The organism is Halorussus marinus (assembly GCF_004765795.1).
In the GTDB taxonomy this organism is placed as follows: Archaea; Halobacteriota; Halobacteria; order Halobacteriales; family Haladaptataceae; genus Halorussus; species Halorussus marinus.
Genome location: NZ_SBIV01000004.1, coordinates 276,763 through 334,433 on the forward strand (window position 1 = coordinate 276,763; position 57,671 = coordinate 334,433).

Annotated in this window: 48 protein-coding genes and 1 pseudogene (1 of these 49 running past the window's edge); 22 read left to right on the plus strand and 27 right to left on the minus strand. The window is 66.1% G+C overall.

What is annotated here, in order from left to right; all coding sequences use genetic code 11:
* Positions 1 to 318: 318 nt before the first annotated feature.
* The 6 genes and pseudogenes from EPY72_RS10495 to EPY72_RS10520 all read right to left on the minus strand — a co-directional run bounded on the left by EPY72_RS10495 (position 319) and on the right by EPY72_RS10520 (position 9,925).
* A complete protein-coding gene (locus EPY72_RS10495) occupies positions 319 to 2,691 on the minus strand; it encodes an STT3 domain-containing protein (RefSeq protein WP_135806376.1) in 2,373 nt (790 codons plus the stop codon).
* A gap of 260 nt (positions 2,692 to 2,951) precedes the next feature.
* Positions 2,952 to 3,368, minus strand: a pseudogene (locus tag EPY72_RS10500) (IS1595 family transposase); the annotation flags it as partial.
* Between the two features lie 201 nt (positions 3,369 to 3,569).
* Positions 3,570 to 5,282: a BGTF surface domain-containing protein gene (locus EPY72_RS10505; RefSeq protein WP_135806377.1), complete on the minus strand. Its 1,713-nt coding sequence runs from the start codon at positions 5,280 to 5,282 to the stop codon at positions 3,570 to 3,572.
* Between the two features lie 174 nt (positions 5,283 to 5,456).
* Positions 5,457 to 6,833: an archaellin/type IV pilin N-terminal domain-containing protein gene (locus EPY72_RS20075; RefSeq protein ID WP_135806378.1), complete on the minus strand. Its 1,377-nt coding sequence runs from the start codon at positions 6,831 to 6,833 to the stop codon at positions 5,457 to 5,459.
* 275 nt (positions 6,834 to 7,108) lie between these two features.
* Positions 7,109 to 8,740, minus strand: a complete 1,632-nt coding sequence (locus EPY72_RS10515) for a hypothetical protein (protein WP_135806379.1) — start codon at positions 8,738 to 8,740, stop codon at positions 7,109 to 7,111.
* A gap of 90 nt (positions 8,741 to 8,830) precedes the next feature.
* The gene (locus tag EPY72_RS10520) at positions 8,831 to 9,925 is read right to left on the minus strand and encodes a tubulin/FtsZ family protein (RefSeq protein WP_135806380.1); all 1,095 of its coding nucleotides are present in this window, start codon (positions 9,923 to 9,925) and stop codon (positions 8,831 to 8,833) included.
* Between the two features lie 562 nt (positions 9,926 to 10,487).
* Here EPY72_RS10520 and EPY72_RS10525 point away from each other — a divergent pair.
* The 3 genes from EPY72_RS10525 to EPY72_RS10535 all read left to right on the plus strand — a co-directional run bounded on the left by EPY72_RS10525 (position 10,488) and on the right by EPY72_RS10535 (position 14,170).
* Positions 10,488 to 12,062: an amidohydrolase gene (locus EPY72_RS10525; RefSeq protein ID WP_135806381.1), complete on the plus strand. Its 1,575-nt coding sequence runs from the start codon at positions 10,488 to 10,490 to the stop codon at positions 12,060 to 12,062.
* Between the two features lie 74 nt (positions 12,063 to 12,136).
* Positions 12,137 to 13,141 (plus strand): ABC transporter ATP-binding protein, encoded by a 1,005-nt coding sequence (locus tag EPY72_RS10530; RefSeq protein ID WP_134671802.1) that lies wholly within the window; start codon positions 12,137 to 12,139, stop codon positions 13,139 to 13,141.
* Positions 13,142 to 13,144: 3 nt separating this feature from the next.
* Complete coding sequence (locus tag EPY72_RS10535) at positions 13,145 to 14,170, plus strand: ABC transporter ATP-binding protein (RefSeq protein WP_135806382.1); 1,026 nt, start codon at positions 13,145 to 13,147, stop codon at positions 14,168 to 14,170.
* Between the two features lie 51 nt (positions 14,171 to 14,221).
* Here the strand turns inward: EPY72_RS10535 and EPY72_RS10540 are convergent, their stop codons facing one another.
* On the minus strand, positions 14,222 to 15,046 hold the full coding sequence (locus EPY72_RS10540) for a polysaccharide deacetylase family protein (RefSeq protein WP_135806383.1): 825 nt from the start codon (positions 15,044 to 15,046) through the stop codon (positions 14,222 to 14,224).
* A gap of 151 nt (positions 15,047 to 15,197) precedes the next feature.
* Here EPY72_RS10540 and EPY72_RS10545 point away from each other — a divergent pair, with 151 nt between their 5' ends.
* Genes EPY72_RS10545 through EPY72_RS10555 form a run of 3 tightly spaced genes read left to right on the plus strand, consistent with a single transcriptional unit; the run spans position 15,198 to position 18,869 of the window.
* Positions 15,198 to 16,910, plus strand: a complete 1,713-nt coding sequence (locus EPY72_RS10545) for an ABC transporter substrate-binding protein (RefSeq protein ID WP_135806384.1) — start codon at positions 15,198 to 15,200, stop codon at positions 16,908 to 16,910.
* Between the two features lie 19 nt (positions 16,911 to 16,929).
* Positions 16,930 to 17,949 carry an ABC transporter permease gene (locus tag EPY72_RS10550; RefSeq protein ID WP_134671798.1) on the plus strand — a complete coding sequence of 340 codons (1,020 nt, stop codon included), beginning with the start codon at positions 16,930 to 16,932 and terminating at the stop codon, positions 17,947 to 17,949.
* A 5-nt stretch (positions 17,950 to 17,954) separates the two neighbouring features.
* On the plus strand, positions 17,955 to 18,869 hold the full coding sequence (locus tag EPY72_RS10555) for an ABC transporter permease (RefSeq protein ID WP_135806385.1): 915 nt from the start codon (positions 17,955 to 17,957) through the stop codon (positions 18,867 to 18,869).
* Between the two features lie 200 nt (positions 18,870 to 19,069).
* On the opposite strand, the gene EPY72_RS10560 is transcribed toward EPY72_RS10555, so the two are convergent.
* Positions 19,070 to 19,273, minus strand: a complete 204-nt coding sequence (locus EPY72_RS10560) for a hypothetical protein (protein ID WP_134671796.1) — start codon at positions 19,271 to 19,273, stop codon at positions 19,070 to 19,072.
* A 253-nt stretch (positions 19,274 to 19,526) separates the two neighbouring features.
* Here EPY72_RS10560 and EPY72_RS10565 point away from each other — a divergent pair, with 253 nt between their 5' ends.
* Genes EPY72_RS10565 through EPY72_RS10580 form a run of 4 tightly spaced genes read left to right on the plus strand, consistent with a single transcriptional unit; the run spans position 19,527 to position 24,398 of the window.
* On the plus strand, positions 19,527 to 20,567 hold the full coding sequence (locus tag EPY72_RS10565; protein WP_244605560.1) for a BMP family lipoprotein: 1,041 nt from the start codon (positions 19,527 to 19,529) through the stop codon (positions 20,565 to 20,567).
* A gap of 41 nt (positions 20,568 to 20,608) precedes the next feature.
* Positions 20,609 to 22,225, plus strand: a complete 1,617-nt coding sequence (locus tag EPY72_RS10570) for an ABC transporter ATP-binding protein (RefSeq protein WP_135806386.1) — start codon at positions 20,609 to 20,611, stop codon at positions 22,223 to 22,225.
* A 50-nt stretch (positions 22,226 to 22,275) separates the two neighbouring features.
* Positions 22,276 to 23,352, plus strand: coding sequence for an ABC transporter permease (locus EPY72_RS10575; protein WP_135806433.1), 1,077 nt, complete (start codon positions 22,276 to 22,278; stop codon positions 23,350 to 23,352).
* The gene (locus EPY72_RS10580; protein WP_135806387.1) at positions 23,349 to 24,398 is read left to right on the plus strand and encodes an ABC transporter permease; all 1,050 of its coding nucleotides are present in this window, start codon (positions 23,349 to 23,351) and stop codon (positions 24,396 to 24,398) included. Before EPY72_RS10575 ends, EPY72_RS10580 begins: the two co-directional genes overlap by 4 nt.
* 28 nt (positions 24,399 to 24,426) lie before the next feature.
* Here EPY72_RS10580 and EPY72_RS10585 read toward each other — a convergent pair whose 3' ends face one another.
* Genes EPY72_RS10585 through EPY72_RS10610 form a run of 6 tightly spaced genes read right to left on the minus strand, consistent with a single transcriptional unit; the run spans position 24,427 to position 30,210 of the window.
* Positions 24,427 to 25,203, minus strand: a complete 777-nt coding sequence (locus EPY72_RS10585; RefSeq protein WP_135806388.1) for a sugar phosphate isomerase/epimerase family protein — start codon at positions 25,201 to 25,203, stop codon at positions 24,427 to 24,429.
* Positions 25,200 to 25,901, minus strand: coding sequence for an HAD family hydrolase (locus EPY72_RS10590; protein ID WP_134671792.1), 702 nt, complete (start codon positions 25,899 to 25,901; stop codon positions 25,200 to 25,202). The genes EPY72_RS10585 and EPY72_RS10590 overlap by 4 nt, the downstream gene beginning before the upstream one ends.
* Positions 25,898 to 27,043, minus strand: a complete 1,146-nt coding sequence (locus tag EPY72_RS10595) for an ABC transporter ATP-binding protein (protein WP_134671791.1) — start codon at positions 27,041 to 27,043, stop codon at positions 25,898 to 25,900. The genes EPY72_RS10590 and EPY72_RS10595 overlap by 4 nt, the downstream gene beginning before the upstream one ends.
* Positions 27,040 to 27,906, minus strand: coding sequence for a carbohydrate ABC transporter permease (locus EPY72_RS10600; protein WP_134671790.1), 867 nt, complete (start codon positions 27,904 to 27,906; stop codon positions 27,040 to 27,042). The genes EPY72_RS10595 and EPY72_RS10600 overlap by 4 nt, the downstream gene beginning before the upstream one ends.
* Positions 27,906 to 28,793, minus strand: a complete 888-nt coding sequence (locus EPY72_RS10605; RefSeq protein ID WP_135806389.1) for a carbohydrate ABC transporter permease — start codon at positions 28,791 to 28,793, stop codon at positions 27,906 to 27,908. Before EPY72_RS10605 ends, EPY72_RS10600 begins: the two co-directional genes overlap by 1 nt.
* Position 28,794: 1 nt before the next feature.
* A complete protein-coding gene (locus EPY72_RS10610) occupies positions 28,795 to 30,210 on the minus strand; it encodes an ABC transporter substrate-binding protein (protein ID WP_134671788.1) in 1,416 nt (471 codons plus the stop codon).
* Positions 30,211 to 30,494: 284 nt separating this feature from the next.
* Here EPY72_RS10610 and EPY72_RS10615 point away from each other — a divergent pair, with 284 nt between their 5' ends.
* Positions 30,495 to 31,700, plus strand: a complete 1,206-nt coding sequence (locus EPY72_RS10615) for an MFS transporter (protein ID WP_135806390.1) — start codon at positions 30,495 to 30,497, stop codon at positions 31,698 to 31,700.
* A 60-nt stretch (positions 31,701 to 31,760) separates the two neighbouring features.
* On the opposite strand, the gene EPY72_RS10620 is transcribed toward EPY72_RS10615, so the two are convergent.
* Positions 31,761 to 32,903 (minus strand): C45 family autoproteolytic acyltransferase/hydrolase, encoded by a 1,143-nt coding sequence (locus EPY72_RS10620; RefSeq protein ID WP_168216024.1) that lies wholly within the window; start codon positions 32,901 to 32,903, stop codon positions 31,761 to 31,763.
* Positions 32,904 to 33,160: 257 nt separating this feature from the next.
* Between EPY72_RS10620 and EPY72_RS10625 the strand changes: the two genes are divergently transcribed.
* Positions 33,161 to 34,060, plus strand: coding sequence for a DUF3100 domain-containing protein (locus EPY72_RS10625; protein ID WP_135806392.1), 900 nt, complete (start codon positions 33,161 to 33,163; stop codon positions 34,058 to 34,060).
* Positions 34,061 to 34,086: 26 nt separating this feature from the next.
* Positions 34,087 to 34,545, plus strand: coding sequence for a hypothetical protein (locus tag EPY72_RS10630; protein WP_134671815.1), 459 nt, complete (start codon positions 34,087 to 34,089; stop codon positions 34,543 to 34,545).
* 37 nt (positions 34,546 to 34,582) lie between these two features.
* On the opposite strand, the gene EPY72_RS10635 is transcribed toward EPY72_RS10630, so the two are convergent.
* The 4 genes from EPY72_RS10635 to EPY72_RS10650 form a co-directional block, all read right to left on the minus strand.
* Positions 34,583 to 35,641 carry a dipeptide epimerase gene (locus tag EPY72_RS10635; protein WP_135806393.1) on the minus strand — a complete coding sequence of 353 codons (1,059 nt, stop codon included), beginning with the start codon at positions 35,639 to 35,641 and terminating at the stop codon, positions 34,583 to 34,585.
* A complete protein-coding gene (locus EPY72_RS10640) occupies positions 35,638 to 36,726 on the minus strand; it encodes a DUF1611 domain-containing protein (RefSeq protein ID WP_135806394.1) in 1,089 nt (362 codons plus the stop codon). The genes EPY72_RS10635 and EPY72_RS10640 overlap by 4 nt, the downstream gene beginning before the upstream one ends.
* 86 nt (positions 36,727 to 36,812) lie before the next feature.
* Complete coding sequence (locus tag EPY72_RS10645; RefSeq protein WP_135806395.1) at positions 36,813 to 38,045, minus strand: YkvI family membrane protein; 1,233 nt, start codon at positions 38,043 to 38,045, stop codon at positions 36,813 to 36,815.
* 61 nt (positions 38,046 to 38,106) lie between these two features.
* On the minus strand, positions 38,107 to 38,835 hold the full coding sequence (locus EPY72_RS10650; RefSeq protein ID WP_134671781.1) for a helix-turn-helix domain-containing protein: 729 nt from the start codon (positions 38,833 to 38,835) through the stop codon (positions 38,107 to 38,109).
* Positions 38,836 to 39,059: 224 nt separating this feature from the next.
* Between EPY72_RS10650 and EPY72_RS10655 the strand changes: the two genes are divergently transcribed.
* The 6 genes from EPY72_RS10655 to EPY72_RS10680 all read left to right on the plus strand — a co-directional run bounded on the left by EPY72_RS10655 (position 39,060) and on the right by EPY72_RS10680 (position 45,779).
* A complete protein-coding gene (locus EPY72_RS10655) occupies positions 39,060 to 40,661 on the plus strand; it encodes an ABC transporter substrate-binding protein (protein WP_167599480.1) in 1,602 nt (533 codons plus the stop codon).
* A gap of 21 nt (positions 40,662 to 40,682) precedes the next feature.
* The gene (locus tag EPY72_RS10660; RefSeq protein ID WP_209019627.1) at positions 40,683 to 41,633 is read left to right on the plus strand and encodes an ABC transporter permease; all 951 of its coding nucleotides are present in this window, start codon (positions 40,683 to 40,685) and stop codon (positions 41,631 to 41,633) included.
* Positions 41,634 to 41,636: 3 nt separating this feature from the next.
* Positions 41,637 to 42,554 (plus strand): ABC transporter permease, encoded by a 918-nt coding sequence (locus tag EPY72_RS10665; RefSeq protein ID WP_134671779.1) that lies wholly within the window; start codon positions 41,637 to 41,639, stop codon positions 42,552 to 42,554.
* 1 nt (position 42,555) lies between these two features.
* Complete coding sequence (locus tag EPY72_RS10670) at positions 42,556 to 43,644, plus strand: ABC transporter ATP-binding protein (protein WP_135806396.1); 1,089 nt, start codon at positions 42,556 to 42,558, stop codon at positions 43,642 to 43,644.
* A complete protein-coding gene (locus tag EPY72_RS10675; RefSeq protein ID WP_134671777.1) occupies positions 43,641 to 44,702 on the plus strand; it encodes an ABC transporter ATP-binding protein in 1,062 nt (353 codons plus the stop codon). The genes EPY72_RS10670 and EPY72_RS10675 overlap by 4 nt, the downstream gene beginning before the upstream one ends.
* Positions 44,703 to 44,765: 63 nt before the next feature.
* Positions 44,766 to 45,779: a dipeptidase gene (locus tag EPY72_RS10680; RefSeq protein WP_135806397.1), complete on the plus strand. Its 1,014-nt coding sequence runs from the start codon at positions 44,766 to 44,768 to the stop codon at positions 45,777 to 45,779.
* Between the two features lie 17 nt (positions 45,780 to 45,796).
* Here EPY72_RS10680 and EPY72_RS10685 read toward each other — a convergent pair whose 3' ends face one another.
* The 3 genes from EPY72_RS10685 to EPY72_RS10695 all read right to left on the minus strand — a co-directional run bounded on the left by EPY72_RS10685 (position 45,797) and on the right by EPY72_RS10695 (position 48,612).
* Positions 45,797 to 46,627: a VOC family protein gene (locus EPY72_RS10685; RefSeq protein ID WP_135806398.1), complete on the minus strand. Its 831-nt coding sequence runs from the start codon at positions 46,625 to 46,627 to the stop codon at positions 45,797 to 45,799.
* Entirely contained in the window at positions 46,624 to 47,148 is a 525-nt protein-coding gene (locus EPY72_RS10690; RefSeq protein ID WP_134671774.1) for an Lrp/AsnC family transcriptional regulator, read from the minus strand. Before EPY72_RS10690 ends, EPY72_RS10685 begins: the two co-directional genes overlap by 4 nt.
* 123 nt (positions 47,149 to 47,271) lie before the next feature.
* On the minus strand, positions 47,272 to 48,612 hold the full coding sequence (locus EPY72_RS10695; protein ID WP_135806399.1) for an aminotransferase family protein: 1,341 nt from the start codon (positions 48,610 to 48,612) through the stop codon (positions 47,272 to 47,274).
* 170 nt (positions 48,613 to 48,782) lie between these two features.
* Here EPY72_RS10695 and EPY72_RS10700 point away from each other — a divergent pair, with 170 nt between their 5' ends.
* Positions 48,783 to 50,258 (plus strand): CoA-acylating methylmalonate-semialdehyde dehydrogenase, encoded by a 1,476-nt coding sequence (locus tag EPY72_RS10700; RefSeq protein WP_135806400.1) that lies wholly within the window; start codon positions 48,783 to 48,785, stop codon positions 50,256 to 50,258.
* Between the two features lie 87 nt (positions 50,259 to 50,345).
* On the opposite strand, the gene EPY72_RS10705 is transcribed toward EPY72_RS10700, so the two are convergent.
* From EPY72_RS10705 to EPY72_RS10725, 5 genes are all read right to left on the minus strand, one after another.
* Positions 50,346 to 50,594, minus strand: a complete 249-nt coding sequence (locus tag EPY72_RS10705) for a hypothetical protein (protein WP_134671771.1) — start codon at positions 50,592 to 50,594, stop codon at positions 50,346 to 50,348.
* An 82-nt stretch (positions 50,595 to 50,676) separates the two neighbouring features.
* On the minus strand, positions 50,677 to 51,939 hold the full coding sequence (locus tag EPY72_RS10710; protein ID WP_135806401.1) for an ArgE/DapE family deacylase: 1,263 nt from the start codon (positions 51,937 to 51,939) through the stop codon (positions 50,677 to 50,679).
* Positions 51,939 to 52,691: an SDR family oxidoreductase gene (locus EPY72_RS10715; protein ID WP_135806402.1), complete on the minus strand. Its 753-nt coding sequence runs from the start codon at positions 52,689 to 52,691 to the stop codon at positions 51,939 to 51,941. The genes EPY72_RS10710 and EPY72_RS10715 overlap by 1 nt, the downstream gene beginning before the upstream one ends.
* Positions 52,692 to 52,846: 155 nt before the next feature.
* Entirely contained in the window at positions 52,847 to 53,995 is a 1,149-nt protein-coding gene (locus tag EPY72_RS10720) for a M20 family metallopeptidase (RefSeq protein ID WP_135806434.1), read from the minus strand.
* A 306-nt stretch (positions 53,996 to 54,301) separates the two neighbouring features.
* Entirely contained in the window at positions 54,302 to 55,783 is a 1,482-nt protein-coding gene (locus EPY72_RS10725) for an aldehyde dehydrogenase family protein (protein ID WP_394346146.1), read from the minus strand.
* Positions 55,784 to 56,109: 326 nt separating this feature from the next.
* On the opposite strand from EPY72_RS10725, the gene EPY72_RS19415 reads away from it, so the two are divergent.
* Together EPY72_RS19415 and EPY72_RS10730 are read left to right on the plus strand one after the other, a co-directional pair.
* Entirely contained in the window at positions 56,110 to 56,286 is a 177-nt protein-coding gene (locus EPY72_RS19415) for a hypothetical protein (RefSeq protein WP_167599479.1), read from the plus strand.
* Positions 56,279 to 57,671: the 5' portion of a sodium:solute symporter family protein gene (locus tag EPY72_RS10730; protein WP_135806403.1), read on the plus strand. It continues 110 nt past the right edge of the window; the window shows 1,393 of its 1,503 coding nt (coding positions 1–1,393); the start codon lies at positions 56,279 to 56,281; its stop codon lies off the right edge, out of view. Before EPY72_RS19415 ends, EPY72_RS10730 begins: the two co-directional genes overlap by 8 nt.

The window sequence follows — 57,671 nt, forward strand, 5'->3', positions numbered from 1 at the left end:
GAATACTGCTCCGTGATGTTCAGGCTTTGGTAGTACGGAGTTACAGGCACTGTCTAGTTAAGCGATTCGTAGAAATATTGGCGTGAGAGTACCTCTCTAACCGGTGGTGGAGCAACACTATTCATGCACTGGGGCCGAGATGTTTGCCGAGCTGGTCGAATTGGGGCCGCTCAGGGATTCCCGGCTGTACGTCTCACTGTTCAGACACTGGTTTTGCTCCAAATGAGCTACGGTCATCGTCCTACCCGCTGGCGATTTTGCCTAACTAGACAGTGCCGAGTTACACTTCGTAACGAAAATGATTATTCCCCAAGACGTCTATTCTTCCACACTAATGTTCCCGCCGTTCTCGACCGCCCGCTCGGACACCGAAACGCTCTGATCTCCGACCGAGTAGGTGCCGGGATACGAGACAGTCACCGAGAAAGTCCCGTTCTGGGTGGTCTCAACGCTCCGACGGTACTCGAAAGTGGTGTTTTCGATCTCAACGTCAGTTGAGACAGTCACGATTTCACCAGCGGGAGCCGTCCCGGTAATGTTCGCCCCAGGAACGAGCGCGAACGCCTTCACCGACCCGTCGTCGCTAGCGTACACCGTCCGATAGTGGCCGACACCCGGTGCACCGTCATCGCCCGCACTCCCGAACCGGAAGTGAAGCCGGGAGTACATAATGTCAGACGGCACTTGTCCGGGAAGGTCGAGATCCTTCGTGATGACGAAACCGACCTGATCGTTGAGCCGCTGGTACTGTGCTTCGGAATTGTTCGCCGCGAGGAACGGCTCGTAGTTGTTATCTGCGAACCCGTAACTCCGCGCCTCCCCGTTCACGAAGTAGTTGTACATTCGGTTGCGACCCCACTTGCTCAACACGTAGTTCTCGGGAGACTCCAGTCCACGATGGTCGGCATAGGCGTTAATCGACTGGGCCGCCGCGTAGTTGTCGCTGCCAATCTTCACCTGCTCGTGACGGACGGTCGTCTGGACCGCGCCTGCACTTGTGACGAACAGGAACAATATAGCGAGCGTCGTAATCGTACTCCGACTGGGAAGTCCAAGCGACAGACTTTCGTCGGAACCGCCGCGAGACGACTTCGATTCGCCGTTCACGAACGCAGGCCAGCGGACGATATCCATCTTTGCCGCGAAGGCGACGAATCCCCAGCCGGCGAGGATGGCGAAGAAGGGCCCGAGCTCGCCGACGAACCGTCGCTGGAGCGCCGCCAGCACCAGAAAGTACCCGCCGTAGGTCACAACGACGAGCCACGAAGAGTGATTAGTACGGTACGCTCGCCAGCCGGCATAGATTAGCACTGGGAAACCGAGTACCCAAACGAACCCGAGTTCTAATAGCGGGCCGAGGAGCAGTTGAATTGGTCCACCACCGAACATAGAGCGGTTTTCAGCTATTCCCGTCCGGAAAAGCAGGAAATCAAGCCGCTGCATCAACACGTCCATATACGACGGTAAAAATAGCTGTAACACTGCTAACCCACCTAGTGCGCCTGCGACCTCGGTCGTCCCGAAAGCAAATGCAGGCAACTCCCTGCGATAGAACGCCTCCCCAATAAGCGACACCCCAACGACCCCGACAAGCACCAGCGCGGGCGAGTATGTGACTACCTCTGAGTGCCATCCGAATGCGGTATGGGCAAGATGAGAGAGTACCGATGCGAACGCTAGCCCCGCAACGATCGGTGCGTTCGGGGCCAGCGACGACTCGCCCGCTCGGACGTAAGCCACGGTCCGAACAGCAACGAAAACCCCCAGTGCGCCGACCAACAGCGGACCGGCCTCCCAGGCCATCACCTGTCCGGCGACCGCGACGCCGAGCACGCCCGACGCGAGCCACGTCCGCGTATCCTCAAGTTCAGGGTGTCCCACATCCGCCAGTTCTACCAGCGCGAGGGCAGTCAGCGCAAGCCATGGGTAGTCGAACGCGTGGTGGTCGGAGAACCCAAGCCCCGTCCGGTAGGCAAAGGCGGGAATCACCCCGAGCAGCAGTACTGACGCGATACCAACACGGCGGTCGCCGGTTACCCGGACTGCAATAGCGTACACGAGGACACCGACGACGAGCGCCGACAACACGGGATACCACGCCAGCACCGCGCCGCTGGCGTCCGCACCACCCAGGGCGTTCGTCACCCACCACAGCGTCGCGACCATCAGCGGTTCGCCGTTCGCGACAGCACCGGGAAGATCCGAAAGTACGCTGAAGTCGAAAATACCGACCGCCTCGGCCGAGAGCTGGTCAACCCAGTAGCGGTAGTAGTAAGGATCGTTCGAGGAGAGCAGGACGCCGTCCGGGCGGAACACGTGACCCACAAAGTAGGCACGCATTGCCGCAACGAACAGTAGTGCCCCGGCGAGCGCGCCAGCGGTCTCCCGCGACACGGAGGGAAGCCAGAGCGACGAGAACGCTGACCTGCTCAATTGATCGCCATCGTCCGGTTCGTCGTCGCCGTCCAGACTCGCTCGGACAGCGTCCGGATCGACGACTTCGTACTCGCCGCCCGCTTTCGTTACGATGTCCCGCGAGACCAGCTCGCCGAAGGTTCCCGAGTCGAACGGTACGTCATCGAACGTCCACCCGTCGGCGCGCTCGTCTACCGCGAGGAGTTCGCGGAGGTCGGATTCGAGCTCCGGCTTCTCCGCGAGGAGATCGTCAGTCGCCTCGCGTACGTCAGTCATGGTGGTCGAATATCGTGAAGGGCGCATAAACCCTGCGACACTCGATGCCGACACCACGTGACTGGATAATACGCTCTTCTGTAGGAGATCGTTGGTACAGTCGTCACTAGTTGAGTAGGAACGCTAGTTGATTTCCTAAGCACCTCTACCGTGGACTCACGATTCAATCCTCACAGCCGAAAATCGCAACACTGTAGTCCATCAGCAATGATCTACGCAAGAGCGATTTTCGTACGCTCATCCGTAGCACATTGTTGATTTCACAGCGTCGCTCGAACAGCGTGCTTGAGACCGTCTCGGCCGGGTTTTCGAAACAGCTCAGGGCGTAGCTGAAACCTCTGAGATATTGTGTCAACTTGTCTTTGGAGATACCTCGGTGAGGCGAGAGCCACCCGTCGAACCTGCGACGCCTGGCTCTCGCAAGTGTTGACGTGTACCTCGTCATCGGCGTATTCGCCGTCGCTGTGGACGACGTATTTGCGGTCGGATGCGTCGTCCGCTTCGAGTGGTTCGTACGCCCGAAAGCCATCGGTATACACGGTCAGCGACTCCTGCTGGCGGTCGGCCAGCAGGAGTCGAATCGTCGATTCGTCTGCGGCTTTCGCTGGGATCACGTACCGCTGTCGAGTGCCACGGTCGGCGATGGTGAAAATCGGTGGCTTGTCCCCGCTATGCGAAAAGACACCGCCGTTGTAGCACCGATCAAAAGCACCGCAATGAACAGGATTAAACCCCGACCCCAACCTGCCCACGACGCCGAAAAGACGAGAGACAGCGGAGAATCGAACGGTACTTCCATCCCGAAAAGGACCATATTTTAATAGAAGGGTTAATTGAAACAGCCACAAATTCGGAATAGTCGTATCCCCCGATTCGCATTATTGCCTTCGAATGGCTACGAGGAAGCACCCAACGAGAACAATGATCGTAGTAATCGCTCGAAAGCCAGGAACGGATTGGGAGTCTTCGATCGTTTGTTGATTGATCGGAGATTCCGGGTTTCCTGATGATGCTTGAGTGATACCCGCTTCAGTCGCTGCTTCGTTCGTAGTCGTCTTCGATGTGGTCGTACGAGTCGTTTTGGTTGTTTCTCGAGTCGTCGTTTGAGTCGTCGACGTGGTCGTAAAAGTCGATTCCTTCGTAGTGAGCGACGCAGGGACGGTTTTATTGTATTCTGGGATCTCAACGGAAAGATTCCCAGTCGAAGATGCGTCACTAAGATCAAAGTTCGCGGTAAAACCGCCAGTCTGATTGACCACGACACGCTGGTTTTTTGTGAAGCTTGAAGATCCCTCATTATAGTGTACCTGAACATCGAACTGGGATCCGGGTTCCACTTTTGCTTCTCCCGTGACCGAGGCATCTTCCGTCAGGGTGATTTGATCGCCGGTGTAATTAAGCCGAACTTCCCATATTCGCACGGCAGAGTACTTTTTGTTCTGATCAGAGAGCGTGATGGTAAATCGGTCACCGCGTCGCACATCACTAAAATCGAACGTGGTCTGGAACGTCTGATTTGCCCGGACCGTTGCCTGTTTCGTTTCGACGAAGGGTGGGATCCCGTCATACGATGCCGTTATATTTATCCTCTCGCCCGGGGGTAGCGTTGTCGTCCCCCTGATAGTGTCTGTCCCGTTGACTTGAATCGGATCCGTCGCGTGCTCTAACTGTGCTCGGGCCGTAACGACGCTGAAATCCGCGGTGGTTGACGGTTGGCCATCGACGAAGGGATTGTCTCCAACAACCGAAACGTTCGCCCGATACCGATCGCCGGCCTCAATTCCGTGACGGCCCGTGTTGACGAACGCGTAAAGCGAGTCCGTCTGAGGTTCGTTGACGAACTTTTCGATGTCCGTTTCGTCGAACCGATTCGGTTGCACGTTCATCGTCGAACTTTGCTGTTCGAACTGTGCGGTAAACAGATCGGAGGCATTCTCAGACGAGCGAAGAAATCCGTTACTGAATTCAGACGTGTTGACTGCGAGGACGACCCACCGGCCTTTCGCGACGGAGGGAATAGTCCCCGAATCGACAGGGATCGAACCTTCCGTTTCGACCGGATCGGTGACTTCGCTAACGTCCGTCGTCGGTGGGATAATCCACTGGTCGATGTTACCGCTGAATTCCGGCGGTGATCGCGGCTTGATGATGAACTTGCCGAGTGCGACCTCACGCCCGTCGACGGTGATATTCATGTCGTACGTCGCGGCCGCCAGCGGGCGATCGACCTCTTTGACCTTTTTCGTCAGGCTTCCGCCGCCGCTGACGATTTGCTCGACGCTCGTCTCGTAGGTGTTGAGACTGATTTCGGTCGAGCCGCTGATCTCCATCTGCACCCAGAATCCATTTCCGGGCGAACCGAGGTTGAGCGTCGCCGGACCATCGACCGATGCGGAGATGTTGAGCGTGTTCCCTCGGGTTCCCCGTACGACTTTCGGGGAAAAACTGCCATCGACTGATTGCGTCGCGAGGATCGCACTACGCTCGGAACCCGTCGCTTGACTTACCGCGAGGGGGGATAGTATCGAACCGGAAACGACGAAGAACATCGTCGCAAGCGCGAGCGTTTGAGAGAGCGAGGGCATGTTCATTGGGTATCTCGACGGTTTATATCGGGTGTACGTAAATCTAAGTGTTCGAATGCGGTGAACGGCGTATCTCTCTGTTCGTGTGTGAAACCAACGACTGGCGCGTTTAGTACTAAACGAGTTATGTCTATCAGGTTCGACAGTCCCGCAAAAATAATCGCGCGAAGGGAGAACTGCCTATATCGAGACGGCTTCCTGGTTGGCGAGCGAGTCGGGGACGCGGAGCAGCACGGTCTTCGTCGCGCCCGACGGCGTCGTAATCGACATCTCGGCGGTCGAGCCGGCTTCGAGAGTACCGGGATCGACTTTTATCGTGAATCGGTCGCCGGACGAGAGCACGGGCATGGTCCCGTCTTCATCCTGAATCGCGGTCAGGGAGAATTCGCTGTCTTCGGCCGGGGTTTCGCTGTCGGTGTAGACCAGGTCGTGACTTCCGTCAGGAGCGATAAAGTTAATCGTGGTTTTACCCATGTCGATGTCGCTCGCACCGGGCGACTGCGTCACGATGATTTCGATACTATCGACTTTCGACTCGGTACCAGCATTGCTGGCATCAACGTAGGCGAGCGATGCTGAGTCGACACCACCCTTAATCGAGATATCCTCGCCGTCGTTACTGAGGATCACATTCGTGGGATCCCCAGCACCGTCGTTGAAGGTAAGGGTCTCCGAGCTGTGAACCTCGATAGAGTCTCCGGACGGGCCGGTGACTTCGTAGTGGTATTCAGAAGTCGTCTCGTTCTTGTAGAGGACCGATATCGAGAGTTTGAATTCCTCAGAGTCGGCGTCGATATCGAGGGATTCACCATTACCGTCAGTGACCTGAACCGCGGGATCCTGTGCATCGACCACGAGTTGGCCACCGTCGAGAACGTCGAGCGTACCGACGGTGTCACCGAAGGTTAGCTCTGCGGCCTCGCGCTTGATAACCTCGTCCGAGGCACCACCAGTTCCGATAACAACGTCGCTGTTTTGACCAGCAACGTTAGTGAATGTAAGGGTGATATCGGAACCGCTCCCCGCAGTCAGAGTTTCGTCTTTTTCGAGGTTGACAGTGAACGAGTTCGAGGTGCTATCGGCGTCAGTAACGGTGTAAGCAGTCTCGTTGATCGCGATGATCTCTAATCCTTCCTGACCCGTTCCAGCGATAGAGATAGTATTACCGTTTCCATCGCCTATCTTGGAACTGGCAGTTGCCGTCGCGTACACGACAGTTTCGTTAGCGTCGATGGTGTATCCGGTATTACCACCAGCAGAGATACTGAGGTTCAGGACGGTCGACTGTGCAGACGACGCACCCGTCGTCACCTGCCCGGTCGTACTGATCACTTGCAGTTGATTGGTGACCTGTGCACCACTCTCTTCGCCGGTCTGTTCGGCACTCGATTGCAGGAATCCGGCCGTGTTGATCAGGACGCCCGCGGCGATGGCTGCCACGAGGACCATGGCGATGAACACGATCAGGGTACCGATACCAACTTGCGCCCGCTCCCATGTGTCGGGGAGGCGGTCGCCGATCCGCTCGAACGGTTTTTTGAGGTTGTCTCGTATCATTGGTCTCACAAGCATCCGCGTCGGATGCTTGACTATCTCCGTATTTAGATAGGACTGATAAATAACTATAGGCCTAATATCAACGCTGATAATCCGGTGTCTGACAGGACTATTCGAACCGGCCAATAAATAAGCATCTGGAAAAAGATCAGATCGAGCACTCGAATCGCCGGATTTGTCGGTGCTCTTCTCGCATCCTTGAGCAGTGTGCGCGAACGTCGTAGTTATGGCCGCCCAAAGAGAGTACGCAGAGCCTACCAGACAGGTTCGAGGATCTACATTTTTCGATTCAGCAGGTGACGAACGATCGCCACCAACGGCTGATACGAATCCCACGTCGAAGGCCACCGACGAGCTATCGCGACGATGTGGCTCTGGGCTTCGAATTCGAACCGTTCCAGGGACTGCCATCGTTGGCATTCGTTTTGGCCCGCGTGCGCCGTTACGACGTACTGGCCCTCGGGGAGTGGGTTTCCGGAGTGCTGTGGCTGGTGTTCTGGGTTGTGCTCGGCGTTAGCGCCGAGCCACGAGTAGGTTCGAGCCCTCAGTTGCTCCGGTGTTCCGGGTGGGCGTGTGGCGAGTGTCCCGTTCGGCCGGGCCGAGAACTCCACGACACCGAGATCCGAGACGATTCGTTCGACGCGAGGATCGAGGAGATGACGAGCAGGGAAAAACGTCGTCGTCAAATACGTCGTCGCGATGTCCACGGTCGTCGACTGCGTTCGTCCATCGCGACCCGACAGCGTTACCGTCCCGGTCCACGACTGCGATCCGCCCGACGAATCGATTCGGTGAACTCCGAGGCGGATCGGGAGCGGTCCGGCGGAGTTGGTCGACTCGATTTCGAGTCGGTGTTTCACGACCGGTCGAACGAAGGACCGAGCCGTCTCGACCGGCACATGTTCGGGCGGGAACCGCTCGGGGACGATTGACCGTGTGAGTGTGAATTGCGTCTCCAAATGGGGGCGGCAACCCACGGATGTGGGTTGCGGAGTGACCGATGGAGACCCGGCCGTCTCCGACGTTTCGGCATCTGACGACACATGTCCACTTGGTTGTGAACGTCCGAACTGGACGGAGACCGCGAGGAGATAGCCGCCGCCGAGCCCGAGCGTATGAGCGACGACGTTCGGAACGTAACCGGCCGAAGCCGACGGGTGAGGAAACAACAGGGGGACGAGAACCCCGAGCGCGACCCAACAGCAGAGAATCAACCCGAACGCCAAGCGATGTCGAGACACCGCGGTAACGATCGCTGAACCACCGGTCTGGTCGCTACGGTGACGGCGGGAAACTGTGAGAAAACCGATGCCGATGAAAATGGCGGTAAACAGAATCGCTTTGAGCCAGCGTAGTCCAGTCGTGGGATAGGTTTCGAGTAGTAGACCGAACAGCGAGAGGAGGATCACGAGCGTCCCGAGCATCGCGGCCCGGAGGTCGAACCGAACCGCGAGGTAGCTCGTGAGAAAGCCAAAGAGAACTCCGACGTATCCTCCGACCACTCCGGAGAACCCCATCGAGACGCTCGCAGAGAGTTCCCTGAATAGTCGCTCGAAAGCGAGGTCGGTCGCGAAGCCGAGTGGAAGTGGAAAGACAATGAGTACCACGAGAACACACGTCCAGAAGTTGAGACGACTCTGTTGGCGGACGGCGAGCACCCACGCGGGGACAATGGCGAGACCGTACGCGATTATGTTCCCGACCAGGTGGGCCCAACTATAGTGAACGAAGGCAGAGGACCACATCGTCACCAGCGTTGGGTCGGCGTGATCGAGAGCGAGTTGCCCCCGAGTAGTCCGGGGAACCAAGACGTGAATGCCACACACTAACCCGGCGATAGTGAGGAGACCGAAGATATCACCACATAGAACCGCGATCCGCTTCGGTGTCCATCGATTGAACGCCATCTCTGCTACATCACACATCCAAGCCGAGTCTCAAATAGATAGTGGACCTCGTAGATACTGACATATAAATTATAGGATTGGCGATCTCTCTCAAGCGTCGGCTATCTTGAGATCATCGAGTCGGGGAGTGTCCTGTATGCCTCCGAGAAGAACGAGTACAGTGAGTTGACTGCTGTTCTGGTTCGGCGCGTCTCCAGTTCGTAACTGAGCCGAATCGATCTCCTCGGACAACCAACGCTGGCCGTCTGCGATGGCCTGTTGATGAAGCCAGTCCGGCGGACCCGAAACCACCAGTAATCCGCTGGTCGCGGAGGCGAGTGGGCAGTCAAACGTTAATCGGCCCCGAGCCGCCCGACGTAGCGTCGTCTCGACTGCCTTGATAGCCGAGACGTCGTCCACGTCATCGTCGTCAGTAGACAGGCGTCCACGAAGACGACCGAGAAGCGACGAGTCACTCGACTGCCGATCCGGTTGCACGTCTTGGCGGGCGTACCCGATCGTCGCGAGACCGCCCTCGTCGAGTGTCGAGATGATCTCGCTCGCGTCGACCACACGCTGGCCGACCGAGTCTCGAGTCACGGCCTCGCCGGCACTCAATAGTGTCCCGATCCGTTCAGCGAGTTCGCGATTGAGCATTTCTGCGTCGTCTTCGAGAGAACTCTCCGAGTCGAACCAAGCGTCGTTGTCGAAGACCAGTTGCGCGTCGACTACGCTATGTGTGGTCTGGAGTCCGTGTGCCGGATTTTCTGGGGGAACCTCCTCGTGAGAGGCTGGGAGGACGGAGACCGTGTAGATAGGCCGATCGTACACCTCCCGAAGCGCTCGGGCGAGCGCAGGAGTCACACCAGATCCTGTGCCGCCGCCGAGTCCCGCGACGAGTATAATCGCGGCCGCATCAGAGGTGACGGCCGTATCGATGCGACGACGCATTTCGAGAATATCGTCTTCGATCGCAGTGATGGCTTTGGACCGGTCTCCGCCAGTACCCGTACCGCCGGTTTCGACGTGCCCGAACAGATGTCGCGCCTCTGGTGGGACAGATTCAAGCGCGGAAAGGGCCGTCTCGTCGGTGTCCAGAACGCGAGCCCCGACCAGATACGAGGCCGAGCGAGTATCGCTATCACGCCAGAGCGCATCGACGATCCGCCCGCCTGCACCGCCGACGCCAATAGTCACAACGCGCATAGCAGGAACTTCAGAAAGTAAGTATAAAATAACTATCGTCAGTTTCACTTCTTCTTGTGAGCGACTTTCCAGCCAGCCCAAATGGGTTACGTGTCGCGGCGGCGCCGTCGCCTGCCGCGACGATGGTCATACACGGTATCGGACAGCGTCCGTGGAGTCCCTATTCTTCGACCGGTGTCGATGGCGCCGAACGGCGATTAACTGACATGGCGTGCCAGACCGAATGCCGACCGCCACGGAGTAGTTGTTAAACAAGTATCATAATATCGAGTCTACCAGACATCCTTGCCGGAGCATTCCCCAGCCATTGACAGTCGACCTCGCAAACAGATTGCTTCGGTCACCGACCATTACATACCGCCGAAGGGTGGTACGGTCACTTATAGTCGGAAACCGCCGTATCTGCCGTTTTCGTGCCACAATCGCGGAATTTTCTAAATGACTCAGAGCGCGCCAACACACCGCTTCTCGATATTTCCGCACACGAGTTGAATATAATACATGTGTGTGGTCGGCGGTGTTATGGATAATTTTTAATACGAAATCGGAGAGCTACCAGAGTATGGCTCACCAGAGCGAACTCCTACTGCGTAACGGTGACGTTCATCTGTTCGACGACGACCGAACCGTCGCCGAGAGCGTCCTGTTTCGCGGCGACCGGATCGCCGCCGTCGGATCGACCGACGACGTCGAAAGCGCGGCGGACGACCCCGACGTTGTCGACCTCGACGGTCGGACGGTACTGCCGGGGTTCAACGACGCACACACCCACATCCTCTCGGTCGGGATCCAACTGATCGAGACCGATCTCTCGGAGGCCGACGACAGGGAGCAAGCGCTGGCGATGCTTTCGGAAAATGCCCGAGACACCGCCGACGGAAACTGGGTCCTCGGGTTCGGCTACGACGAGAGTACGTGGCCCGAAGGCGACCGGAGCTACCTGTCGCGGGCCGAACTCGACGGCGTCACCGAGACGAACCCCGTCGCGGTCACTCGTGTCGACGGCCACACGGTGTCGTTGAACTCGGAGGCTCTGGAGAAAGTCGACTTCGAAGGAGTTGAACACGACGTAATCACCGACGAGCAGGGCGACCCGACCGGCCGGGTCGTCGAAGACGCCGCGGGGCGGGTCAAGATAGCGTCGCGACCCGACGTCGAGAAAGCCCGCCGGGCGCTCGACGCCGCGATCACCAGATCCCACGAGCTGGGGATCACGTCGGTCCAGACCATGGCCGGACTCACCGCCGTCAGGGACCACGGCAACCTCGTTCAGGAGACGCTCCAGAAGGCGTGGGAAGACGACGATCTCACCCTCCGGGTCACCTACTACGTCCACGCGTCCCAGGCGGAGTCGCTTTCGGACCTCGAACTCGCGCCCGGCTTCGGCGACGAGTACCTGCGCGTGGGCGGGCTGAAGACGTTCTCCGACGGGTCGCTGGGGTCCCGCACCGCCAAAATACACGGCGAGTACGCCGACGACCCGAGCACCGACGGCCAGATGGTCCACGACGGGGACGAACTCGAAGCCTGGTTCCGGGAGGCGGCGCGGGCCGACCAGCAGATCGCGACCCACGCTATCGGGGGACGGGCGATCGATATCGTCCTCGACCGGTACGAGGCGGTCCTCGACGAGTACGAGATCGAGGAGCCGAGGCTCCGGGTCGAGCACGTCGAACTCGCGACCGACGAGGCGCTCGATCGGTTCGCCGATCACGACATCGTCGCGAGCATGCAACCCAACTTCCTCCAGTGGTCCAAGCCCGACGGCCTGTACGAAGCCCGACTGGGGACGGACGCGCTCCCGACGAACAACCGCTTCCGGGACATCGACGGGGCGGACGTTCCGCTAGCGTTCGGTAGCGACAAGATGCCGCCGGGTCCGCTGTACGGGATCCACCACGCGACGAATTCGGAGTACGATCCCCAACGCCTCGACGTCGATCGGGCGATCGCCGCCTACACCCGCGGGGCGGCGTACGCCGAACACGCCGAGGAGTTCAAGGGGACCTTAGAGCCCGGGAAGCTCGCCGACGCCGTGGTCCTCGGTCGGGACCCGTTCGAACACCGGGCGGAGATCGAGGAGATCGACGTGGAGCTGACGATCGTCGGCGGGGAGGTCGTCTACGAGAGCTCGTAGGTCGAGTCGAGACGGCGCTCGAGACGCTTTTTGACACAACCTTGATAACGATGTGCACAAGTTAACGAATTACAATGAGCTCGTCGACAGAACAAGGCCGCGACGGTCGAGAGAACGCCGACACGCTTCTGGAAGTCTCGGACCTGGTCACGCAGTTCGAAACGTATCGCGGGACGGTCGAAGCGCTCGACGAGGTGTCGCTGACGGTCGGAGAAAACGAGATCGTCGGGATCGTCGGCGAGAGCGGGTGCGGAAAGTCCGTCACGGTCCGTTCGATCCTCCAACTGATTCGGGAGCCGGGCCGGATCGTCGGCGGCGAGGTGGCGTATCACGGCCGGGACCTCCTCGAGTTGTCCGACAAGCAGATGCGCGACGAGATCCGGGGGACCGAGCTGGCGATGATCTTTCAGAACCCCACGAACGCGCTCAACCCCGCGTACACCGTCGGCCACCAGATCGCCGAAGTCGCACGGGAGGTCAGAGGGGTAGGCGACGAGGAGGCGAGATCGCGCGCGATCGAGCTGATGGACGACGTCGGGATTCCGAAAGCCGAGGAGCGCTACGGCGACTACCCCCACGAGTTCTCGGGCGGGATGAAACAGCGGGTCCTGATCGCGAAGTCGCTCGCCTGCCAGCCAAACCTCCTGATCGCCGACGAACCGACGACCGCCCTCGACAAGACGACCGAGGCCCAACTGCTCGATCTGGTCGACGAGATGCGCGAGGAGTACGGGCTCTCCGTGCTGATAATCACCCACGACCTGCGGGTGATCTCGCGGCTCTGCGATCGGGTCGTCGTCATGTACGCGGGCCAGATCGTCGAGACCGGCTCGACCCGCGACGTGATCAAGAACCCGGTCCACCCCTACACGAAGGGGCTGGTCGAGGCGATCCCGCGCCTCGGCGACGAGCAGACCGACCTCGAGTCGATCGACGGCACCGTCCTCGACCTCGTCGATCCGAACTCCGGGTGTCGGTTCTACGAGCGGTGCCCGATCGCACAGGAGCACTGCCGGGACGAAAAGCCCGCCCTCGAAGAGAAAGAGCCCGAACAGTACGCCGCGTGTTTCGAGGTGTGATTCATGTCGGAGACGATACTCACGATCAGCGGTCTGGAGAAGCACTTCCCGATCAAAGAGGGGCTACTCAAGCGACAGGTGAACAGCGTCAAGGCGGTCGACGGCGTCGACCTCGAGATCGAACGCGGCGAATCGGTCGGGCTGGTCGGCGAGTCCGGGTGCGGGAAGACGACGCTCGGGAAGTCCCTGCTCAGGCTGATCGAGCCGACCGGCGGGGCGATACGGTTCGACGGGATCGACATCACCGACGCCGACCAGGACCAGCTCAAGCGACTCCGCCAGCGGATCCAGATGGTGTATCAGGACCCGGATTCGAGCCTCAATCCGCGACGGACCGTCGAGAAGACGCTTCGCGAGCCGCTCAAGATACACGACCAGCTCGACGACGCCGACCGGCGGATCGACCGGATGCTCGAACGGATGGATCTCGATCCGGAGACGTACCGATCCCGGTTCCCCCACGAGCTCTCGGGCGGCCAGCGCCAGCGCGTCGGCCTGGCTCGGTCGCTCATCCTCGAACCGGAGTTTCTCGTGCTCGACGAGCCGACGAGCGCGCTCGACGTGAGCGTGCAGGCCCGCATCTTGGACCTATTGCAGGACCTGCAAGAAGAGATGGGGCTGACGTTCCTGTTCATCAGCCACGACCTCTCGGTCGTCAACCACCTGTGCGATCGGACTGCGGTCATGTATCTCGGCGAGATCGTCGAGCGAGGCGCCACCGAAGACGTCTTCGAGCGCCCGAAGCATCCGTACACCGAGGCGCTCTTCTCGTCGCTTCATCCCGTCGACCCCGACGAGGAACGGATGCGGGTCTCGCTCGAAGGCGAGCCGCCGTCGCCGATCAATCCCCCGACCGGCTGTTCGTTCCACCCCCGGTGTCATCGCCAGGACGAGGTGGGCCAGAAGTGCTGTGAGGTCGACCCCGCGTTGACGCGACGAGAAGAAGCGAGCGAGCGCGACGTCGCGTGTCACCTCTACGAACAGCGGTCGACCGAGACGGTGGCCTCGCAGTCGGGGTCCGACCGCTGAGACCCGGTTGTTCGGCCCCGAACTGGGTTGGCCGGTTCGTTCGACGAATCGTCAGCCGTTTCGATAGTCGTTCGCGACGGTGCTCGCGTCGGCGAACGTGATCTCGGGGTCGGCCTTCAGCGTCTCCAAGAGCGCTTCGAGGTGCGAGACGAACGGGGCCCGACCCGCACACTGGGGGTGGAGCAACAGGACGAAGACGCCGTCGTCGACGTTGCGTTTCATCCACTCGATCTCGGCGCGCCAGCGGTCGAACACCGCTTGCTCTTGGGAGTACCCGACCCACTCGGGTCCGGTGACGACCGGGAACAGTTGCATCCAGTCGTCGCGGTGCCACACCAGCGGCACCTCCACGAGGTCGGATTTCGGCCCGCGCTCGTAGGGCTCTTCGAGGGTGGGTCGGGGATCTTTCGTGAGCGTGTACGGCCGGAAGTCGTGGGCGCTGTCGCTCGAATCCCACTCGAAGTCGAGCTCTTCGAGGATGTCGATCGTGTGTTCGGAGAAACTCCCGTCGGGGGTGCGATAGCCCGTCGGACGTTCGCCGGTCAGATCGACGATGCTCTCGATGCCGCGTTCTATGTCTGCCTTCTCGGCCTCTCGATCCGCGAAGTCGTTCGGCGAGCGGTGGGTCCAGCCGTGGTGTTGGATCTCGTGGCCCCGATCGTGCACGTCGCCACAGATTTCGGGGAAGCTCTCGATGGTGTGGCCCGGGACGAACCACGTCGAGGGGACGTCGTACCGGTCGTGGAGATCGAGGAGTCGCGGCGTCGCCACCTCGGCGCCGTACACGCCCCACGACGCGAACCCGGGCATGTCGTACGAGAGCCACGCCGCGACCGCGTCGAGGTCGTACGTGAGACAGACCGTCGAATCGCCCATACCGGCCAGTACGTGTAATAATAGTAAAATTTTTCGGCGGCGTAGGAGAAGTCGGTCGTTGAGGATTATTACTTATATCTTTATTCATACTCGTCGGTACCATGTGTAATATTGCCAAGGCTTTATAGGGGTCGCGCGTGCGTCGTGTGATATGGTGTCGCATAACGAGAAACGCTCGCAGGAGTCGTCCGATGGATCGCGACGGTGGTTTCTGAAGACGGTCGGAGCGGGGACGACCGTCGCGCTCGCGGGCTGTACCGGGAGTGACGAACCGAGCGGCGAGAGCACCGATTCGGAGCCGGCCGGAACCGACGACCAGCAGAACGTCGACGACGCCGACTCGGAGATGCAGTCGGACGCGGTCACGTACGTCAACGCGAAAACCCAACCGCTCGCGCACCTCGATCCCCACGCGATCAACGACGGGACGATGGTACAGCTCGGACTCGTGTACGACCAGCTCCTTGATTACGCGCAGGGGGACCCGACGACGATACGGCCGGGGCTCGCGACCGACTGGGAGTCCCAGAACGGCGGCGAAGAGTGGGTGTTGACCCTCCGGGAAAACGTGACGTTCGACGACGGCACGCAGTTCGACGCGTACGCCGCCCGGCGGTCGCTCGAACGGGCCAAGAACCTCACGGCCGGCCAGTCGAAGCCCTACGACTGGATCGACAGCGTCGAGGAGACCGGCGACTACGAGATCACGGTCCACTGCGACGGCGCGTTCGGGCCCGCTCCGGCCGCGCTCACGTTCATCACGACGAGCGTGATCAACCCGACGGTGATGGACGAACACCAGGACGACGACAAGCTCGGTCACGAGTACTTCCAGCAGAACGTCCACGGCACGGGACCGTTCAAGTTAGAGTCGTGGGACAAGGGCAACGACTTCGTCGCGACGCGAAAGGAGGGCCACTGGCGCGACGAGGCGAGCGATCTGCCGGACAACCTCGCGATTCCCGACGACGCGAACATCGAGGAGTACCGCAACAACATCGTCCGGGAACAGCTGACCCAGAAACAGCAACTGGCGCAGGGCGACATCGACCTCCCGCGGGACCTGACGTGGACGAACATCCAGGAGGTCGTCCAGGAAGACGGGGTCGAACTCTACGAGGGGCCGCCGGACCTCTACAACAAGTACGTGTTCATGATGTGCCAGCGCGAGCCGACGAGCGACGTCCAGTTCCGGAAGGCGCTGGCCTACGCCGCCGACTACGAGGGGATCGCGAAGGAACTGATCGGCACGGCGATCCCGTGGGGCACCCCGTGGCCCGAGGGGATCTGGCCTCGCGTCACGGACGGTCAGTACCAGCGGAACCTCGAAAAGGCCAAACAGCACCTCGAACAGTCGGCCTACAGCGGCGAGGAGCTGACGTTCCGGTCGATCAAGGGGCCCGAAAACGACAAGGTCGGCGAGGCGCTCGTCGCGAACTTCAAGGAGATCGGCGTGACCGTCGACCACGAGGACATCCCGTGGGCCGATCTGTACGAACAGCTCACGTCCGCGGAGACGATGCCCGATCTCCTCATGTACAACGGCTGGCCGGACTACGCCGACCCCAACGGACCGGCCATCCGATACTGGGGCGAGTACTGGCCCGCCGACGGGTGGAACACCGCCTACTACCAGAACGACGAGTACGACGAGATGTTCATAGAGGCGCGCAGTTCCGGCGACCGCAAACAGCGCGAAAAACTCTACAAGCAAATGCAGGAGATCCTTCTGGACGAGGTGCCGATCATCTGGCTCTTCCAGAACAAGTGGGTGCGCGCCCACCGCGCGGAGATCTCGAACCTCACCTACACGCCCGGGGACAACAACTACGTCCCGGTCCACCAGTTCCACAAGGACACCTGATCTCGTGGCACTTATTTAAATGAAATTCCGCACGTATCTCGTACGTCGATTAGTGGCGATGGCGGTGACGTTCTGGGGCATCCTGACGCTCGTGTTCGTCATCGCCCGCGTGGTGCCCGGCAATCCGGCCGCGGTCATCGCGGGCTCGAAAGCCACCGAGGAACAGATCGCACAGATCCGGGAGACGTACGGGCTGGACGATCCGCTCCACGAGCAGTACGTCGACTTCATCGTGGATCTGGTGCTCCACCAGGATCTGGGGATGTCGATCGCGACCCAGCGGCCGGTCGCCCAAGAGATCGCCCAGCGGTTTCCGGCGACGTTCGAACTCACGACGTTGGCGGTCGTCTTCGCGCTGACGATCGGGATCCCGCTCGGCATCGCGTCGGCGATTCACAAAGACGAGCCCGTCGACCACGGCTCGCGACTGGTGGCGATCAGCGGCGTCTCGATCCCGCAGTTCTGGATCGCGATACTCGCACAGCTGTTCTTCTACTACCAGCTCGGGTGGCTCCCGTCGGGCGGACGATTCACCAGCCAGATGACGCCGCCGCCGAACGTGACCGGGCTCTACCTCGTCGACAGCCTGCTCGCGCTCGACTTCGGAGCGTTCGTCACCTCGTTCACGCATCTGTTGCTACCCGCGGCGGTGCTCTCGCTGGGAACGCTCGCCCAGACGACCAGGATCATGCGCTCGTCGATGATCGAGACGCTGAACACCGACTACATCGAGTGGTCGCGGGCCCACGGGTTCCGGTCGAGGATCATCCTCCTGCGCCACGCGCTCAGGAACGCGGTCATGCCGACGATCACCGCGGTCGGGCTCTCGTACGGCCTGTTGCTCGGCGGATCGGTCGTCATCGAGATCGTGTTCAACATCCGCGGGCTGGGCCTGTTCCTCTACAACGCCGTCATCAGCACCGACTTCAACGGGATACTCGGCGTGACGATCGTGTTCGCGCTCGGGTATCTCATCGTCAACTTCGTCGTCGACGTGCTACACAGCTACATCAATCCGGAAGTCGAGTTGGGTGAGTGATACGTATGGCTTCACAAGACGCGACGTCACCGACGCAGCGCTCGTTCACCGACAGATACCGAGGCGTCATCGAGGCGTTCCGACGGTCGTTCTACATCCTCGGCCGGAATCGGCTCACGATCGTCGGCATCGGGATGGTGCTGTTCATCGCCCTGATCGGACTGCTCGCGCCCGTGATCGCCCCGTACCCCAGCCACGTCGGGTCGGTGACCGAGTTCGGCCAGTCGCTCCAACCGCCCTCGAGCGAACATCTGTTCGGGACCGACCGGCTCGGTCGGGACATCTTCTCGCGGGTCCTGTTCGGGGCGCGGATCTCGATGAAGATCGCGGTGTTCGTCGTCGGCGCCGCGCTCAGCATCGGCATCCCGCTCGGCCTCGCGGCGGGCTACATCGGCGGGCGCGTCGAGATGCTCATCATGCGCGTCACCGACATCTTCGTCTCGATCCCCCGGTTGATCCTCCCCGTCGCGGTCGCGGGGGCGCTGGGGCCGAGTCTCGAGAACGTCATGCTGGCGCTCATCGTCACCTGGTGGCCGTGGTACGTCCGATTGCTCCGGAGCGAAGTGAAGGAGGTAAAAGAGTCCGAGTACATCCAGGCCATCGAAGGCCTCGGCGCCAGTCGGCTCCGGGTCATGTTCGTCCACCTGTTGCCAAACAGCCTCACGAGCCTCCTCGTGCAGGCCACGATGGACATGGGCTGGGTCATCCTCGTCGCGGCGTCGCTGTCGTTCATCGGCATCGGCGCCTCCCCGCCGACCCCCGAGTGGGGACTCATGGTGGCCCGCGGGCGGGAGTTCATGCCGACCCACTGGTGGTTCTCCGTGTTCCCCGGGCTGTTCATCTTCATCAACGTGATGGGGTTCAACCTGATCGGGGACGGCCTCCGGGACATCCTCGATCCGAAGTCCCGGATGGAGTGATCCGGTCGCCGTTCGGGCCCGTTTTTCGCGGCGGCATCTCGCGGTGGACCGCGCCATCGGGTCCAGTTCCACGAGAAACGAGCTAGCAGTACAGTACTCTCTCGGCGGTGTCGAGTCGACGCCGGGCACTTCGGCGGGATTTTTCCCGTTCGGTCGTCGTGATCGAGAGCAGGGCGCGCCGACCGGGAAATCGTTCGGGATCAGTCGCGAGTGGGACTCGACCGCGTCAGCGCGCCGTCACAACGCGGACACGTCGACGGAACCTCCGCGTCGATCTCGACGGTGTAGCCACAGTCCGTGCAGGCACAGGTCTCGGACTGTCCGCGGTCCGCGGGGACGGTGTTTCCGTGCGGGTTCGCCGTGGGGTGGTCGAGCCCGATCGGCGGGGCGTCGCTCGTGGCCATACAGGACGGGACGGTCCGAGCCCGTAAATATGTTCCATAGCCGACGACACATACTTTCGGCGCGCGTATTATTCCGATTAATCGGCGCGGCGGATCGCCGAGATACTCTTCAAATATATACGATATTTTATATAAGGATAGTTTTTAGCATGCGCGTGATGTGTACACCCACGGAATGGCTCACAGCATGGGGGAACGCGACAGTTCGGGGGGATCAAGCGCCGAACGGTCGTCGACGGTCAGTCGGCGGACAGTGCTCGCATCGGGGGCGGCCGTGCTCGGCGGAACGATCGCCGGCTGTGTCGGCGCCGGCGGTAGCCAAGACGCCACGACGAACGTCGCGATCGTCTCGAGCCCGGCGGGGTTCGACGACAACGCGTTCAACGACCTCGCGCTCGAAGGGCTCCGGAGCGCCGCCGAGGAGTACGACGTCGAGATCAATCGGGTCGAGGAGACCGAGCAGGCCCAGTACCAGTCGACCCAGTCCCAGCTCGCCCAGAGTGGCGACTACGACCTCATCGTGCTGGTCTCGTACAACCACACCGAGGCGCTGACCCAGAACGCCGTCGACTACCCGGACCAGAACTGGATGCTCATCAACGACTACGTCGACGAGCCCAACGTCGCCGGCTACACCTGGGCGAACCACCAGATGTCGTATCTGGCGGGCGTCCTCGCCGGGACGATGACGACCGAAGAACTGGACCACGAGGGGGGTTCGACGGCCCCGGAGACCGCGCAGGTCGGGTTCGTCGGCGGCGAGGACGGCTCGCTGATCAACGCCTTCGAGCGGTCGTACGTCGCCGGCGCAGAGTGGGTGAACGGCGACGTCGAGGTGAACGTCGGCTACATCGGCAACTACACCGACACGAGCACCGCGGCCGACATCGCGAGCTCGCAGTACGACGACGGCGCGGACATCGTCTACCACGCCGCGGCGGCCGCCGGCCGAGGCGTCTTCGAGGCCGCACAGGAGAACGGCCGGTTCGCGATCGGGGTCGACGCCGACCAGTCGCGGACGCTCCCCGATTTCCAGGACGTCATCCTCGGCTCGGCGGTCAAGTACATAAACGAGGGGACCCGCGAGGTCGCCGCGGCGGTCGCCGAGGGCGACTTCGAGAGCGTCGCGGGCGCCAACACGCTGGGGCTCGAAGACGAGGCCGTCGACTGCGTCATCGGGCAGGCGTTCGATGGCCAACTGCCCGACGCGGTCGGAAAGAACCTCGAGGAGGCAAAACAGGCCATCGTCGACGGCGACGTCGAGGTGCCGTGTACCGCCGCCGGATGCGAGTGACGCCCCGATCGTCAGACTACCGCCGATGACAGCCCCCGATCATGGCGCCACCTGAGACGGCGGCGCCCGCGGTCCGACTCGACGGCATCACCAAGCGGTTCGGCGACGTGGTCGCCAACGACGGCGTCGACTTCACGCTCGAACGCGGGACGGTCCACGCCCTGCTGGGCGAGAACGGCTCGGGCAAGACGACCCTGATGAGCGTCCTCTACGGGCTGTACGATCAGGACGCCGGGACGATCGCGATCGACGGCCAGCCCCGGGCGTTCGACTCGCCCAGAGACGCCATGGACGCCGGGGTCGGCATGATCCACCAGCACTTCCAGCTCGTCGAGCCGATGACCGTCCTCCAGAACGTCATCCTGGGCCACGAGCCGACCGAGAACGGACTGGTCGACGAGGCCGCCGCGAGAGACGACGTCGAGGCGATCTGCTCGCGGTACGACTTCGACGTCGACCGGTATCTGGACACGCCGGTTCGGGAGCTCGACCTCGGCGCGCGCCAGCGCGTCGAGATCGTCAAGAGCCTCTACCGGGGCGCCGAGATCCTCGTCCTCGACGAGCCGACGGCGGTGCTCACCCCACAGGAGGCCGATCGGCTGTTCGACGTGATGGACGAGCTCACCGCGTCGGGGCGCTCGCTCGTCTTCATCACCCACAAGCTCGACGAGGCGCTGACCGCCGCCGACGAGATCACCGTGCTCCGGGACGGGGCGGCCGTCGGGACGGTGGCGGCCGCCGACGCCACCGAGCGGGAACTCGCGCGGCTGATGGTCGGCCGGGAGGTGCTGTTCGACCGCGAGCGTCGCGAGACGGCGCCCGGCGAGCCCCTCCTCGCGGTCGAGGACCTCCGGGTCCGGGGCGACCGCGGGCTCGAACGGGTCCGGGAGGTCGGGTTCACGGTCCGCGAACGCGAGATCCTGGGCGTCGCGGGCGTGCAGGGCAACGGCCAGACCGAACTGGTCGAGGCGCTCGCCGGGCTTCGCCCCGTCGCGTCGGGCGCCATCCGGTTCCGCGGCGAGGACGTGACCGGTCTGAGCCGGCGCGAGCGGATCGAGGCCGGCATCGCCTACGTCCCCGAGGACCGACAGACCGAGGGGTTGGTGCAGGACTACGACCTCGTGCACAACGCGTTGCTCGGGAATCATACCATCGAACCGTACGCGCGCCGGGGGTTCGTCGACTGGGCGGCCGTCCGGGAACACGCCGAGGAGATCGTCCGGGAGTACGACGTCCAGCCGCCGACCCCCGACGCGGAGGCGGCGTCGCTGTCTGGCGGGAACCAGCAGAAGTTCATCGCGGGCCGGGAGATCGAACACGACCCCGACGTCATGGTCGCGGCCCACCCCACGCGCGGGGTCGACGTCGGCTCGATCGAGTTCATCCACGACCGCCTGCTCGCACTCCGCGACGCCGGGCTGGCGATCGTGCTGGTCTCCTCGAAGCTAGAGGAGATCCGGACCCTCTCCGACCGGATCGCGGTCATGTACGAGGGCGAGTTCGTCGACACGGTCGACCCCGACGCGGTGACCGACGAGGAACTGGGACTGCTGATGGCCGGCCGCGATCGCGGCGAGGACCCGACCGACGCCCGACGCGGGGAGGCGGAAGTCGAACCGGACCGCGCCGACGGACCAGACGGAGGCGGGCGAGCGTGACCGACCCAGACGCGGGCGGGGGCCGACGGCTCGATCGGGCCGCCGACCGCATGCTCGGCGCGTCGGCGGTCCAGCGGCTCCTGATCGCGACCGCGTCGACGGTGCTGGCGCTGGTCGTCGGGCTGGTGGTCGTGGCCGCGGCCGGCTACGATCCGGCGACCTTCCTGGTGAACGTCTTCGAGGGGTCGTTCGGCGACGCGACCGCGGTCGCACAGACGCTTCGGTCCACGACGCTGTTCGTGCTGACCGGGGTCGCGGTGGCGGTCGCGTTCCGGGCCGGCGTGTTCAACATCGGCGTGCAGGGCCAGTTCGTCGTCGGCGGGTTCGCCACCGTCGTCTCGATCCTGTGGCTCGCCCCGCTGGCCCCCGAGAACGCGGTCGGGGGCGCCGCACTCTTGGTCTGCGGGGCGCTCGCGGCCGTCGTCGCGGGCGGCCTCTACGGCGCGCTCCCGGGCGTCCTGAAGGCGTACGCCGACGCCAACGAGATCATCACCACGATCATGCTGAACTTCATCGCGATCGGGGTGGTCGGGTGGCTCGTCGACGGGCCGTTCCGGGGCGAGGGCCAGCGCGCGCCCAACACCGCCCGGATCCCCGAGCACGTCGGCCTCCCGCGGCTCGTCTTCGACGTGCCGGACTTCTCGGTCGTCGGGCTCGCGGTCGCGCTCGTCGCGGTCGGCGCGATCGCTGTGGTCATGGAACGGACCCGGCTGGGGTACGACATGATCACCAGCGGCCATCAGGAGGCGGCGGCCGCGTTCTCGGGCGTCGACGCCAAGCGCACGATCGTCGCCACCATGACCCTCTCAGGGATGGTCGCGGGCGTCGCGGGCGCGGTGTTCGCCGTGATGATTCAGGGCTACTACAGCGACCCGAGCGGGATCGGCACGTACGGCTTCGACGCCATCGCCGTCAGCCTGCTCGCGGCGAACAACCCGCTCGGGGTCGTCCCGGCCGGACTGCTGTTCGGCGGGCTCGACGCCGCCGGCAGGCACATCGGCATCTACAGCGACGTGCCCGTCCAGTTGATCGACGGGGTCGTCGGGCTCGTCGTCCTGTTCGTCGCCGCGCCAGAGCTGTTCCGGATGGCGGCCCGGCGGACCGGGCTCGGGGGCGAGGACCGATGAGCGTCGCCGACTACGCCGCCCGCAACCGCGTCCGGATCGGCGCCGCGGTCGGCCTGCTCGCCGGCGCGGCGCTCCTCGCGGCCCTGCTCGACCTGCCGGTCGCGGCCATCGTGACCGTCGGGTTCGTCGAGCGGACGCTCCAGGCGGCGACCCCGATCGCGCTCGCGGCGGTCGGCGGGCTCTACGCCGAGAAGAGCGGCGTGTTCAACATCGGCCTCGAAGGGTTCATGATCTTCGGGGCGGCCAACGCCGGCGCCGTCGCGTGGCTCTCGGGCGGCGGATCGCCGACCCAGCTCGACCTCTGGGTCGGCATCCTCGCGGCGGTGCTCCTCAGCCTCGCGTACGGCGCGATCTTCGCCGCGCTGACGATCCGGTACGAGGCCGACCAGATCGTCGCCGGCCTCGCGGTCTGGTTCGTCGGGCTCGGGTTCGGCCCGTTCACCGCGGTCGTCCTCTGGGGCAACCGCAACAGCCCGCGGCTCGCGAGCGTCGCCGATCTCACCGTCCCGGTGCTGTCGGAGCTCCCGGTGGTCGGTCCCGTGCTGTTCGACACGTCGCCGCTGGTGGCGCTCGCCGCGCTGGCGGTCGGGATCTCGTGGGTGGTGCTGTACCGGACCAGATACGGCTACTGGCTCCGGGCGGCCGGCGAGAACCCCGAGGCGCTCGACACGGCGGGGGTCAGCGTGGCCCGCGTCCGGTACGGGGCGGTGATCTTCTCGGCCGCGATGGCGGGGCTTGCCGGCGCCGTCCTGCTGGCCCACGCCGGGTCGTTCACCGGCACCGGCGACACGATGGTCAACGGCCGGGGGTGGATCGGGATCGTCGCGTATCTGTTCGGCAACTACAACCCGATCGGGGCGGGCGCGGCGGCGGTGCTGTTCGGCGGGCTGGACATGCTCCAGATCCAGTTCCAGACCGCCGGCATCGAGGTGCCAAACCGGCTCGTCAATCTGTTCCCGTACGCGGCGGTCGTCGTCGTGCTCACCGTCTGGGGCTCGACCCGGATGCCCGCGGCCGTCGGCGAACCCTACGAGAGCGAGGAGTGAGCCCCGACCCCGTCGAGTCGCCGCGGGCTCACAGCAGTTCGTCGAGGTGGCTCCGGGAGTACTCGAGGTACTCGAGCGACCGCGTGCCGATTTCGAGCGACAGCGTCCCGGTCCACCCCGACGGGAACGCCTCGAAGATGGGCTCGAAGTCGAGGTTTCCCGCGCCGAACGGGAGGTGTTCGTCGGCCGGCCGGCGGGTGTCGTTGAGGTGGACGTGCGAGATCCGATCGGCGTGATCGGCGACGAACGCGGCGGTGTCGGCGGCGTCGTAGCCGGTGACTCGGGCGTGGCCGGTGTCGAGGGTCATCGACGCGTCCGTGTTCGCGAGCAGTCGGTCGATGTGTTCGATCGTGTACGCGCTGTCGAAGATGTTCTCCGCACAGATCTCCAGCCCGCGGTCGGCGCCGTAGGCGGTCAGGTCGGCCACCGACGCGTCGATGTGATCGCGGAGCGCCGCGTCCTCCCAGGCGACCTCCCACGCCGACGACTCGGGGTGGAGGACGCCCTTCTCGGCGCCGAGATCGGCCGCGACGTCGATGCACGTCCGCTGGGTCTCGATCGCGCCGTCGCGGACGCCCGGATACGGCGAGCCGATGTCGGTCGGGAACGGGAGGTGGACGACCAGATCGAGCCCGTGGTCGGCCAGCGTGGCCCGGACGTCAGACGCCCGCGATGCGAGGGTTTCGTGGGCGTGTGGCCCGTCCATCAGCACTTCGACGTAGTCGAAGTCGCCGGCGGCGGCGAAGTTCAGTTGGCGGTCCAGCTCCGATGCGACTGACGTGACGAAACCGATGCGTGGGTTCATTGTGGTCTCCGGGGAGAATCCGTGTCGGTCGATCGCGCGGGCAGGTCGGTCAGGTCGGCGAGGCTCTCGATGCGGTAGGTCGGCTCGGCGTCGAGGCGGTACTCCCGGCGGTGCGGGCGCGCGACGAACGCGGAGTCGACGCCGGCGGCGTTCGCGGCCGCCACGTCGACGCGGCTATCGCCCACGTAGAGGGCCGACCGGACGTCGAGCGCGTCGAGCGCCGTTTCGAGGTACGACGGGTCGGGCTTGCGCCGCGCCAGTCCCTCTAGGGTCGGATCCCGGCCGTAGTGGGCCTCGAACGTCGCGAGGTCGAACTCGTCGACGACGCGCTCGATCGTCGCGTGCTGATTGTTGCTCACGATCGCGGTCGGCACCGAGAGATCGGCGACGACGTCGACGTCGGCGTACAGCGGCTTGCGGCCCTCGCGGATCGCGCTCGCCTGGACGGCGGTCCGGTGGCGCTCGTTGCGTCGCCAGAACCGCTCGGCGTCGAGGCCGTACCGGTCGGCCAGTTCCCGGACCGTCTCGACCGAGAGGTCCTCGACGAGCGCCCGGACGTCCCCGGCGTCGGGGTCGACGTCGAACGCGCCGAACGCCTCCCGGGAGGCCGCGAGCAGGAGCGACTCGTCGGTCGGATGCGTGAGCACGCCGTCGTTGTCGAAGACGACCGCGTCGTATCTGGCGGCGACGTGGGTCATCGTCGCTCCGGGCTCCCGTCGGCGAGGAGGGGCTCGGCCTCTGTGGCGTCTAACTCCGTCGAGGAGTGGTACAGCGCTTCGCCGGATTCGGGGTCGAACAGGTGGAGTCGCTCCGGGTCGGCGGCCAGCGACACCGCGTCGCCGACGCCGACGGGCGAGCGCGCCGGCAGGCTCACCTCCATCTCGGCGCCGCCGACGGTGCCGCGGGTGAGCAGCGAGTCGCCCAGCGGCTCGGTCACCGTGATCTCCATCCGGAGCGGTCCGTCGCGCTCCTGGCGGAGATCCTCCGGGCGGACGCCGAGGACCGCTCGACCGTCGACGCGGTCGGCGACCCTCCCGGCAGACGGGAGCGTGAGCTGGTTCGAGCCCCACGTCGCGACCGCGTCGTCCCCGCGGCGTTCGAGAGTCGCCTCGACGGTGTTCATCCCCGGACTGCCGATGAACTCGGCCACGAACCGGGTGTCGGGCGCGTCGTACAGGCGTTGGGGCGGCGCGACCTGCTGGAGTTCGCCGTCGTACATCACCGCGACCCGGTCGCCGAGGGTCATCGCCTCGACCTGATCGTGGGTGACGTACAGCGTCGTCGTCTGGAGCTCGGCGTGCAACTCCGCGAGCTCGGCGCGCATCTGAACCCGGAGCTTCGCGTCGAGGTTCGAGAGGGGCTCGTCCATCAGGAACACCTCCGGGTCCCGGACGAGCGCGCGGCCGATCGCGACCCGCTGTTGCTCGCCGCCCGAGAGCGCCGCCGGCGTCCGGTCGAGCAGGTCCTCGATGTCGAGAATCGCGGCCGCCTCCGCGACGCGGTCGTCGACCTCCCCGGACCCGAAGTCGGTGGCGGTCCGGACGCCGAAGGTCATGTTCTCCCGGGCGGTCATGTGTGGGTACAGCGCGTAGCTCTGGAACACCATCGCGACGTCCCGGTCGCCCGGCGGGGTGTCGGTCACGTCGCTGTCGGCGATCTCGACCGCGCCCTCGGTCGGGGATTCGAGCCCCGCGAGGAGCCGAAGCGTGGTCGATTTCCCGCACCCGGAGGGCCCGACGAGGACCAGAAACTCTCCGTCGCGGACGTTGAGGTCGACGCCGTCGACCGCGGTGACGTCGTCGAAGCGTTTCACCAAGTCAGTGGTCGTGATTCCTGTCATTCTGCGAGTCCGAACGTTTCGAGCAGCGGGCCCCGGAACGCGATGAGCGCGACCAGCGGCGGCAGCAGCGTCAACACGGCGCCCGCCATGATGAGTCCCCAGTCGGTCTGGCCGGCGTTGCCGACCGACTGGAGGTACTTCATTCCGACCTGTACGACCTGCTTGTTCTGATCGGAGATGACGATAAGCGGCCACAGATACTGGTTCCACGCGTAGATGAACGTGATCACGCCGAGACCGCTGATCATCCCCCGCGACATCGGGATCAGCACGTCCCAGAGAAATCGCAGTGGGCCGACCCCGTCGAGCTTCGCCGACTCGACCAGCGAGTCGGGGATAGACAGGAAGTGCTGGCGCAGGAGGAACACGGCGGTCGCGCTCGCCAGATACGGCCCCGTGAGCGCCAACAGCGTGTTCGACCAGCCCCAGGCGGCCATCAGTTCGTACAGCGGGACGATGCGGACCGGCACCGGGACCATCAGCGTGAACAGGATGAGAAAGAAGATCGCGTTCTTGAACCGGAACCGATAGAACACGAGCGCGACCGCCGCAAGCAGGCTCACCGCGATCTTGCCGACGGTGACGACGACCGACATCACCAGCGAGTTGAGCATGTACGACGCCATCTCGTAGGTCGTCAACACCTCGAGGTAGTTGGCGAGCCCGTCGCTCCCGGCGCCGATATTCGTGATGTCGTACACCTCCGGAACGGTCTGGGTGCTCATCACGAACGCCAGCAACAGCGGCGAGGCCATCAGCAGGATCGAGCCGATCAGTCCCGCGTGGACGGGCCACTGCTCGGGAACGAGCGTCGCGTCCGTGATCGCCGACGGCGCCGCGTCGTCTTGTGTTTCGTGAGACATTAGTAGTGTGCGTAGCGGTCGGACACGCGCAACTGGACGTAGGTGAGTCCCGCGACGAGGACGAACAGGATCACCGACTCGGCCGACGCGAGTCCGAGGTTGTTGAACTGGAACGCGTCGCGGTACAACTGGTAGATCATCAGGTTCGTGGCGTTCGTCGGGCCGCCCTGCGTCATCAGGTCGATCAGCGCGAAGCTCCCGAAGAACGCGTAGATCGTGTTGATCACGACCAGAAAGACCAGCGTCGGCGACATCAGCGGGACGTACACCCGGACGAGCCGGCGCCACGTCTCGACGCCGTCGAGCTCGCAGGCCTCGTTCAACGCTTCGGGAACGTTGTTCAGCGCCGCGAGCATGAAGATCACGTTGTACCCGACCTGCTTCCAGATGGCCGCCACCGCGAGCACGGCGAACGCCTGCCAGCCGACGGTGAACCAGTCGAGTTCGACCCCGAACCACGCCTCGAGGTAGTGGGTGTAGATCCCGACGCTCGGGTGGGCCAAGAACAGCAACACCGTCCCGGCGACGGCCGTCGGGAGCGCGTACGGCCAGATCGCGGCCACCAGATACGCGGCCTTGCCGTCGCTCACCTCGTACAGCAGGAACGCCACGAACAGCCCGATGGCCAGCGATCCCGCGACCACGATCGCCGCGAACGCGAACGTCAGGCCGACGCTCCCGAGGTACGTCTGTGAGCTCAGCAGTTCGGCGAAGTTCGCCAGCCCGACGAACCGCGTGTTCTGGCCGAACAGGAACGTCTTGTAGAGGCTGAGCCGGAGCGTCTGGAGCGACGGGTAGTACAGGAACGCCCCGATCGCGACCAGCGTCGGCAACAACAGGAGGTACGCCCCCAGCGTGCTGTCGAAGGTGTTCTCGTGGACGCCCATCTTAGCTCCCTTTGCTCTCGATGTAGTCCTGGAGGGCGGCGTCGGCCTCCGTCTTCATCTGACCGAGCTTCTCGTCGACGCCGACATCGGAGTTGATCATGCTGATGTAGCCGTCCTGGATGATGTCCCGGACCTTCGAGGCCGGGCCGGCCTGCCAGCCCTGCGTGGCGGTGGTCGTCTCGGTCTCTTTGAGCTGGTCGAACGCGGTCCGGAAGTTGGGGTTGTCGTCGAACCAGCCGTCGTCGTCTAACTGCTCGACCGCGCTGTCGCTGATCGGGAAGTAGCCGGTGTTGCGGTGCCAGAACGCCTGCTGTTCGGCCTCCGCCAGCCAGAGGAGGAAGTCGGTGACCGCCTCCTTCTTGGCGTCGGAGAGCCCGCGGGTCATCCACAGCGACGCCCCGCCGATGACGACGCCGGTCCGGGTGTCGCCCGGCGTCGGGAAGTACGCCGTCCCGAGTTCGAACCCGTTGTCCGCCGCGCCCTCGGTCGCCGCGGCGACGCCCGCGGTCGAGGAGATCCACATCGCGGTTTTGCCGTTGAGGAACGCCTGCTGGGCGGCGTCCCACGCGCCCTTCCCGGCGTGGTTGTACAGCCCGTCGTCGTACATGTCGGCCCACCACCCGAAGATCCGGTCGGCGGTGTCGGTGTCGAGGTTGATCTCGGTCGGGTCGTCCGCCCGGCCGTTCTCCTCGTTCACGAGCGGGACGCCGGCCTCCGCGAACCACTGCTCGGGGAACCACGAGACGTTGGCGAAGGTGATCCCCTGCTCGGCGACCCCCTGATCGACGACGGTCTCGCTCGCCGCCCGGATGCCCTCGAACGTGGTCGGCGGCGACTCGGGATCGAGCCCGGCCTCCGCGAACTTGTCCTTGTTGTAGTAGAAGATCGGCGTCGAGGAGTTGAACGGCAGCGAGTACACCGTGTCGTCGAACGAGTAGTAGTTGATCACCGGGTCCTGGAAGTCCGACCAGTCGATCCGGTCGCTCGGGAGCGCCTCCTCCATCGGCTCGAACGCCCCGCTGTCGATCGCGAGTCGACACCCGAGGTCGACGATCTGTGCGAGGTCCGGCGCCTCGCCCGCCCCGATCGCGGAGGTGACCGCGTTGAGCGTCTCGGTGTAACTGCCCTTGTAGCTCGTCTCGACGGTCACTCCGTCGGACTGCTCGTTGAAGTCCTCGGCGAGCGCATCGACCGTCTCGCCGAGGTTGCCCCCCATCGCGTGCCACCACTCGATCGTCGTCTCGCCACTGCTCGTGTCACTCGCACTCGACTCCGAACTGCCCCCGGAGTCGTTCGAGCCGCCGGAGCCGATCGAGAGGGTCCCCAGACAGCCCGCGGTCGCGATGGCGCCCGCGGTGATACCGGTCGTTTTCAGGAAGCGACGCCTGTTCTCGGACGAGTCGTTTGGACTGACCACACGCTCATGTTCGCGAATCGGTATTTAAAGGATTATAATAGGTCTATGTGGCCGTACGGCGGCCACGAGACGGTCAACAGTCGTCGAGAGCGGACCGGAACGCTATATTGAGATAAGAGCGGTCCGTAACGCTCCCGACCGGTGGGCGTCCCTCGCCCCGGGCGTCCCGGCGACGCCCCGACCGAACTCGCACCGCGTCCGGCCGTCGAATCCGTCCGATCGGGGCGAGACGAAGTCGGTAGGATAAGGTGGCCCGAATCGCATCTCGGAGACGGACCCTCCAGATGAGTACCGACGCGACCGCGACCGCCGAGTCGTCGATCCCGTGGCGTTCGAGCACGCTGTACGTCATCCTGTCGAGTTCGCTCATCGGCGTGATGGGCGTCTCGTTGCTCAGTCCGGTGCTCCCGTCGCTCCGATCCGTGTTCGCGATCTCGGACTCGCAGGTCGGGCTCGTCATCACCGCCTACACCCTGCCGGGTATCTTCCTGACGCCGTTCATGGGACTTGTCGCCGACCGGCTCGGCCGGCGGCAGGTCATCATCCCGCTCCTGTTTCTGTTCGGGGCGGCGGGCGCGGGCATCTCGCTGTCGAGCAGTTTCGCCGAGGTGCTCGCCCTGCGCTTTCTCCAGGGGATCGGCGCCAGCGCGCTCGTCACGCTCGCGGTCACGCTCATCGGGGACTTCTACGAGGGCGGACGACGGAACGCGATCATGGGGCTCAACGGGAGCATGGTCGGGGCGGGCGCCGCGGTCTACCCCCTGATCGGCGGGGCGCTCGCGGGCATCCGGTGGAACGTCCCGTTCCTCTTTTTCGGGACCGCGATCCTCGTCGGACTCGCGGCGGTGTTTGTCCTCGACGAGCCCGAACAGGGCGAGCCGACCGGCGTGCCCGAGTATCTCCGCCGGATGCGGGACGTGATCGTCCTCCCCGAGGCGCTGGCGATCTTCGCGGTCATCCTGGTCGTCTTTTTCGTCTTCTACGGCGCGGTCCTCACCGCCCTGCCGCTCCTGTTGAGCGACGAGTTCGGGCTCGGCTCCGGACAGATCGGCCCGATCCTCGCGATGGTGTCGCTCGCGAGCGCGACCGTCTCCTCCCAGTACGGGCGGGTCTCCCAGTGGCGGACCGCCCCGGAACTGCTCGCGCTCGGGTTCGTGGCCTACGGGACGAGCCTGCTCGGAGTCTGGCTCGCGCCCTCGCCGATCTTCGTCGGCGCGGCGCTGCTCGCGTTCGGCGTCGGCTTCGGCGTCGTGATGCCGTCGATCGACACCACGGTGGTCACGCTCGTGTCGGGGGACCTCCGGGCGGGGATGATGGGGATGCGGACCAGCATGCTCCGGCTCGGCCAGACGCTGGGACCGATCGCGTTCACGTTCGTCGCCGACACCGCGTTCGCCTCGTCGCTGACGGGTTACCGGACGCTGTTGCTCGTCGCGGGCTGTGTCGTCGCCGCCGCCGGGAGCGTCGGGTACGCGCTGTTGCGGCGCTGAGACGTCGGCGCCGTCTCGACTCGCCCGACTCCGCCCCGGCCACCGCGAGTATCGAACCCTTCAGAGCGCGTACTCGTGGTACTCGCCCTCGCAGGGCGGGCCGCGCTGGCCCAGCAGTCGCCGGCCGGCGAGGTCGATCACGAAGCTCGCGTTCGTCTGGCCGTACTCGACCGCCGGCACCGACTCGTCGACGTGACTGCAGATGCTCGACGGCCGCCCGAAGTGGTCCCGGAGCGCCGCCTGCACGTCGGCCGGCTCGATCCCCTCCTCGGCCTCGGCGGCGAGCAGTCGACGAAGCCGTGGCCCGCGATACAGCGTGCTCGGGCTCCGGCGCTCGTTGATGCTCTCGACGGCGTCGGTCTCGAAGTGGTTGGCGTGGGTGAGGACGCCGTCCTCGGGGTAGATCGTGTTGACGAGGTCCGGGGCGGCCTCGAGGTCGATCACCTCGCCGTCGGCGTGGCCCACTAAGACGTTCGCCGAGCAGACCCGGTCGGTCTCGACGATCGGCCGGAGGGCGTCGTCGAACCGCTCGGCGTCGAGCACCTCGCGGAACCGGACGTGGTAGGGCTTGCGGAGCGCGTTCGTCCCGTCGCCGTCCGAGATGAGGCCGTTGACCGCGAGGCCGATGCCGTGTTCGTTGACGCCGATCTTCCCGCCGACGATGCCGGCCTCGGTCATCGCGAGCAGATCGGGGGCGTCGTCGCGGCGCAGTTCCATCAGAAAGAGGTTGTCCGCGACCGACGCGAGCCAGTCCCAGTTCTGGCCGACGTAGGTCCCCCCGTCGGCGGTCGCCGGCGGGGCCACCCCGAAGCTCGTACAGCCGTCGACGGGCGATTCGCCCGATCGGCCGGCCCGCTCGTCGCCGTCGGTCGCCGCCTCGGTCTGGTCTTTCCACGCGGGGTAGATCACCTCCCAGCGGACGTTCAGCATCGCCACGTCGGCCAGCGGGACGCCGCTTCCCTCGGCGACGCCGCGCATCTCCTCGGCGTAGCCGGGGTTCTCGCGCTCGATGACGTCGACGTACTCGGCGGCGTGGTCCCGGATCGCGTCGAGGTCGACGCCCTCGTGGGCGAACCGTTCGCGGTACAGTTCGACGTTCGACGCGACGGCGTCGGCGAACCGCTCGCCGTGTTCGCGCCCGCGCTCGGCCGGCGACCCGGACAGCACCACCCGCTCGAACCCGTCTGTGGGACTCGTTGACATCGTACGTTCGGTGTTCGACGCGCCGGGCCATAAGAATACGTCTCGAAGCAGTCCGCGGGGGTTTTTCGGCGCGGTCGCCTCGAAGTCCGGATTCGCGGGTCGGCGCCGCCGGTCGGCGAATCGCCAGACGCTCTGGCCGATTTCTACTGGCGTCGGGCGAACTGCCACCTCCATCGGACGAACGACCGGCAACGAATCAGCATCTTTATGCGACGGTCCTGTGCACCCTCGGATGCACACTATTCGCGTGCGATACAATGCCAAGTGAAGACTCGGAGAGCCGCTGGGCACCCATCCGCACCGCAGGTCGGGTCACTGCCCACGCCAAGACGCATCTCACGGTCCTGCTCATCGTCGTCGGGGCCGAACTGATCGGCACCCAGACGTTCGCCGTCGGGCCCGGACAGGTCGTCCTGTTGCCGATGCTGTTCGCCGTCGTCGTCGGCGTCCTCGTCAGCTACAGCGTCCTCGGTCAGTACGTCGCGCCGCTCCGGAAGATCGTCACCGAGGAGGTGAGCCGGATCAGTAGCCCGATGCTCGTGATCGCGCTCATGCCGCTGGGCGTGAAGTACGGCATGATGGTCGGCCCCTCGTTCAGCGAACTGGTTCAGGCCGGTCCGGCGTTCGTCCTCCAGGAGTTCGGGAATCTCGGGACGATACTCATCGCGCTCCCGTTCGCGCTCGTGCTCGGCCTGAAGCGGGAGGCCATCGGCGGGGCGGTCAGCATCGCCCGCGAGCCGACCCTCGGCGTCATCACCGACAAGTACGGCATCGAGTCCCCGGAGGGCCGGGGCGTCCTCGGGACGTACCTGACCGGGACGGTACTCGGCACCGTCTTTTTCGGCCTGCTCGGGGGCTTTGCGCCCGCGACCGGACTCCACCCGCTCGCGCTCTCGATGGCCTGCGGGATGGGTAGTGCGAGCATGATGACCGCGTGTTCGTCGTCGCTGGCCGAGGCCGTCTCGGCCGTCCCCGAGGACCAACTGCTGTCGTTCGCCGCCACGAGCAACCTCCTCACCGGCGTCACCGGTCTGTACATGGTGCTTTTCATCGGCCTGCCGGTCATCACGCGGCTGTACGGCGTCCTCGAACCAGTCATCGGTCGAGGCGACCCGGAGCCGGACGCCGACGCCGTCCGAGACGCGGGGGGTGACTGAGCGTGTCGAACGCCTCCCGATCCGCGATGGAACTGCCCGAATTCAGCGTCGAGTCGCTCAAGATGCTTCTCGTCGTCGGCGCGCTCACGCTGACCGCGAACTGGGTCGGCTACGGCATCAGCCCGCTCGACGCCGCCCCGGGCATCGGGCTCGTCGTCGCGATCGGATTCGTCTCGCTCGTGCTCGGACGCGTGCTCCCGCTCGACCTCCCGTCGTTCGCCTACGCGATGGTGATCGCGTTCCTGCTCGCGATCCCGTTCTCGCCGGTCCAAGGACAGGTGCTCGCGATGACCGAGCAGATCGACTTCCTGGCGACCACGACGCCGATCCTCGCGTACGCCGGTCTCTCGATCGGGCTCCAGACCACTCGGATGAAGGAAGTCAGCTGGAAGCTCGTGTTGGTCGCCGTGCTGGTCTTCTTCGGCACCTACTTCGGCTCGGCGCTCATCTCCCACCTCGTTCTGGCGGCCCAGGGGATCATCTGACCGACTCGTCCCCCGTCGGGCAGTCGTCCGGAACCGGCTACTCGGGCGGCGTCACGCCGTGACCCGGCCCCGAGATGCGGTGGGTCGGGCCGCCGCCGTCGTCGTCGATGACGTCCTCGGCGAGCAGTCGGTTCCCGTCGAGGTCGACGTACGAGAAGGCGCCGGTGCCGGCGACGAGGTGGGCGCTCGCGTGGATGCCGACCGCGCTCTCGAGCATACAGCCGACCATCAGTTCGAGGTCGGCCCCCCGCGCGATCGCGGCGATGTCGGCGACCGCCAGCGGCCCGGACTTCCCGAGTTTGGCGTTGATCACGTCGGCGGCCTCCTCGCGCACGATCCGGACGGCATCGGCGGGCGTGAACACCGCCTCGTCGGCCGCGACCGGCACGTCGACGAGGTCGCGCGCGGTCGCGAGCCCGGCGACGTCGGCGGCCGGTACGGGCTGTTCGATCAGGTCGAGGCCGACGCCGCGCTCGCCGACCGCGTCGGCGAACCGGGCGGTCTCCTTGGGCGTCCAGCCCTGATTGGCGTCGACCTTGAGGGCGGCGTCGGGCGCCGCCTCGGCCACCGCCGCGACGCGCTCGACGTCGGCCGACACCTCTGTGCCGGTCTTGATCTTGAGGTGGCGATAGCCCGTCTCGACCGCCCGGCTCGCCCGCTCGGCCGCGGTCCCGGGGTCGACGATCGGGATCGTCACGTCGGTCTCGACCGGCTCTGGGGGCCCGCCGAACAGCTCCGAGAGCGCGAGCGAGCGCTCCCGACAGTAGGCGTCGAGGATCGCGGTCTCGACCGCGAACAGCGCCGACGCCATCCCGGGAAACGCCGAGCGCACCTCGCCGACCAGCCCGCGGTAGTCGGCGACCTCCCGGCCCTCGATCACCTCGGCGGCCGCCCGGGCGGTTTCGAGCGCGGCCGCCCGGGTCTCGCCCGTCACCGGCGGGATCGGCGATCCCTCGCCGTAGCCGGTCGCGCCCGACTCGGTCTCGACGGTCACGAGGAGGTTCGACGCCTCGCGTTGGGTGCCAAGCGCGATCTCGAACGGCTCTTCGAGCGGGAGGTCGAGCGGTCGGACCGACACCGATTCGATCTCGCTCACCGCCCGGTCACCCCCGATTCGTCCGCGGCCGGGGCGTCGGCGTCGAGGCGCTCGCGGACAGCCGCGAGGAGCTCCTCGGGGCCGCCGTCGTCGTAGACGTTCGCCGCGGGGAGCCCGAGGCGCTCGCGCTCGGTCGCCGCGTCGCCCCACGTCGAGACGCCGGCCACCGCGGCGTCCGAGAGGTCCTCGATCAGCCGGCGCTCGTGGTCGACGCCGTCGATCCGGAACGACTCGAAGTGGGTCCGGTCGGTCCGGTCGGGGTCGTCGGCGAGCACGACCGCGTCGGGCCACGCGCCGTGGAGGATCGAGAGGGTCACCCCCGAGTAGGCGCGGTGGGTCAGCGACGCCTGCCCCTCGACGAACACCAGATCGTGGTCGGCGCCCACCGCTTTCACCATGTCCTCGACGACGCCGGCGGTGAAGTCGGCCGGGACGCGGTCGATCACCGCGCCCTCGTGGGCGCCCACCATGATGCCGGTCTGGCCGGTCGCGACCCACCCGGCGTCGAGGCCCGCCTCGCGGGCCGCCCGGTAGAGTTCGAAGGTGGTCGTCCGCTTGCCGACCGCGCAGTCGGTCCCGAGAGTCAGCACCACGTCGGCCTCGACCGCGTCGACCGATCCGTCGCCGACCCGGAGGTCGGCCTCGCCCGGCGGCTTTCGCACGTCGAACAGCCGCGCGCCGTGCTCGTCGGCGAGCGCGCGCCAGCGCTCGCGCTCGGAGAGAAAGACGTGGAGCCCGGAGACCACGTCACACCCCGCCCGGATCGCGTCCTCGATGTCCGACACCCACGCGTCGGGGAGGTCCCCGCCAGCGGGCGCGACGCCGATGACGAGCGCCTCGGCCTCGGGGGCCGCTTCGAGCGCGTCCGCGACCGTCTCGACGATCGGGACGTCCGGCGCGTCGGAGTTCGAGAGCACGTCGGTCGGCGACTCCCCGGCGGTGTCGGCGTCGACGACCGCCCGCGCGTCGAACACGTCGCTGTGGAGCACGACCCCGTTCGCGGTCTTCCCGCCCGTCTTCCCGAACTCCCCCTCGGCGAGGACGATCGCGGGCGCCGGCACGTCGAACTGGTCTCGGAGATTCATCGTGTCCGAGCATCGGTGGTCGGCCCCCTAAACGTCTCACCCTTTCATAGAAGGGTCCGACCGAGCGAGACCGGCTCGCCCGGCGCTCAGTCGTCCGACCGGGCCGTGCCGGCGGCCACCTCGCCGGTTCCCAGCACGCTCGATCCCCAGTCGGGGTTCCGGATGCGGAGCACCCCGACGGTGAGCAGGGGGACCGCGAACAGCGCGATGAAGAGGTACGCCATCGTGGTGTACCCCTGTGCGACCAGCGCGACGATGCCGACCCGCGACAGCACCAGCGCCCCGACGAGGACGGCGACCGCCAGCCCGCCGCGCTGGAGCTTCGAGAGCCCGGTCTGGCCGTCGAGCGGGCCGACGGCCACGTCCGCGATGTTCTCGTCGAGGCGATCGACCAGCGCGTGGATGAGCCCGACGCTGGTCTCGATCAGCGTCCACCCCATCACGACCCCGTAGAACGCGATCAGGCCGGGGCCGCCGACGCGTTCGAGCACCGGTAGCCACGGGACGGCGGCGCCCATCACGCCCTCCGCGGGGTAAAAGCCCATGAACGAGACGTACGTCAGCGCGAACGGGATCGTCATCAGCGCGCCCGCGAGCACCCCGGAGACGACCGACTCCCGCCGGCTCGTCTGACGGTCGAGCGCGAAGAACACCGCCGGGAAGACCACGAGGTTGTAACCCACGTAGAGGATCCCCGACTGCAGGACCGACAGCGCGTCGGCCTCGCCGACGTAGGAGGTGTCGCCCGCCGCGAACACCGCGGTGACGTCGCCCCACGTCTGGGACAGCACCAGCGCGCCGAACACGAGGTAGGCCAGATAGAGGAACGCCGTCCCGCCGGTCTTGAACCGCTCGATGAGCGACTCGCCGGCGTAGCTGAGCACCCCGACCACCGCGACGACCGCGCTGACCCCCGCGAGGTAGGGGACGCCGATCGTCTGCTCCATGATGTTGCCCGCCGCCGACGCCATGATCGCGATCACCAGCACCGCCATCACGACGAACAGCAGGTCGAACGCCGGCCACAACCGACCGATGAGCTGTCTGATAAAGCGCTTGTAGTCGTACGCGCCGAAGGTCCTCGCGACCTCGAAGGTGAGCACGGCCATCACCGTGAACCCGATCCAGATGCCGACCACGGCGAGCCAGCCCGCCGCGCCGTACTTCGCGCCGTAGGTCACGATCTCCCGGCCGGTGGCGTACCCGCCGCCGATGAGCACCGACTGGAGGATTATCGCCGGGAGGACGATCGTCCCGAACGGGCCGCTTGCGAGTCGCTCGAACAGTCCCGCGTCGTCCCCACTGGTACCAGTTGACATATTACACGAGAGAACTACCAACGGAGCCGCATATAGATGCGACCTACCATAGAAGGGCCGGTCACTCCGGGTCGAGTAGTTTCGCCTCGGCCTTCCGGAGGTGTTCGAGCACCGTGGGCTTGGTCACGTCGAGTTCGGCCGCGAGGTCGGTCGCCGACGTCTCTCGGGGCCACTCGTAGTAGCCCCGACGCCGGGCGAGTTCGAATATCTCGCGCTGGCGCTCGGAGAGTCGGTCGCCCGCCGCCGCGGCGGTCGGCTCGGCGTCGGGCGATTTCATCCCCTGAACGGTGATCTCGGCGTCCATCTCGCGGCGGATCTCGTCGAGGCGGGTCTCGATCGTCGACCGCGAGGCGGTGACGATGACGGTCCAGTACTCGTAGCCGTCACGAATCCGGATCTCCTCGTCGGGGAGGAACCCCCGCGAGAGGAACGCGTCGTGGATGCTGTTTTCGGGCTCGTAGCGCACCAGAAGCTCCTCGGTCACGTTGCCGGCCGCCTCGGTGCGGAGGCTCGGATTGAAGTAGGTCTGTACCCGCTCGACCCGGTGGGTCAGCGCCGACTCGTCGATCGCGGCGACGAGCGCGTCGATCCGGGCGTTGCGATCGGCGTGGGCCGTCATCCGGGCGTTGACCAGCCCGTCGAACTCGTGGACGCTGTGGGCGATCAGCCCCGCGTCGACCGCCGCCGTCGTCCGGAGGGTCCAGCAGTTCGGGTGCCAGATCTTCAGGGTGAACTGCGTGGGCTGTCGGCTCTCCCCTGTGCGGGGGCCCTCTCCGGTAACCTCTCCCATAGCGTTGACCAGCGCGAGCCCACAATTAAGCGTTGCGCCGGACGACCGACGCCGACGCGGCCGCGTCGAGTTCCTTTCACCGTCCGGGACGGAGTATCACGCGAGCCCGGGGATAAGTCTTAGACCGCCGCCGGTAATACTCCCCGCGAGGTCCCGAAAGTGAAACGTCGGCTCCGCCGTCGATTTACCCGTAGTTTTAACAGGAGATGTGTGGAGTGGTACCTATGCACGAAATGGGAGAGTACGACCGTCGTGCATGTCTCAGAGCAATCGGCGCTGCTGGGGCAGTCGGGGTGACGGGAATCGCCGGGGTGTCGGGGAACGGTGGGGCGACAAACGACGCGGCAAGGGCGACTCAGGACGGGAGCCAGCTCTCGTACGCGCTCCAGGAGTCGATCGTGGCGATGGACTTCGCGCTCGCGTACGACTTTACGACCAACAAGGTGACCAACAACGTCTGGGACACGCTGGTCACCTACACCTACGACGACCCGCCGGAGCTCACGAACTGGCTGGCGTCGAACGTCGAGACCGAGGGCGACACCTCCTACGTGTACGAACTCCGGGACGCGACGTTCCACAACGGCGAGCCGGTCACGGCGGGCGACGTGAAGGCGAGCTTCGAGCGGATACGGAACCCGGACGTCGCCTCGCCGCTCTCATGGGCGCTCGAGAACGTCCAGGAGGGCGACGACGGCATCGAGGTCGTCGACGAGCGGACCGTCCGATTCAACCTCGCCGAGCAGTCTGCGGTCTGGCGGTACATGCCCGGGTTCGTGGGGATCGGGCCGGCCTCGGCGATGGACGAACACGGCGTCGACTTCGGGCGGAACCCGGGGACGACCGTCGGTAGCGGGCCGTTCGCGGTCGAGTCGTGGAGCCAGGGCAACCAGATCGAGCTCGTCCGCCACGACGACTACTGGAACGACGACCTCCCGATGGCCGACGGGATCACGTTCAGCATCGTGCCCGAGGGCTCCTCACGGGTGACCGGTCTCAGCACGGGCGAACACGACGTCGTGGGGAACCTGCCGCCCCAGCAGTGGCAGCAGGTGTCGAACATGGGCAACGCCCGCATCGACCGGGGGACGACGTTCCTCGAGTACAAGCTCTCGATGCAGAACCAGCGCGAGCCCTGGCAGTCGGACAAACAGCTCCGACAGGCGCTCGCGTACGCCACCAACTGGGACCAGATAATCGAGAACGTCTACTTCGGGACGGCGGTCCGCCAGCAGGGGCCGCTCCCCCAGAACATGCGGTGGCACAACGACGAGCTCGACCTGTACGGCCACGACCCCGAGCGGGCCCAGGAGCTCTACGACCAGAGCGGCGGGATCGACCGGCCGATCGAGTTCATCGCCACGCAGGGCACGCAGGCCCGAGTCGCGGTCATCGTCCAAGAGCAGTGGCGCGACGCGCTCGGGGTGGAGGTCAACGTCAACCAGATGCCCTACGAGCAGCTGCTCCCGCGCATCGAGAACGGGGAGTACGACATCCAGTACGACGGGTGGGGCTCGGACTACCCGGATCCGGACGGACAGCTGTACTCGCAGTACAACTCCGAGTTCTGGCCGCCGAACAACAACGAGTCGTGGTACGAGAACGGCGAGGTCGACGACCTGCTCGAACAGGCCCGGACCACGACCGACGAGGCCGAACGCGAGGAGCTGTACAAGCGGATTCAGGAGATCGTCCACGACGACGTGCCGGCCATCTGGGGCGTGCTCGTCGAGCAGGGGTTCGGGGTCAACGAGTCGCTGTCGTTCCCCGAGGTGACGCCGATGTGGTACTGGCAGGACGTCGGCGCTCGGGTCGGTCCCCAGTAACCGCTCTCGGTTCGCTTCAGCATGGGTCTGGCACGCTACGTCCTGCGACGGCTCCTGTTGCTCGTTCCGGTCGTCATCGGCGCGACCTTGCTCATCTTCCTGATGCTCCACCTCGCGCCGGGCGACCCCGCGAGACTCATCCTCGGACAGCGCCGGGCGTCCGAGGAGACGATCCGCAACATCCGCCAGATCTTCCACCTCAACGAGCCGCTATGGAAGCAGTACCTGCTGTGGCTGTGGGACGCGCTCCACGGCGACCTCGGGCGGTCGTTCACGTTCCGCCGGCCCGTGACCGAGATGATCGTCGAGCGGTACCCGATCACGCTCCAGCTCGCGCTCTCGGGGTGGCTGATCTCGATGGCCGTCGGCATCCCGGCCGGTATCGTCAGCGCGGTCAAGCAGTACACGAAGGTCGACTACGTCACCACCATCGTCGCCCTCTCGGGCGTGTCGATGCCGGTCTTCTGGCAGGGGATCATGCTGATACTGCTGTTTTCGTACTTTTTGGGGTGGTTCCCGAGCTCGGGGTTCGCGGTCGACGGAACCGTCTTCGATCGGCTCCACCACCTCACGCTGCCGGCGATCGCGCTCGGGACCAGCATCACCGCGCTCACCGTCCGACTCACCCGATCGGCGATGCTCGACGTCCTCAATCAGGACTACATCAGGACGGCCCGCTCGAAGGGCGTCAGCGAGCGCGAGATCATCACCGGCCACGCGCTCCAAAACGCCTTCCTGCCGATCCTGACCGTCCTCGGCATGCAGTTGGGACTGCTGTTGGCGGGCAGCGTGCTGACCGAGACGGTGTTCGGGATCGGCGGCCTCGGGCGCCTGCTGATCCGCGCGGTCCACAAGTTCGACTACCCGACGGTGCAGGGACTGACGCTGGTGATCGTGACCGTGATGGTGTTCATGAACCTCCTCGTCGACGTCCTCTACACGTTCATCAATCCGAAGATCAGGTACGACTGAGCCATGGCCCAACAGACACAACCGGTCGAGTCAGCGGACACCGACGACGAATCGGCGCTCGGCGGCGTCCTCTCGGGGCGCCACCGACGGATCCTGTCGAGTCTCGCGCGCCACCGGGGCGGACTCGTCGGCGCCGCGACGCTGGTCGCGGTCGTCTTCGTCGCGGTCGCGGCGCCCGTGATCGCGCCCTACGACCCGCTCGAACAGTTCGTCGGGCCGGCGCTTGCCGGCCCGAGCACCGCCCACCTCCTCGGAACCGACATGTACGGCCGCGACGTGCTCTCGCGGATCGTGTTCGGCGCGCGCAACACCCTCCTGTTGGCGCTGATCGCGGTCGGCATCTCGTCGGTGCTGGGCACGATCATCGGCGCGGCCGCCGGCTTCTACGGCGGCTGGATCGACGAGGCGCTGATGCGGGGGATGGACGTCGTGTTCGCGTTCCCGTCGCTGATCCTCGCGATCGTGATGATGGCGACGTTCGGCATCAACATGTACAACGCCGCGTTCGCGGTCGCGGTCGTGTTCACCCCGCAGTTCGCGCGGGTCATCCGGTCGAACGCGCTGTCGCTCCGCGAGGAGGAGTTCATCAAGGCCGCCCGCACCTCCGGCGGGACCAGACGCTACATCCTTTTCAAGCACGTCATCCCGAACGGGATCTCGGAGCTGATCGTCCAGACGACGATCAACCTCGCGAGCGCGATCCTCATCATGAGCGGGCTCAACTTCCTCGGGCTGGGGATCCAGCCACCGAAGCCGTCGTGGGGGTACATGCTCGCGAACGGTCGGTCGTACCTGTTGCAGGCGCCGTGGATCTCGACGTTCCCGGGCGTGGCGATCATGATCGTGGTGCTCGCGGCCAACATCTTCGGCGACGGGCTACGGGACGCGCTGGACCCGCGGAACACGGAGCGGGTGCGATAGCATGACCGACGACCCGCCCCTGCTGGACGTCGAGGATCTGACCGTCCACTTCCACACCGAGCAGGGCACGGTCCGGGCCGTCGACGGGGTGTCGTTCCGGGTCGGCGAGCGCGAGGCGTTCGGGCTGGTCGGCGAGTCGGGCGCCGGCAAGAGCGTGACCGCGATGTCGATCCTGAAACTGATCCAGACGCCGCCGGGCGAGATCGTCGACGGGTCGGTCCGGTTCCGGGGCGAGGACGTCCTCTCGATGTCGGGTCCCGAACTCCAGCGCGTGCGGGGCAACGAGATCGGCATGATCTTCCAGGACCCCGAGCAGTCGCTCAATCCTGTCCACACGGTCGGCCGGCAGGTCGCCGAACCCGTCCGGATCCACCGCGACGTCTCGGACGAGGAGGCGTGGGACCGGGCGGTCGAGATGCTCGAACTGGTCGGGATTCCCGACCCCGGCGAGCGGGCGACCGAGTACCCCCACCAGTTCTCGGGCGGGATGCAACAGCGAGCGATGATCGCGATGGCGCTGGCGAACAACCCGTCGCTGCTGATCGCCGACGAGCCCACTACCTCCCTCGACGTGACCATCGAGGCCACCATCCTCGATCTGATCGACCGCCTTCAGGAGGACCACGACATGTCGGTGGTCCTGATCACCCACGACCTGAGCGTCATCTCGGAGGTGTGCGATCGCGTCGGGGTGATGTACGCGGGGCGGATGGCCGAGGTCGCTCCGGTCGAGCGCATCTACGACGCGCCCCGCCACCCCTACACGTACGGGCTGGTCAACAGCATCCCGAGCGCCCGCGAGAAGACCGACAGCCTCGCGAGCATCGAGGGCCAGATGCCGAGCGGCATCGACCCGCCGTCCGGGTGTCGGTTCCACCCGCGGTGTCCGGCCGCGATGGCCGACTGCGATCGGCACCACCCGGAGGAAGTCGAGCGAGACGGCGGCCGGGTCGCGTGTCACCTCTATCCCGAGCCCCGGGACGAACCGGGGAGCGCGGCCGAGGTCGACCCGGACCCAGAACTGATCGGGCGGCTGACCGGCGGGGACGACCGCGCGGCCGACCGCCGCCGAGGAGGTGCCGGCGAATGACCGTGACCGATCGGGAGCGCGACCGCGACCGAGAGGCCGCCGAGGACGCGCTGGTGAGCGTCCGAGGGCTCGAGAAGTACTACGAGAGCAATCAGGGGCTCGTCGATCGGCTCCTCGGGAACGTCCGTCGGGTCAAGGCGGTCGACGGCGTCTCGTTCGACATCCCGGCCGGCCAGACGATGGGGCTGGTCGGCGAGAGCGGGTGCGGGAAGACGACGCTGGGCGAGACCCTGTTGAAGCTCCACGACGCGACCGCGGGGGAGATCTACTACGACGGCCGGCCGATCACCGACCTCTCGGACGGGCAGTTCCGGCCGATGCGCGAGCAGATGCAGATGATCTTCCAGGACCCCCACTCGAACCTCGACTCCCGGATGGTGATCGGCGACATCATCACCGAGCCGATGAACGTGCTCGACGTCGGCGACAGGGCCGATCGGGAGGCCCGCGCCAAGGAACTGCTCGATCAGGTGGGTCTCGACCGGAGCTACTACGACCGCTACCCCCACGAGTTCTCGGGGGGACAGCGCCAGCGCGTCGGGATCGCCCGCGCGCTGAGCGTCGATCCCGACTTCGTGGTCTGTGACGAGCCCGTGAGCGCGCTCGACGTGAGCGTGCAGGCTCAGATCCTCGAACTCCTCGACGACCTCCAGGACGAGTACGGGCTCACCTACCTGTTCATCTCTCACGACCTCAGCGTCGTGCGGTACATCTGCGACCGGCTCGCGGTGATGTACCTCGGGAAGATCGTCGAGATCGGCGAGTCCGAGGACGTGTTCGAGAACCCACAGCACCCCTACACTCGGGCGCTGTTGTCGGCCGTTCCGGACCCGGACCCCGCGGTCGATCGGGACCGGATCTTCCTGGAGGGCGCGCCGCCGAGCCCCGAGAACCCGCCGGAGGGGTGTCGGTTCCAGACGCGGTGTCCCGAGAAGATCGGGCCGGTCTGCGAGGAGGCGCCGCCGGAGTTCTACGACATCGAGGACGGCCACCACTCGGCGTGTTACCTCCACGACGAGGCGGTCGACGAATCGCGCTCGGAGGCCGACGATGAGTAGGGCCGAGCGGCGTCCGGCGCGTTCGCGGACGCGAGCGCCCGCCGATCGAAGGGGGACGCGCCGATGAGCCGAGACCACAGATGCTTCGATCTCCACTCGGACATCCCCTACGCGGTGGTCCGGGAGCGGGCCGCGGGGCGCCGCCGGGTGATCGCCGACGAGTTCCGCCCCGAGATGGCGGCGGCCGGAATCGCGGGGCGAGTCGTCGCCGTCTACGTCGACGAGACGTACCTGCCCGAACTGGCGCTCCGACGGGCGCTCGGGGCGGTCGAGGCGATCCGCAAAGAGGTCGAGGAGACCGAGCAACTGTCGCTCGCGACGACCGCCGAAGGCCTCGACGCGGCGGCCGAGCGCGACCGCCACGCGCTCGTCCTCGGCATGGAGGGCGCCGAGGCGCTGAAGGGCGATCGCTCGATGCTCGATGCGTTCTACCGGCTCGGCCTGCGCGTGCTGACGCTGACTCACAGCCGGCGGAACGCGGCCGGCGACGGGAGCTTCTTCGCGCCGACGCGATCCGGGACGCCGGGCGGGCTCTCGGCGTTCGGCGTCGAGGTCGTCGAGCGAGCGGACGAACTGGGCGTCCTCGTCGACGTCTCGCACCTGAACGAGCCGGGGTTCTGGGACGTGTTGGAGTTCGCCGACGGGCCGGTGATCGCCTCCCACTCGAACTGCCGGGCGCTCCGGAACCACCCCCGGAACCTCACCGACGACCAGCTCGCGGCCGTCGCCGACGCGGGCGGGGTGGTCGGGCTCACCGCCGTCGGATGGTTTCTGGCCGCGCCGGGCGAGGGGTCGACGGTCGAGGACTACCTCGACCACGTCGAGCACGCCGTCGACGTCGTCGGCCCGGACCACGTCGGCGTCGGGTTCGACTTCGTGGAGTACCTCCGGCCGTTCCTCTCGGACGCCGAACGGGCGCGGCTCCCAGATCCGATGCCGGTCGAGGGCCTCCGGGGCGACGCCGACGTGGCCGACCTCGGCGCCCGACTCGCCGAGCGGGGGTTCGGCGACGACGCGGTCGCCCGGATCCTTAGGGACAACTCGGTGCGAGTCTTGCGGGCGGTCCTCGGCGAGTGAGCGTCGGACCCGAGTGACTACGTCCGTTCGACGACGCCGAGTCGCGATCCCAACATATCGCTGTCGAAAAACGCCACCCGGCCCTCGGGCCACGAGGTCGGCTCGCCGAGCGGGGCCGCCTCGCGGGCGGCCGTCAGGTCGTCGGTCGCGAGCAGACACGCACACGGGCCCGCCCCGAAGTCGGCCAGTCGGTCGTCGAGCCACGCCGTCCCGTCGGGGGCCGCGAGCGCCACCGGCCGGCCGGGGAACGACGCGACCGTCCCGAAGCCCGCGACCTGCTCGCGGATCGACCGGGGATAGCGATAGAGGTCCCGAAACGTCCGCTCGGCCGCGTCGAGGTCCGGGACCGCGAGCACGACCTGTCCGATTCCCGTCAGGGGGCCGCCCGCGACGCTGTCGCTCGGCGCGATCCGGGACGACAGCGGCGTCCGGTCCTCGATGGCGAACGGGAGCAGGCGGCGCTCGTCGGGCGCTCCGAACTCGGCGCGGTCCCACTCGACCAGCGTGCCGTCCTCGCGTTCGCGCGAGTCGGACAGCGGGCCCCGGATCGGCCGGCCCGCCTCGATCACGCGCTTGCACTCGGCCGCGACGTCGGGGACCCGGACGCACCACGCCGCCGGCCCCGCGTCGGCGCGGATGTGTCGCGGCCAGAAGTCGTGGTCGCCGGGTTCGCGCTCGGCGATGAGTTCGACGTACGATCGGTCGTCGAACCCGAGCACCGCCATGTGGGTGTGTCCGTTGTCGTGGACGCCGCCGTAGTCGGGCGCGAGTCCGAGCCGGTCGAACTCGGCGGTGATCTCCTCGAGGTCGTGCCACGCGAACGGGACGTGATCGAGCGTCCGGCTCATTGCGAGGACGGCTGGAGGACTGTCTCGCGGGCGTCGTCGGTGAGGTTGCCCGTGACCGAGGTCGGGCCGTCGAACTCGCGCATCACGAACCGCGACGACGTCTCGTTGACGCCCTCGAGCGCCACCATGCGCTCGACGAGGTCGTTGAGCTGTTCGCGGCTCTGGACCCGACTGATCACCACGAAGTCGACGTCGCCCATCGTGTAGAAGACCTGCTCGACGCCGTCGATGGCCGACAGCGACTCGCCGATATCCTCGGAGTACCCCTGCTCGTGGGTGACCGAGACGTCGGTGATCGACACCATCTCGAGCCCGAACGCCATGGGGTCGACGTCGGCGGTGACCCCCTGGATGACGCCGTTGTCCTTGAGCTTGTTCAGCCGGTAGTGGATGGCCGACTTCGAGAGGTCGAGTTCGTCGGCCAGCGTCTCTAAGCTGACGTCGAAGTCCGCCTCGACTCGCTCGAGGATGGCGAGATCCGTCTCGTCGAGATCGGGCGCCGCCCGGAGTGCGTCGTTCATGGGCGACAGTTAGAGGCGTTCGATCAAGAAAGCCCCGTTGTCGAGCGTCCGGCCCGGACGGACCGGCGCCGAGCCCGGCCGCGACGTGGGGCGGCGCGTGCGATCCCGTCGTCGTCGGGCCGGCTACCGATCCATCGCGTCGTCCGAGACGTCGAGGGCGGCGTCGAGCGCGTCGATCGCCTCGTCGATCTCGTCCTCGGTGATCGTGAGCGGCGGCGCGACGATCAGGGTGTTGATCATGTTCGCGACGTAGGTGCCGCGGTCGTACGCGGCCGCGGCGACCTCGTCGACGACCGTGGTCCCCTTGCTCACCTTGTCGGCGCGCTCGCCGAACGGGACCCGTTCGTCGGGGTCGCTCGTGAGTTCGATGCCCCGGAACAGCCCGACCCCGCGGGCCTCGCCCACGCTGGGGTGACGGTCGGCGAGGTCGTCGATCCGGTCGCCGAGGTACGCGCCGACCTCGCTCGCGCGCTCGATGAGGTTCTGCTCCTCGTAGGTCTCGACCGCCGCGAGGCCGGCCGCGACCGCCGCGGGGTGGCCCGAGTAGGTGTGGCCGTGACAGAGCATCTCGTCCTCGAAGTGGGCCGCGATCTCGTCGGTGACGATCGTCGCCCCGAGCGGCTGGTAGGCGCCGGTCAGCCCCTTCGCCATCGTCATGATGTCGGGTTCGACGCCGAACACGTCGGCGCCGAACCACTCGCCGGTGCGGCCGAACCCGCTCATCACCTCGTCGACGACGAGCAGGGCGCCGTGGTCGTGGGCGATCTCCTTGAGCCGGGGGAGGTACTCCTCGGGCGGCACCAGAATGCCGTTCGAGCCGACGATCGGTTCGACCAGGATCGCCGCGACCGTGTCGCCTTCGAGTTCGAGCATCTCGTCGATGTACTCGACGCTCTCCATCGGGTCGAGCGTCGAGCCGTAGGCGTAGGGGTCGGGCGCCTTGATCGTCCCCGGGATCCCGGGCTCGGAGGCGAGCCGGCGGGGGTCGCCGGTGACGCTGATCGAGCCGTAGGTGGCGCCGTGGTACGATCGGTACCGCGAGAGGATCTTCTGCTTGCCGGTGTAGAAGCGCGCGATCTTGATCGCGGCCTCGACCGCCTCGGTCCCGCTGGTCGAGAAGAACGTCTTCGAGAGGTCGCCGGGCGTGACCGCCGCGAGCTTCTCGCCGAGTTTCGCCCGGGCCTCGGTGGTGTAGCCCGGGGAGACGTACGCCGCGTCGGCGACCTGTTCGGCGATCGCGTCCTCGACCTTCTCGGCGGAGTGGCCGAGGTTCGAGCACATGAGCTGGCTCGAGAAGTCGATGAACTCCTCGCCGTCGGCGTCGGTGAACCGGACGCCCTCGGCGTGGGTCACTTCGGTCGGCCGGACCTCGCTCTGGAACGACCACGTTCCGAAGACGTGCTCGCGGTCGGTGGCTTCGACCTCGTTGAGACCGTCGGTCGGGGCGGGCTCTTGCTCTGACATCGTCGGATGAGAACTAGTGTCCCGATTTGATTAATCTTTGGATAGATCGAGATATGAAGTACAATTTCCCACGAATCAATCTCCGAGAGGTATTTCGTCCGTCCGAGTCCGCTCAGAGCGGACGCTGTCGGGAAGACTTATTGGGGAGAAGCGAGAGCCATCAACGTACGATGTCACTAGATACCACCCCACCGTGGGACGACGTACAGAACTACGTCGACGGCGAGTGGCGACGACCGTCGAACGACGGCCAAGACGTGGTCGACCCGGCGACCGGCGAGACGCTCGCCCGGGTCGGCTTCAGCTCCGGCGACGACGTCGACGCCGCCGTCGACGCCGGCCGGGAGGCGTTCGAATCGTGGCAGTCGACGCCGGTCGAAGAGCGCATCCAGCCGCTGTTCGCGCTCAAAGAACTGCTCGAAGCCCACCAGGACGAGCTCGCGGAGGTGCTGGTCCGCGAGCACGGCAAGACGTTCCCGGAGGCGAAAGGCGAGCTCCGACGGGGCATCGAGAACGTCGAGGTCGCCTGCGGGGTCCCGTCGATGATGCAGGCCGGCCACCTCCCGAACGCCGCGCCCGGCATCGACGAGACCGCGGTCCGCAAGCCGCTTGGCGTGTTCGCGGCGATCACGCCGTTCAACTTCCCCGGCATGATTCCGCTGTGGTTCCTGCCGTACGCGGTCGCGACCGGCAACGCGTTCGTGCTCAAGCCAAGCGAGCAGGATCCGGTCGTCGCCCAGCGGCTGTTCGAGCTGATCGACGAGGCGGGGTTCCCCGACGGCGTCGTCCAGCTCGTCCACGGGAGCGTCGACACGGTGAACGCGCTGCTCGACCACGACGGCATCGAGGGCGCGTCGTTCGTCGGGTCGACGCCGGTCGCCGAGCACGTCTACGAGCGGGCCGCCGCGAGCGGTAAGCGCGTCCAGGCCCAGGGCGGCGCGAAAAACCACATCGTCGTGACCGAGACCGCCGACCTCGACTTCGCGGCGAAGAAGACCGTCTCCTCGGCGTGTGCGTGCGGCGGCGAGCGCTGTCTCGCCAACGACGTGGTGGTCGTCGAGGAAGGCGTCTACGAGGAGTTCGTCGACCGGGTGCTCGAAGAGGCGCGGGCCCAGACGGTCGGCTACGGGCTCGACGACGACACCGACATCGGCGCGCTCATCACGCCCGACCACGAGGCGCGGGTCCGAGACCTGATCGCGACCGGCGTCGACGAGGGCGCCGATCTCCTGCTCGACGGCCGAGACGTCGAAGTCGAGGGCTACGAGGGGGGCAACTTCCTCGGGCCGACCGTGTTCGGCGACGTCGACCCCGAGATGACGATCGCCCGCGAGGAGATCTTCGGCCCCGTGATGGGGCTGATGGCGGTCGAGGACGTCGACGAGGCGATCGAGGTGCTCAACCGTAGCGACTTCGGGAACGCCGCGAGCCTCTTCACCGCCAGCGGGGCCGACGCCAAGAAGGTCCGCCACGAGGCCGACGTCGGGAACCTCGGGGTCAACGCCGGCACCGCCGCGCCGATGGCGTTCTTCCACTTCGGCGGCCGGAAGGACTCGTTCTTCGGCGACCTCCACGCGCAGGGCGAAGACATGATCCATTTCTACACCGACAAGACCGTCTACATCGAGCGGTGGCCCGACGCGTGAGCCCGTAGACCGGCGATCGCCGGGTCGGTGCCGATTCGGGTCGGTTTTTCAGAACCGCGGCCGAGACGAGTGGGCGGTAGCGCGGTTCTATCTCTCGTCCTGTTTCCCCTCGCGATAGCCGCCCACTCCCGCCTCTATCGTCGTTTTGAGGATTCGGAAGCCCCCGACGAGCACTCTCGTGAGGAGGATCCCTCCGCCAACGACGACCAGACCCCGCGAGAGTCCGACGCCTCCGAGCGAGAACGTTTCGGGAGCGAGTACTCCGAGGACGAACAGGGCCAACCCGACCCAGAACGCTTCGTCCCGCTGGGAGAGCGCCGTGAGCGTTTCCGCCATGCAGTGAGAGAGCTGTTATGTAAATAAGTATTTTACTCCGGGGGAACGCCCACACCCGCGTTCCGACCGATTCGGGCGGCGGTCACTCGGTCGCGCCCATCAGGTCGGCGGTCGAGGCCGCCATCACCTTCGCCGCGGTGACGATCTCCTCGACGGGGACGTGCTCGTCGACGACGTGGGCCTGTTCGAGCAGTCCCGGCCCGTAGACGATACACTCCTCGATGCCCGCGTCGTTGACCACGAACCGCTGGTCGTCCGACCCCGGCGAGACGACCGGGTCGGTGTCCTCGTAGAAGTCCAGAATGTTCTCGGTGTACGTCTGACTCGCGGTGCAGTCGGCGGGCACGCTCGCGGGCTCGGCGAACATGATCTCGTCGTACTCGAACCGCTCGCCGGTCTCGGCCTCGGAGGCGGCCAGCAGGTCCCGGATCTCTTCGCGGGCGCTCTCGACGGTCTCGCCCGGCACGAGCACGCGGTAGAAGGTGGCCTTACACCGGTCCGGGACGACGTTCTCCGAGTAGCCGGCGTCGAGCATCGTCGCCGAGATGTCCGCGCGCCGGGACTCGGGCGGCGTGACCGGGAGGTCGGTGGTACGCTCGTGGAGGTCGTCCTCGTACTCGTCGACGCGGGCGAGGAACTCGTGCATCGCTCCGATGGCGTTCGCCCCGTCGTGGGCCATACAGCCGTGGGCCTTCGACCCGTGGGCGGTGACGCGAAACTTCAGGACGCCGCGGTGGCCCAGACAGACCCGCGAGGAGTCGAAACACTCGGTGTAGACGCAGTAGTCGGTGTTCGACGCGGCGACGTACCCCTCCTCGACCAGATAGCCGAGGCCGGTGAACCCGCCGGTCTCCTCGTCGACGGTCATGCTCTGGGTGACCGACCCCCGGAGGTCGACGCCCGCGGCTTCGAGCGCGTCGATCGCGAACAGGCTGGCGACGATGCCCGCCTTCATGTCGCTGGTCCCGCGCCCGTAGACCCGGCCGTCCTCGACGACCGGATCGTAGGGGTCGTACCGCCAGTCCTCGCCCGCGGGGACGACGTCGAAGTGGCCCGTGAAGTGGACGTCGGGACCCGACGACGCGCCCTCCTTGCGCCCGAGGACGTTCACGCGCTCGTGGTCGGTCCGGTCCGGATAGTGCTCGGCGACGACCGCCTCGGGCACCTCGACGGTCTCGACCTCGTAGCCGCGCTCGGCCAACGCCGCCCCGAGGAACGACGCGCCCTCGCGGTAGTTGCGCCCCGGCGGGTTCTCGGTCTCGATCGCGACGAACTCCCGGAGGAACTCGACCAGCTCCGATCGCCGATCGTCGACCGCGGCGTGGATCTCGGCCTTCGAGACCATCAGACGTCCCTCCCGCCGTCGACTTCGAGCGCGGTGCCGGTCACCATCGCGGCCTCGTCGCTCGCGAGGAACGCCGCCGCGTGGGCGACGTCCTCGGGGTCGGCCAGTCGCCCGAGCGGGATGGTCTCGCGCATCGAGTCGACGCTCAGATCGCCGGCCGCGAACGCCGGGAGCATCTCGGTGTCGGTCGCCACCGGGCAGACGGCGTTGACCCGGATGTCGTCGTCGGCCAGTTCGTGGGCCAACTGCTTGGTCAGCGTGATCATCCCGCCCTTCGAGGCGCAGTAGGCCGAGAGCCCGGTCCGCGGGCGGATCCCCGCCGTCGAGGCCGTGTTGAGGATGACGCCGCCGCCCTGCTCGCGCATGTGGGGGACCGCGTGTTTCGCCCCGAGGAACGCGCTCTTGAGGTTCACGTCCTGAACGCGGTCCCACGTCGCTTCGGTCACGTCCTCGACGGGCGTCGACTCCTGGGGGACGCCCGCGTTGTTGTGGAGGACGTCGAGTCGGCCGAACGCTCCGACGGTTCGGTCGACGAACGCCGCGACGTCGTCGGGGTCCGAGACGTCCGCGGTCACCGGTATCGCCGAGCCGTCGGCGGCGTCGTCGATCGCTTCGGCGGCTTCGGTCGCCGCCTCGCCGTCGACGTCGACGACCGCCACGTCCGCGCCGCGCTCGGCGAACAGCCGCGCGGTCGCTCGACCCATCCCGGATCCGGCTCCCGTGATCGCCGCGACCTTGCCATCAACTGTCATGAGGTCGGATTGAGTACGCGCGAGTATCAAAGTTCCGAACGGAGTCAAAATAGACTCGATATAGATCGGATAACGGAGCGATTCGAGCGAGATGAGAGAACACAGTTCACTTACTCTCTCACTCTCAGAGCGGGGCGAAACCCCGACCGGCGGCGTTACTCGTCGAGGAGCGTTCCAAGCGCGTCTTCGAGCGCTCGCAGGCCCGCGGTCGCGTCGGCCAGTTCGACGTGCTCGTCGTAGGTGTGGGCCTGCGCGAGGTCGCCCGGTCCCCAGGTGATCGCCTCGATGCTCGCGTCGTTGACGAAGTTCCGCACGTCGGTCGAGGCCTTCACGCCCCACGGGTCGGTCGGGACGTCGGCGCGCTCGGCCGACGCCTCCCGAAAGACGTCCGCGAGCCGGCTGTCCGGGTCGATCGCGGCCGACTCGTAGGTCCGAGTCCGGCGCCACGACGTCTCGACGCCGTGGTCGGCCTCGACCTCCGCGAGCAGGTCGTCGATCTCGGCGTCGACCTGGTCGGCCGACTCGTCGGGGAGGAACCGCCGATCGACGGTGATGACGGCGTCCTCGGGCACGACGTTCTCCTTGGTGCCGGCCTCGATCTGGGTGACGGTGGCGTGAGCCCGTCCGACGAGGTCGTCTTCGCGCTCGCCGATCCGGTCGTCGTAGGCTTCGAGCGCCGCCAGCACCGGTCGGGCGTTCGAGATGGCGTTGTCGCCCTGTGTCGGCCGGCTGGCGTGGGAGGGCTCGCCGGCGACCGTGATCTCGTACCACGCCAGCCCCTTCTCGCTGGTCGCGGTCCGCATCCCGGTCGGTTCGAGGACGACCCCGTAGTCGCCGTCGTGGCCGCGTTCGAGGAGCGTCTTCGTGCCGGGCTCGGCCGTCTCCTCGCCGATCACGGCCTGAAACGCGAGCGAGCCTCCGAGCTCGCCGGACTCGATCGGCGCTTTCAGATCCGCGAGCGCTTTCATTCCGACCGCGACGCCGGTCTTCATGTCGGCGCTCCCCCGGCCGTACAGCCGGCCGTCTTCGACCTCGGCGCCGTAGGGCGGCCGCGACCACTCCTCGCGGTCGCCCGCCGGCACCACGTCGATGTGGCCGTTGAGCACCACGGTCGGGTCGCCCTCGCCGACGCGGGCCGCGACCTGCGGGCGGTCCTCGTAGGGCTCTGAGACCAGTTCGGCGTCGACGCCGCGGTCGGTCAGCCACTCGTGGACGTACTCGGCGGCTCGGCGCTCGTTGCCGGGCGGGTTCTCGGTCTCGCGCGATACCAGTTCTGCGATGATCTCGGTCAGCTCCGCGTCGATCTCCGGGTCTTGGGTGGTCATGGTGTGGATCGAGGCGTTCGACTGCGAGGCGGCCGTCGACGGACGCCGGTGCGCGACCGACGGCGATCGCGGCGACGCGCCGGCGGCCGCCCCAGGTTTTGCTACACGTTCACACGACACGTTACACGGCGACCTATTATAGATAGTGGTTTTGACACTGTGTTCTGTTCGAACGGCGTATTCCGACTCGCGTTTTCCAGATCGGCGGCGACGGTGGAAATTGTCTAACGTCCGGCCGCGCGCTGACGGTCCGAGCCGACGGCGACCGCCGCGAGCCGGTGGGGGTCAGGCGCCCGGCAGGTCGGCGCCGTCGCCGTCGGCGAGGTTCACCGCGACGTTCTTCGTCTGGAGGTACGAATCGAGCGCCTCCAACCCCTTCTCGCGGCCGATGCCGCTCTGCTTGTACCCCCCGAACGGCGTCTGGTTCGTGTCGCCGAACCACTTGTTGACGTAGACGTTGCCGGCCGCCAGCCGCCCGGCCAACCGGTGGGCCCGCGTGACGTCGCTCGTGAACACGCCGGCGACCAGCCCGTACTCCACGTCGTTCGCGACTTGGAGCGCCTCGGCCTCGTCGGCGACGGAGATCACCGAGAGCACCGGGCCGAAGATCTCCTCGCGGGCGATCCGCATGTCGTGTTCGACGTCGGTGAACACCGTCGGCTCGACGAAGTACCCCTCCCGGTCGGGCGTCCCCCCGCCGGCGGCCAGCGTCGCGCCCTCCTCGCGGCCGAGGTCGACGTAGTTCCGCACCTTCTCGAACTGCGCTTCGGACGCGAGCGGGCCCATGTCGGGGTCCGCGCGCCCGGGCCCGAGCTCGTAGCTCTCGGCGCGCTCGACGAGTCGATCGAGGAGGTCCTCGCGGACCGACTCGTGGACGAGGACCCTGTCGGCCGCAGAGCACACCTGCCCCGCGTTCGTGAAGATCCCCTTGGCGATCCAGTCGGCCGCCGCGTCGAGGTCGGCGTCGGGGAACACGATCGCCGGGTTCTTGCCGCCGAGTTCGAGGGTGACCGGCGTCACGTTCCCCGCGGCCTGTCGCATGATCTCGGTGCCGGTCCGGACGCTCCCGGTGAACGTGATGGTGTCCACGCCGGCGTGGCCCGAGAGCGCCGCACCGGCGGGATCGCCGAATCCGGTGACGACGTTGACAACGCCGTCGGGGACGCCCGCCTCGGCGCACAGTTCGGCGAGCCGGAGCGAGGAGAGCGGCGTCTGCTCGGCCGGCTTGACTACCGCGGTGTTGCCCGCGACTAACGCAGGGGCGACCCCGCGGGCAAAGAGGTTCCCCGGGAAGTTCCACGGCGTGATCTGGGCGCTCACCCCGTAGGGCTCCCGGAGAGTGAAATCGACCTGCTCGGGGCCGACCGGGACGCTCCGGCCCTCGAGCTTGTCGGCCGCCCCCGCGTAGTACTCGAAGTACCGGGCGGCCCCCTCGACGTCGCTTCGGGCCTGCGAGACCGGTTTGCCCTGATCGAGGCTCTCGATCGCGGCGAGTTCGTCGGCGTGCTCGCGGACGAGTCGGCCGATTCGGTGGACGATCCGTCCCCGCTCGTCGGGCGCGGTGTCGCGCCACGCCGGGAAGGCGTCGCGGGCCGCCGCGACCGCCCGGTCGACGTCGGCGGCGGTCGCCGACGCCACCTCGGCGATCGGCTCGCCGGTCGCGGGGTTTTCGGTCTCGAAGCGGCCGCCGTCGGCGGCCGGCGACCACTCGCCGCCGACGTAGAGGTCGTGCGTCGCGTCGATATCGATGTCGGGACCAGTCACAATCGCTACATGAGTGACGAACGTCTTAGGCGTTCCGGGCGTTCGACGGTTTCGGGAATCTACTGCATATTGTCCGAAATAAGTCCCTGTGGGCAAACGCCGAATTTCGCGTCTCCGACCCGCATCGACGCCGCGATCCGCGCGAACGAGCAGAGGCGGGCATCGGCGTTTTGAGACCCCAATTGGTGTTCAGCCGGCTATCCGTGTACCGCCAGTGTAAGTGATGGCGCATCCCGAAGTGAGACCGACCCGAGAATACATTCGGCGGTGGTTTTGGAGAATTTTATAGCAACATTTATCAGTCTCGCCTATGTACGGTTCTATGACATATGTCAGTACTTGGCATGCCGACGGGGATGTTCCTGGTGTTCGTCGCGACGCTCGTCGCGGGGAGCCTCGGAGCGGCTCACTTCGTAATCGTCCACGTACTCATGGGAAAGCCGGTCGACGAGACGATCCGCGAGGAACCGCCGACCGCGACCGACGGAGGGCACGACGATGTCTGAGCCCGGCGCGCTCGGCCTCGGGCCGGTGGTCCTCCAGGCCGGGATCGACAGCGACGTCAACCCGGCGTACCTCGCGATATTCGTCGTGTACCTGCTCCTCGTCCTCGCGATCGGCGCGTGGGCGTACCTCAAGACGAACGACGTCGAGGACTTCTGGGTGTACGGCAAGCGGCTCGGACCGTGGCTCGCGACGTGGTCGTACGTCGCCAACTTCGTGAGCGCCGTCAGCGTCATCGGGTACATCGGCTCGGTGTACGGCGGCGGCTACTCCATCGTGACCGGGATCGTCTTCGGGCTGATGCTCGGCGTCAGCGGCCTCTACTTCGTGGTCCACAAGGTCCGGGAGCTCAACCACGTCACGTTCCCGGACATCATCGCCGAGCTCACCGGCTACGAGATCGCGCGCCCGATCACCGGGACCGTCCTGCTCGCGAACGCGTGGGTGTACCTGATCATGCAACTGGTGGGCGCCGGCCTGCTGGTGACGGTCATCACCGGCGTCCCCTACGAGTACATGATCTGGGTGATCGGCGGCGTGTTCATCCTCTACACGGTGCTCGGCGGGCTGGTCAGCGTCGCCTGGACCGACCTCGTGCAGGGGACTCTGATGGTGGCCACGGTCGCGGTCGCGCTCGGGTACATGGCGCTCGACCTCGGCGGCATCGCGTCGATCAACCAGCAGTTCGCGGCGATCGAACCCGCGAACGTCGCGCCGCTGGGCGAGGGCGCCTACACGGTGTTGGGCGTGGTCGCCTCGATCGTGGCGTTCTTCGGGACGATCTTCACCTCGCAGGCGACGATCGTCCGGATCAACGCGACCGACAGCATCCGGACCGCGAAGATCCACCTCGCGGCCGGCGGCGCCATCCTGTCGGTGTTCTACGTCATGCTGGTCACGCTGGGCGCCGGAACGACCGTCGCGCTCAACGGGGCCGGGCTGGCGGTCGAGAACGTCGACCGGGCGTTCCCGGTCCTCATCACCGAGTACGTGCCGACCACGATCGGGACCGTCATCATCGTGGCGATCCTCAGCGGGATCCTCTCGACGACCGACACCCGGCTCCACGCGTGTGGCGTCACGACCGCCCGCGACATCTACGACTACTTCGCGGACGGCGAGCCGAGCGACGAGCGGCTGATGAACGTCTCGCGTATCTCGACGGTCGTGTTCGGCCTCGCCGCGACCGCCGCGGCCGTCGACCCGCCGGGAACCATCATCGGACTGTACAACTGGCGGGCCATCCTGCTGACGAGCGCGCTGTTGATCCCGGTGTACGTCACGCTGTACCGGCGCGACACCGCCGGGAAGGCCGTGCTCCTGTCGATCGTCCTCGGGGCCGTGTTCGGTCCCGGCTGGGAGGCGCTCGGGACCCCGCTCGGCGTCC

Coding starts and splice junctions, on each gene's coding strand:
- EPY72_RS10685 (WP_135806398.1), bottom strand. CDS start 46,627: ATGAGCCGGACGCTCGATCACGTCCCGTTCGCGTGGCACGACCTCGAG.
- EPY72_RS10520 (WP_135806380.1), bottom strand. CDS start 9,925: ATGCGCGTTGTGACTATTGGCGTCGGCGGTGCAGGCGGGCGGATCGTC.
- EPY72_RS10700 (WP_135806400.1), top strand. CDS start 48,783: ATGTCACTAGATACCACCCCACCGTGGGACGACGTACAGAACTACGTC.
- EPY72_RS10575 (WP_135806433.1), top strand. CDS start 22,276: ATGCTCGGCGCGTCGGCGGTCCAGCGGCTCCTGATCGCGACCGCGTCG.
- EPY72_RS10580 (WP_135806387.1), top strand. CDS start 23,349: ATGAGCGTCGCCGACTACGCCGCCCGCAACCGCGTCCGGATCGGCGCC.
- EPY72_RS10495 (WP_135806376.1), bottom strand. CDS start 2,691: ATGACTGACGTACGCGAGGCGACTGACGATCTCCTCGCGGAGAAGCCG.
- EPY72_RS10605 (WP_135806389.1), bottom strand. CDS start 28,793: ATGGGCGTCCACGAGAACACCTTCGACAGCACGCTGGGGGCGTACCTC.
- EPY72_RS10665 (WP_134671779.1), top strand. CDS start 41,637: ATGGCCCAACAGACACAACCGGTCGAGTCAGCGGACACCGACGACGAA.
- EPY72_RS10675 (WP_134671777.1), top strand. CDS start 43,641: ATGACCGTGACCGATCGGGAGCGCGACCGCGACCGAGAGGCCGCCGAG.
- EPY72_RS10570 (WP_135806386.1), top strand. CDS start 20,609: ATGGCGCCACCTGAGACGGCGGCGCCCGCGGTCCGACTCGACGGCATC.
- EPY72_RS10530 (WP_134671802.1), top strand. CDS start 12,137: ATGAGCTCGTCGACAGAACAAGGCCGCGACGGTCGAGAGAACGCCGAC.
- EPY72_RS10670 (WP_135806396.1), top strand. CDS start 42,556: ATGACCGACGACCCGCCCCTGCTGGACGTCGAGGATCTGACCGTCCAC.
- EPY72_RS10660 (WP_209019627.1), top strand. CDS start 40,683: ATGGGTCTGGCACGCTACGTCCTGCGACGGCTCCTGTTGCTCGTTCCG.
- EPY72_RS10650 (WP_134671781.1), bottom strand. CDS start 38,835: ATGGGAGAGGTTACCGGAGAGGGCCCCCGCACAGGGGAGAGCCGACAG.
- EPY72_RS10705 (WP_134671771.1), bottom strand. CDS start 50,594: ATGGCGGAAACGCTCACGGCGCTCTCCCAGCGGGACGAAGCGTTCTGG.
- EPY72_RS10555 (WP_135806385.1), top strand. CDS start 17,955: ATGGCTTCACAAGACGCGACGTCACCGACGCAGCGCTCGTTCACCGAC.
- EPY72_RS10585 (WP_135806388.1), bottom strand. CDS start 25,203: ATGAACCCACGCATCGGTTTCGTCACGTCAGTCGCATCGGAGCTGGAC.
- EPY72_RS10540 (WP_135806383.1), bottom strand. CDS start 15,046: ATGGGCGATTCGACGGTCTGTCTCACGTACGACCTCGACGCGGTCGCG.
- EPY72_RS10545 (WP_135806384.1), top strand. CDS start 15,198: ATGGTGTCGCATAACGAGAAACGCTCGCAGGAGTCGTCCGATGGATCG.
- EPY72_RS10560 (WP_134671796.1), bottom strand. CDS start 19,273: ATGGCCACGAGCGACGCCCCGCCGATCGGGCTCGACCACCCCACGGCG.
- EPY72_RS10655 (WP_167599480.1), top strand. CDS start 39,060: ATGCACGAAATGGGAGAGTACGACCGTCGTGCATGTCTCAGAGCAATC.
- EPY72_RS10595 (WP_134671791.1), bottom strand. CDS start 27,043: ATGACAGGAATCACGACCACTGACTTGGTGAAACGCTTCGACGACGTC.
- EPY72_RS10535 (WP_135806382.1), top strand. CDS start 13,145: ATGTCGGAGACGATACTCACGATCAGCGGTCTGGAGAAGCACTTCCCG.
- EPY72_RS10645 (WP_135806395.1), bottom strand. CDS start 38,045: ATGTCAACTGGTACCAGTGGGGACGACGCGGGACTGTTCGAGCGACTC.
- EPY72_RS10630 (WP_134671815.1), top strand. CDS start 34,087: ATGGAACTGCCCGAATTCAGCGTCGAGTCGCTCAAGATGCTTCTCGTC.
- EPY72_RS10550 (WP_134671798.1), top strand. CDS start 16,930: ATGAAATTCCGCACGTATCTCGTACGTCGATTAGTGGCGATGGCGGTG.
- EPY72_RS10715 (WP_135806402.1), bottom strand. CDS start 52,691: ATGACAGTTGATGGCAAGGTCGCGGCGATCACGGGAGCCGGATCCGGG.
- EPY72_RS10620 (WP_168216024.1), bottom strand. CDS start 32,903: ATGTCAACGAGTCCCACAGACGGGTTCGAGCGGGTGGTGCTGTCCGGG.
- EPY72_RS10600 (WP_134671790.1), bottom strand. CDS start 27,906: ATGTCTCACGAAACACAAGACGACGCGGCGCCGTCGGCGATCACGGAC.
- EPY72_RS10515 (WP_135806379.1), bottom strand. CDS start 8,740: ATGGCGTTCAATCGATGGACACCGAAGCGGATCGCGGTTCTATGTGGT.
- EPY72_RS10710 (WP_135806401.1), bottom strand. CDS start 51,939: ATGGTCTCGAAGGCCGAGATCCACGCCGCGGTCGACGATCGGCGATCG.
- EPY72_RS10525 (WP_135806381.1), top strand. CDS start 10,488: ATGGCTCACCAGAGCGAACTCCTACTGCGTAACGGTGACGTTCATCTG.
- EPY72_RS10590 (WP_134671792.1), bottom strand. CDS start 25,901: ATGACCCACGTCGCCGCCAGATACGACGCGGTCGTCTTCGACAACGAC.
- EPY72_RS10615 (WP_135806390.1), top strand. CDS start 30,495: ATGAGTACCGACGCGACCGCGACCGCCGAGTCGTCGATCCCGTGGCGT.
- EPY72_RS10680 (WP_135806397.1), top strand. CDS start 44,766: ATGAGCCGAGACCACAGATGCTTCGATCTCCACTCGGACATCCCCTAC.
- EPY72_RS19415 (WP_167599479.1), top strand. CDS start 56,110: ATGTCAGTACTTGGCATGCCGACGGGGATGTTCCTGGTGTTCGTCGCG.
- EPY72_RS10695 (WP_135806399.1), bottom strand. CDS start 48,612: ATGTCAGAGCAAGAGCCCGCCCCGACCGACGGTCTCAACGAGGTCGAA.
- EPY72_RS10640 (WP_135806394.1), bottom strand. CDS start 36,726: ATGAATCTCCGAGACCAGTTCGACGTGCCGGCGCCCGCGATCGTCCTC.
- EPY72_RS10690 (WP_134671774.1), bottom strand. CDS start 47,148: ATGAACGACGCACTCCGGGCGGCGCCCGATCTCGACGAGACGGATCTC.
- EPY72_RS10625 (WP_135806392.1), top strand. CDS start 33,161: ATGCCAAGTGAAGACTCGGAGAGCCGCTGGGCACCCATCCGCACCGCA.
- EPY72_RS10505 (WP_135806377.1), bottom strand. CDS start 5,282: ATGAACATGCCCTCGCTCTCTCAAACGCTCGCGCTTGCGACGATGTTC.
- EPY72_RS20075 (WP_135806378.1), bottom strand. CDS start 6,833: ATGATACGAGACAACCTCAAAAAACCGTTCGAGCGGATCGGCGACCGC.